Annotated in this window: 57 protein-coding genes, 1 other RNA gene and 1 other annotated feature (2 of these 59 running past the window's edge); of the genes, 41 read left to right on the top strand and 17 right to left on the bottom strand. The window is 55.1% G+C overall.

What is annotated here, in order from left to right; translation table 11 throughout:
* The 3 genes from ACUTSW_RS10705 to amtB form a co-directional block, all read left to right on the top strand.
* On the top strand, window positions 1-818 hold the 3' portion of the coding sequence (locus tag ACUTSW_RS10705) for a SmdB family multidrug efflux ABC transporter permease/ATP-binding protein (RefSeq protein ID WP_445584362.1). Its footprint begins 961 nt before the window's first position; the window shows 818 of its 1779 coding nt (coding positions 962-1779); its start codon lies beyond the left edge, outside the window; its stop codon occupies window positions 816-818.
* 298 nt (window positions 819-1116) lie between these two features.
* Window positions 1117-1455: a P-II family nitrogen regulator gene (gene glnK / locus ACUTSW_RS10700; RefSeq protein WP_004949337.1), complete on the top strand. Its 339-nt coding sequence runs from the start codon at window positions 1117-1119 to the stop codon at window positions 1453-1455.
* A 36-nt stretch (window positions 1456-1491) separates the two neighbouring features.
* Window positions 1492-2778: an ammonium transporter AmtB gene (amtB, locus tag ACUTSW_RS10695; protein WP_062793157.1), complete on the top strand. Its 1287-nt coding sequence runs from the start codon at window positions 1492-1494 to the stop codon at window positions 2776-2778.
* Window positions 2779-2865: 87 nt separating this feature from the next.
* On the opposite strand, the gene tesB is transcribed toward amtB, so the two are convergent.
* A complete protein-coding gene (gene tesB / locus ACUTSW_RS10690; RefSeq protein ID WP_063198059.1) occupies window positions 2866-3729 on the bottom strand; it encodes an acyl-CoA thioesterase II in 864 nt (287 codons plus the stop codon).
* Between the two features lie 230 nt (window positions 3730-3959).
* Here tesB and ACUTSW_RS10685 point away from each other — a divergent pair, with 230 nt between their 5' ends.
* Window positions 3960-4451 (top strand): YbaY family lipoprotein, encoded by a 492-nt coding sequence (locus ACUTSW_RS10685; RefSeq protein WP_445584361.1) that lies wholly within the window; start codon window positions 3960-3962, stop codon window positions 4449-4451.
* A 65-nt stretch (window positions 4452-4516) separates the two neighbouring features.
* Here the strand turns inward: ACUTSW_RS10685 and ACUTSW_RS10680 are convergent, their stop codons facing one another.
* The gene (locus ACUTSW_RS10680) at window positions 4517-4831 is read right to left on the bottom strand and encodes an MGMT family protein (RefSeq protein WP_445584360.1); all 315 of its coding nucleotides are present in this window, start codon (window positions 4829-4831) and stop codon (window positions 4517-4519) included.
* 158 nt (window positions 4832-4989) lie between these two features.
* Between ACUTSW_RS10680 and ffs the strand changes: the two genes are divergently transcribed.
* From ffs to ACUTSW_RS10600, 16 genes are all read left to right on the top strand, one after another.
* An RNA gene (ffs, locus tag ACUTSW_RS10675) (signal recognition particle sRNA small type) lies at window positions 4990-5086 on the top strand.
* A gap of 345 nt (window positions 5087-5431) precedes the next feature.
* A complete protein-coding gene (locus ACUTSW_RS10670; protein ID WP_445584359.1) occupies window positions 5432-6232 on the top strand; it encodes a winged helix-turn-helix domain-containing protein in 801 nt (266 codons plus the stop codon).
* Window positions 6217-6711: a FidL-like protein gene (locus ACUTSW_RS10665; protein ID WP_445584358.1), complete on the top strand. Its 495-nt coding sequence runs from the start codon at window positions 6217-6219 to the stop codon at window positions 6709-6711. The genes ACUTSW_RS10670 and ACUTSW_RS10665 overlap by 16 nt, the downstream gene beginning before the upstream one ends.
* A 413-nt stretch (window positions 6712-7124) precedes the next feature.
* Entirely contained in the window at window positions 7125-7616 is a 492-nt protein-coding gene (locus tag ACUTSW_RS10660) for a winged helix-turn-helix domain-containing protein (RefSeq protein WP_445584357.1), read from the top strand.
* Between the two features lie 49 nt (window positions 7617-7665).
* Entirely contained in the window at window positions 7666-8172 is a 507-nt protein-coding gene (locus ACUTSW_RS10655; protein ID WP_445584356.1) for a type II secretion system protein N, read from the top strand.
* Window positions 8173-8297: 125 nt separating this feature from the next.
* Complete coding sequence (gene gspD / locus ACUTSW_RS10650) at window positions 8298-10190, top strand: type II secretion system secretin GspD (RefSeq protein WP_062871297.1); 1893 nt, start codon at window positions 8298-8300, stop codon at window positions 10188-10190.
* Window positions 10187-11683, top strand: coding sequence for a type II secretion system ATPase GspE (gspE, locus tag ACUTSW_RS10645; RefSeq protein WP_445584355.1), 1497 nt, complete (start codon window positions 10187-10189; stop codon window positions 11681-11683). Before gspD ends, gspE begins: the two co-directional genes overlap by 4 nt.
* Entirely contained in the window at window positions 11673-12884 is a 1212-nt protein-coding gene (gspF, locus tag ACUTSW_RS10640) for a type II secretion system inner membrane protein GspF (protein WP_445584354.1), read from the top strand. The genes gspE and gspF overlap by 11 nt, the downstream gene beginning before the upstream one ends.
* Before the next feature lie 5 nt (window positions 12885-12889).
* A complete protein-coding gene (gene gspG, locus ACUTSW_RS10635; RefSeq protein ID WP_445584353.1) occupies window positions 12890-13366 on the top strand; it encodes a type II secretion system major pseudopilin GspG in 477 nt (158 codons plus the stop codon).
* Entirely contained in the window at window positions 13366-13857 is a 492-nt protein-coding gene (gene gspH / locus ACUTSW_RS10630) for a type II secretion system minor pseudopilin GspH (protein WP_445584352.1), read from the top strand. Before gspG ends, gspH begins: the two co-directional genes overlap by 1 nt.
* Window positions 13847-14224, top strand: a complete 378-nt coding sequence (gspI, locus tag ACUTSW_RS10625) for a type II secretion system minor pseudopilin GspI (RefSeq protein WP_232246030.1) — start codon at window positions 13847-13849, stop codon at window positions 14222-14224. The genes gspH and gspI overlap by 11 nt, the downstream gene beginning before the upstream one ends.
* Complete coding sequence (gspJ, locus tag ACUTSW_RS10620; RefSeq protein ID WP_062793139.1) at window positions 14221-14832, top strand: type II secretion system minor pseudopilin GspJ; 612 nt, start codon at window positions 14221-14223, stop codon at window positions 14830-14832. The genes gspI and gspJ overlap by 4 nt, the downstream gene beginning before the upstream one ends.
* Window positions 14829-15764 carry a type II secretion system minor pseudopilin GspK gene (gene gspK, locus ACUTSW_RS10615; RefSeq protein ID WP_445584351.1) on the top strand — a complete coding sequence of 312 codons (936 nt, stop codon included), beginning with the start codon at window positions 14829-14831 and terminating at the stop codon, window positions 15762-15764. Before gspJ ends, gspK begins: the two co-directional genes overlap by 4 nt.
* A 3-nt stretch (window positions 15765-15767) precedes the next feature.
* The gene (gene gspL / locus ACUTSW_RS10610; RefSeq protein ID WP_445584350.1) at window positions 15768-16898 is read left to right on the top strand and encodes a type II secretion system protein GspL; all 1131 of its coding nucleotides are present in this window, start codon (window positions 15768-15770) and stop codon (window positions 16896-16898) included.
* Window positions 16895-17356 carry a type II secretion system protein GspM gene (gspM, locus tag ACUTSW_RS10605; protein ID WP_445584349.1) on the top strand — a complete coding sequence of 154 codons (462 nt, stop codon included), beginning with the start codon at window positions 16895-16897 and terminating at the stop codon, window positions 17354-17356. The genes gspL and gspM overlap by 4 nt, the downstream gene beginning before the upstream one ends.
* 32 nt (window positions 17357-17388) lie before the next feature.
* Complete coding sequence (locus ACUTSW_RS10600; protein WP_445584348.1) at window positions 17389-18219, top strand: prepilin peptidase; 831 nt, start codon at window positions 17389-17391, stop codon at window positions 18217-18219.
* Here ACUTSW_RS10600 and gspS read toward each other — a convergent pair.
* The gene (gene gspS / locus ACUTSW_RS10595; protein WP_063198035.1) at window positions 18216-18590 is read right to left on the bottom strand and encodes a type II secretion system pilot lipoprotein GspS; all 375 of its coding nucleotides are present in this window, start codon (window positions 18588-18590) and stop codon (window positions 18216-18218) included. The genes ACUTSW_RS10600 and gspS overlap by 4 nt on opposite strands.
* A 279-nt stretch (window positions 18591-18869) precedes the next feature.
* On the opposite strand from gspS, the gene gbpA reads away from it, so the two are divergent.
* Window positions 18870-20291, top strand: coding sequence for an N-acetylglucosamine-binding protein GbpA (gene gbpA, locus ACUTSW_RS10590; protein WP_062869867.1), 1422 nt, complete (start codon window positions 18870-18872; stop codon window positions 20289-20291).
* A gap of 60 nt (window positions 20292-20351) precedes the next feature.
* Complete coding sequence (locus tag ACUTSW_RS10585; RefSeq protein WP_062869868.1) at window positions 20352-20888, top strand: cytochrome b; 537 nt, start codon at window positions 20352-20354, stop codon at window positions 20886-20888.
* Window positions 20889-21127: 239 nt separating this feature from the next.
* Here ACUTSW_RS10585 and ACUTSW_RS10580 read toward each other — a convergent pair whose 3' ends face one another.
* From ACUTSW_RS10580 to ACUTSW_RS10570, 3 genes are all read right to left on the bottom strand, one after another.
* Window positions 21128-21331 carry an HHA domain-containing protein gene (locus tag ACUTSW_RS10580; RefSeq protein ID WP_006322256.1) on the bottom strand — a complete coding sequence of 68 codons (204 nt, stop codon included), beginning with the start codon at window positions 21329-21331 and terminating at the stop codon, window positions 21128-21130.
* 50 nt (window positions 21332-21381) lie between these two features.
* The gene (gene tomB / locus ACUTSW_RS10575; protein WP_004949348.1) at window positions 21382-21750 is read right to left on the bottom strand and encodes an Hha toxicity modulator TomB; all 369 of its coding nucleotides are present in this window, start codon (window positions 21748-21750) and stop codon (window positions 21382-21384) included.
* A 159-nt stretch (window positions 21751-21909) separates the two neighbouring features.
* A complete protein-coding gene (locus ACUTSW_RS10570) occupies window positions 21910-22236 on the bottom strand; it encodes a hypothetical protein (RefSeq protein ID WP_445584347.1) in 327 nt (108 codons plus the stop codon).
* Window positions 22237-22529: 293 nt separating this feature from the next.
* Here ACUTSW_RS10570 and ACUTSW_RS10565 point away from each other — a divergent pair, with 293 nt between their 5' ends.
* The 4 genes from ACUTSW_RS10565 to ACUTSW_RS10550 are packed head-to-tail and all read left to right on the top strand — an operon-like array spanning window position 22530 to window position 25186.
* Window positions 22530-22718, top strand: coding sequence for a hypothetical protein (locus ACUTSW_RS10565; protein WP_445584346.1), 189 nt, complete (start codon window positions 22530-22532; stop codon window positions 22716-22718).
* Window positions 22715-23428 carry a metal ABC transporter ATP-binding protein gene (locus ACUTSW_RS10560; protein WP_445584345.1) on the top strand — a complete coding sequence of 238 codons (714 nt, stop codon included), beginning with the start codon at window positions 22715-22717 and terminating at the stop codon, window positions 23426-23428. Before ACUTSW_RS10565 ends, ACUTSW_RS10560 begins: the two co-directional genes overlap by 4 nt.
* Window positions 23425-24282 carry a metal ABC transporter permease gene (locus ACUTSW_RS10555; RefSeq protein ID WP_073439483.1) on the top strand — a complete coding sequence of 286 codons (858 nt, stop codon included), beginning with the start codon at window positions 23425-23427 and terminating at the stop codon, window positions 24280-24282. The genes ACUTSW_RS10560 and ACUTSW_RS10555 overlap by 4 nt, the downstream gene beginning before the upstream one ends.
* Before the next feature lie 25 nt (window positions 24283-24307).
* Complete coding sequence (locus ACUTSW_RS10550) at window positions 24308-25186, top strand: metal ABC transporter substrate-binding protein (RefSeq protein ID WP_445584344.1); 879 nt, start codon at window positions 24308-24310, stop codon at window positions 25184-25186.
* A gap of 114 nt (window positions 25187-25300) precedes the next feature.
* Here ACUTSW_RS10550 and ykgO read toward each other — a convergent pair whose 3' ends face one another.
* The 4 genes from ykgO to sdeX all read right to left on the bottom strand — a co-directional run bounded on the left by ykgO (window position 25301) and on the right by sdeX (window position 30240).
* Window positions 25301-25441, bottom strand: a complete 141-nt coding sequence (gene ykgO / locus ACUTSW_RS10545) for a type B 50S ribosomal protein L36 (protein ID WP_434462488.1) — start codon at window positions 25439-25441, stop codon at window positions 25301-25303.
* A gap of 12 nt (window positions 25442-25453) precedes the next feature.
* A complete protein-coding gene (locus ACUTSW_RS10540; RefSeq protein WP_004949355.1) occupies window positions 25454-25708 on the bottom strand; it encodes a type B 50S ribosomal protein L31 in 255 nt (84 codons plus the stop codon).
* A gap of 180 nt (window positions 25709-25888) precedes the next feature.
* Window positions 25889-29035 (bottom strand): multidrug efflux RND transporter permease subunit SdeY, encoded by a 3147-nt coding sequence (gene sdeY, locus ACUTSW_RS10535; RefSeq protein ID WP_445584343.1) that lies wholly within the window; start codon window positions 29033-29035, stop codon window positions 25889-25891.
* A 17-nt stretch (window positions 29036-29052) separates the two neighbouring features.
* Window positions 29053-30240, bottom strand: a complete 1188-nt coding sequence (gene sdeX / locus ACUTSW_RS10530) for a multidrug efflux RND transporter periplasmic adaptor subunit SdeX (protein WP_006323983.1) — start codon at window positions 30238-30240, stop codon at window positions 29053-29055.
* A 142-nt stretch (window positions 30241-30382) separates the two neighbouring features.
* On the opposite strand from sdeX, the gene acrR reads away from it, so the two are divergent.
* The 3 genes from acrR (at window position 30383) to mscK (ending at window position 34917) form a co-directional block, all read left to right on the top strand.
* Window positions 30383-31063, top strand: a complete 681-nt coding sequence (gene acrR, locus ACUTSW_RS10525; RefSeq protein WP_445584342.1) for a multidrug efflux transporter transcriptional repressor AcrR — start codon at window positions 30383-30385, stop codon at window positions 31061-31063.
* Window positions 31064-31076: 13 nt separating this feature from the next.
* Window positions 31077-31430, top strand: a complete 354-nt coding sequence (locus ACUTSW_RS10520) for a DsrE/DsrF/TusD sulfur relay family protein (RefSeq protein WP_006323985.1) — start codon at window positions 31077-31079, stop codon at window positions 31428-31430.
* Window positions 31431-31530: 100 nt separating this feature from the next.
* Window positions 31531-34917, top strand: coding sequence for a mechanosensitive channel MscK (gene mscK / locus ACUTSW_RS10515; RefSeq protein ID WP_445584341.1), 3387 nt, complete (start codon window positions 31531-31533; stop codon window positions 34915-34917).
* Window positions 34918-34962: 45 nt separating this feature from the next.
* Here mscK and rsmS read toward each other — a convergent pair whose 3' ends face one another.
* Both rsmS and priC read right to left on the bottom strand, forming a co-directional pair.
* Window positions 34963-35142, bottom strand: a complete 180-nt coding sequence (gene rsmS, locus ACUTSW_RS10510) for a pleiotropic regulatory protein RsmS (RefSeq protein WP_004949369.1) — start codon at window positions 35140-35142, stop codon at window positions 34963-34965.
* 109 nt (window positions 35143-35251) lie between these two features.
* Window positions 35252-35788, bottom strand: a complete 537-nt coding sequence (priC, locus tag ACUTSW_RS10505; RefSeq protein ID WP_004949371.1) for a primosomal replication protein PriC — start codon at window positions 35786-35788, stop codon at window positions 35252-35254.
* A gap of 150 nt (window positions 35789-35938) precedes the next feature.
* Between priC and ACUTSW_RS10500 the strand changes: the two genes are divergently transcribed.
* The 9 genes from ACUTSW_RS10500 to ACUTSW_RS10460 all read left to right on the top strand — a co-directional run bounded on the left by ACUTSW_RS10500 (window position 35939) and on the right by ACUTSW_RS10460 (window position 45599).
* A complete protein-coding gene (locus ACUTSW_RS10500; RefSeq protein ID WP_063198021.1) occupies window positions 35939-36319 on the top strand; it encodes a DUF454 family protein in 381 nt (126 codons plus the stop codon).
* A 323-nt stretch (window positions 36320-36642) separates the two neighbouring features.
* On the top strand, window positions 36643-37194 hold the full coding sequence (gene apt / locus ACUTSW_RS10495; protein ID WP_004949374.1) for an adenine phosphoribosyltransferase: 552 nt from the start codon (window positions 36643-36645) through the stop codon (window positions 37192-37194).
* Between the two features lie 92 nt (window positions 37195-37286).
* Window positions 37287-39236, top strand: coding sequence for a DNA polymerase III subunit gamma/tau (gene dnaX, locus ACUTSW_RS10490; RefSeq protein ID WP_445584340.1), 1950 nt, complete (start codon window positions 37287-37289; stop codon window positions 39234-39236).
* Window positions 38569-38633 (top strand) — a sequence feature (DnaX frameshifting element). Its footprint overlaps the gene before it by 65 nt.
* A 41-nt stretch (window positions 39237-39277) precedes the next feature.
* Window positions 39278-39607 carry a YbaB/EbfC family nucleoid-associated protein gene (locus ACUTSW_RS10485; RefSeq protein WP_004949379.1) on the top strand — a complete coding sequence of 110 codons (330 nt, stop codon included), beginning with the start codon at window positions 39278-39280 and terminating at the stop codon, window positions 39605-39607.
* Window positions 39607-40212 carry a recombination mediator RecR gene (gene recR, locus ACUTSW_RS10480; RefSeq protein WP_004949381.1) on the top strand — a complete coding sequence of 202 codons (606 nt, stop codon included), beginning with the start codon at window positions 39607-39609 and terminating at the stop codon, window positions 40210-40212. Before ACUTSW_RS10485 ends, recR begins: the two co-directional genes overlap by 1 nt.
* 141 nt (window positions 40213-40353) lie before the next feature.
* Window positions 40354-42219, top strand: coding sequence for a molecular chaperone HtpG (gene htpG / locus ACUTSW_RS10475; RefSeq protein ID WP_445584339.1), 1866 nt, complete (start codon window positions 40354-40356; stop codon window positions 42217-42219).
* A gap of 201 nt (window positions 42220-42420) precedes the next feature.
* A complete protein-coding gene (gene adk / locus ACUTSW_RS10470; protein ID WP_004949386.1) occupies window positions 42421-43065 on the top strand; it encodes an adenylate kinase in 645 nt (214 codons plus the stop codon).
* A 190-nt stretch (window positions 43066-43255) separates the two neighbouring features.
* Window positions 43256-44218: a ferrochelatase gene (gene hemH / locus ACUTSW_RS10465; protein ID WP_063198019.1), complete on the top strand. Its 963-nt coding sequence runs from the start codon at window positions 43256-43258 to the stop codon at window positions 44216-44218.
* A 76-nt stretch (window positions 44219-44294) separates the two neighbouring features.
* Window positions 44295-45599, top strand: coding sequence for an inosine/guanosine kinase (locus tag ACUTSW_RS10460; RefSeq protein WP_062869877.1), 1305 nt, complete (start codon window positions 44295-44297; stop codon window positions 45597-45599).
* 48 nt (window positions 45600-45647) lie between these two features.
* Here ACUTSW_RS10460 and ybaL read toward each other — a convergent pair whose 3' ends face one another.
* Both ybaL and ACUTSW_RS10450 read right to left on the bottom strand, forming a co-directional pair.
* Window positions 45648-47339, bottom strand: a complete 1692-nt coding sequence (gene ybaL / locus ACUTSW_RS10455) for a YbaL family putative K(+) efflux transporter (protein ID WP_004949391.1) — start codon at window positions 47337-47339, stop codon at window positions 45648-45650.
* 244 nt (window positions 47340-47583) lie between these two features.
* Window positions 47584-48804 (bottom strand): MFS transporter, encoded by a 1221-nt coding sequence (locus ACUTSW_RS10450; RefSeq protein WP_004949392.1) that lies wholly within the window; start codon window positions 48802-48804, stop codon window positions 47584-47586.
* Window positions 48805-48986: 182 nt separating this feature from the next.
* Here ACUTSW_RS10450 and ushA point away from each other — a divergent pair, with 182 nt between their 5' ends.
* Window positions 48987-50639, top strand: coding sequence for a bifunctional UDP-sugar hydrolase/5'-nucleotidase UshA (ushA, locus tag ACUTSW_RS10445; RefSeq protein WP_197928322.1), 1653 nt, complete (start codon window positions 48987-48989; stop codon window positions 50637-50639).
* Between the two features lie 35 nt (window positions 50640-50674).
* Here ushA and ybaK read toward each other — a convergent pair whose 3' ends face one another.
* From ybaK to copA, 3 genes are all read right to left on the bottom strand, one after another.
* The gene (ybaK, locus tag ACUTSW_RS10440) at window positions 50675-51154 is read right to left on the bottom strand and encodes a Cys-tRNA(Pro)/Cys-tRNA(Cys) deacylase YbaK (protein WP_004949396.1); all 480 of its coding nucleotides are present in this window, start codon (window positions 51152-51154) and stop codon (window positions 50675-50677) included.
* A gap of 227 nt (window positions 51155-51381) precedes the next feature.
* Window positions 51382-52185 (bottom strand): TraB/GumN family protein, encoded by an 804-nt coding sequence (locus tag ACUTSW_RS10435; RefSeq protein WP_006323994.1) that lies wholly within the window; start codon window positions 52183-52185, stop codon window positions 51382-51384.
* A 169-nt stretch (window positions 52186-52354) separates the two neighbouring features.
* Window positions 52355-55075: a copper-exporting P-type ATPase CopA gene (copA, locus tag ACUTSW_RS10430; protein ID WP_445584338.1), complete on the bottom strand. Its 2721-nt coding sequence runs from the start codon at window positions 55073-55075 to the stop codon at window positions 52355-52357.
* 107 nt (window positions 55076-55182) lie between these two features.
* Between copA and cueR the strand changes: the two genes are divergently transcribed.
* Window positions 55183-55593 carry a Cu(I)-responsive transcriptional regulator gene (gene cueR, locus ACUTSW_RS10425; RefSeq protein ID WP_062869881.1) on the top strand — a complete coding sequence of 137 codons (411 nt, stop codon included), beginning with the start codon at window positions 55183-55185 and terminating at the stop codon, window positions 55591-55593.
* A gap of 132 nt (window positions 55594-55725) precedes the next feature.
* Window positions 55726-56224: the 5' portion of a hypothetical protein gene (locus tag ACUTSW_RS10420; protein WP_445584337.1), read on the top strand. Its footprint extends 1271 nt past the window's final position; the window shows 499 of its 1770 coding nt (coding positions 1-499); its start codon is at window positions 55726-55728; the stop codon falls past the right edge of the window.

Genomic DNA, 56224 nt, shown 5'->3' with positions numbered 1-56224 from the left:
TGATGGACCGCAGTCAGCAAAGTTACGGGACGGACGATCGCCCGCTGGAAAGCGGCCGTATCGACATCGACAACCTGAGCTTTGCTTACCGTGAAGATAAAAAGGTGCTGCAACATATTTCGCTGTCGGTGCCTTCGCGGGGTTTTGTGGCGCTGGTCGGCCATACCGGCAGCGGCAAGAGCACCTTGGCTAATTTACTGATGGGTTATTACCCGATCAACGAAGGCGAAGTGCGCCTTGACGGCCGTCCGCTCTCCAATTTGTCGCACCGCACGCTGCGCCAGGGCGTGGCAATGGTGCAGCAAGATCCGGTGGTGATCGCCGAATCGGTGCTGGCCAACGTGACTCTGGGGCGCAACATCAGCGAAGAGACGGTCTGGCAGGCGCTGGAAACGGTGCAGTTGGCTGAGCTGGTACGGACCTTCCCGCAGGGCATCCATACCCGTCTGGGCGAGCAGGGCAACAATCTGTCGGTGGGCCAGAAACAGCTGTTGGCAATGGCCAGAGTGTTGGTGCAGGCGCCGCAGATCCTGATCCTGGACGAGGCGACCGCCAACATTGACTCCGGAACCGAGCAGGCGATCCAGCGCGCGCTGCGTTTGATCCGTGAACACACCACGTTGGTGGTGATCGCTCACCGTCTGTCGACCATTGTCGATGCCGACTCGATTTTGGTGTTGCACCGCGGTCAGGCAGTCGAGCAGGGCAATCATCAGCAACTGCTGGCGCAACAGGGGCGTTACTACCAGATGTATCAACTGCAACTGGTGGGCGAGGAGCTGGCCGCTGCCAGCCGCGAAGAAACGCAAACCGCATGATCCCAGGGGCCGGTTATCAAAACCGGCCCTTTCTTTTCCCGCCACGCACCACAAACAGGCATCCATCCTTTTCAAATCCCTTGCTCTGCACTTTTTCGACGCGTCACGCACCAAATTAGTGCGCGATATTTAATCAATCACCCTCGCAGGAACCGGTTGCCGGGTGGCCTCGGTACGTCGCATCGCCAGCCCGTCGGTTAATTTGCTGAATTCGCGCACAAAACCATTTGTGGCATAGCCTTTGCTTTATAAGACTCGTACCAAGGGGGAGTTTGGGCTTAATTCGTGGAGGGGCAATATGAAGCTGGTTACCGTGGTGATTAAACCATTCAAGCTGGAGGACGTGCGTGAAGCCCTATCCTCTGTAGGTATTCAGGGGCTGACCGTAACCGAAGTGAAAGGGTTTGGTCGCCAGAAGGGTCATGCTGAGCTCTATCGCGGAGCGGAATACAGCGTCAACTTCTTACCTAAAGTCAAAATCGACATTGCTATCGCCGACGATCAGTTGGACGAAGTGGTTGATGTCATTAGTAAAGCGGCCTACACCGGTAAAATCGGTGACGGCAAAATTTTCGTTGCCGAATTGCAACGTGTCATTCGCATTCGCACCGGCGAAACAGACGAAGCAGCACTGTAATCACAGGCTCAGTAAAGTAATGGGGATGGATTGATAATGAAAAAACTTTTATCCATGTTGGGCCTGAGTACGGTAACCATGGTTCCTTCTTTGGCCCTGGCCGCTCCGGCGGTCGCAGACAAGGCTGACAACGCGTTCATGATGATTTGCACCGCTTTGGTGCTGTTCATGACCTTGCCGGGCGTAGCTCTGTTTTACGGTGGTTTGCTGCGTTCCAAAAACGTGCTCTCCATGTTGACTCAGGTCACCGTTACCTTCGCAATGGTGTGCGTGCTGTGGGTGCTTTATGGCTACAGCCTGGCTTTCAGCGAGGGCAATGCGTTCTTCGGCGGATTCCAGACGGCGATGCTGAAAGGCATTGGCATCGATAGCGTCACCGGCACCTTTAGCCAGATGATCCACGTGGCATTCCAGGCTTCCTTTGCCTGTATTACCGTTGCGCTGGTGGTGGGCGGCTTTGCCGAGCGTATCCGCTTCTCTGCGGTAGTGATTTTTGCGGCCATCTGGTTCACCATTTCTTACCTGCCGATTGCGCACATGGTATGGGGCGGCGGTTTCCTGGCCGCTGACGGCGCGCTGGACTTTGCCGGCGGCACCGTAGTGCACATCAACGCGGCAAGCGCCGGGCTGATTGGCGCCTACCTGTTGGGTAAACGTGCCGGTTTCGGCAAAGAAGCCTTCAAGCCGCACAACCTGCCGATGGTGTTTACCGGCGCTTCAATCCTGTATGTCGGCTGGTTTGGCTTCAACGCCGGTTCTGCCAGCGCGGCTAACGGCATTGCGGCACTGGCGTTCCTGAACACCGTGGTTGCTACCGCCGGCGCGATCCTCTCCTGGACCTTTGCCGAGTGGATTGTGCGCGGCAAACCTTCACTGCTGGGCGCATGCTCCGGTTGTATCGCCGGGCTGGTCGCTATCACGCCGGCTGCGGGTACCGTGGGTATCGGCGGGGGGCTGATTATCGGCCTGGTGGGCGGCGTTGCCGGTCTGTGGGGCGTGGTCACGCTGAAGAAATGGCTGAATGTGGATGATACCTGTGACGTGTTCGGCGTGCATGGCGTGTGCGGCATCGTCGGCTGTCTGTTGACCGGCGTGTTCACCTCTGCCTCACTGGGCGGCACCGGGTACGCAGAAGGCGTTACCATGAGCCATCAGGTGCTGGTCCAACTGATGAGCGTGGCAATCACCCTGGTCTGGTCCGGTGTGGCTGCTTTCATCGCCTTTAAAGTGGCGGGCGCCATCGTCGGTCTGCGCGTACCGGAAGAGCAGGAGCGCGAAGGTCTGGACGTCAACAGCCATGGCGAGAGTGCCTATAACCAATAAGCCTTGAAGAAGGGCAGTGCGCTAAATAACACGAAAAATAATGATGATGCGAAAAGGGCGATGGTGACATCGCCCTTTTTTTCTTTTTTAGGCGTCGCGCTGGCGAATCACGCCTTCTTGCACCGTGGTGGCGACCAGTACGCCTTCACGGGTGTAGAACTGGCCGCGCACAAAGCCGCGTGCGCCAGAGGCGGAGGAGCTTTCCACCACGTACAGCAACCAATCGTCCAGGCGGAACGGCCGGTGGAACCACATCGAATGATCGATAGTCGCCACCTGCATGCCCGGCTCAAGGAAGCCGACGCCGTGCGGCTGTAGCGCCGTCGGCAGGAAGTTGAAATCTGACGCATAGCCCAGCAGATATTGGTGGATACGCTGATCGTCCGGCATGGTGCCGTTGGCGCGGAACCACACGTAACGGTGCGGTTCTTCCACCGTACCTTTCAGCGGGTTGTGGAATTTGACCGGGCGCATTTCAATCGGCTTTTGGCCGATAAACTTTTCGCGAACCTTGTCCGGCAGCATATGCGCCAACTTCTGGGCTATGTCTGATTCGGACATCAGTCCTTCTGGCGGCGGCACGTCCGGCATGGTGTTCTGGTGTTCAAACCCTGCTTCCGGGCTTTGGAAAGAGGCGGTCATGTAGAAGATCGGTTTGCCGTGCTGAATGGCGCTGACGCGACGGGCGCTGAAGCTATTGCCGTCGCGGAGGATTTCTACGTCATAAATAATCGGCTTGCTGCTGTCGCCTGGGCGTAAGAAATAGCTGTGGAACGAGTGCACGCTGCGTTCTGCCGGTACCGTTTGTTTGGCGGCATACAGCGCCTGGCCGACCACCTGTCCGCCGAATACCTGACGCAGACCCAGATCTTCACTTTGTCCGCGGAATAGCCCTTCTTCGATTTTCTCCAGATCCAGCAGATCGAGGAGGTTTTGCAGTGCCTGGCTCATAAAGTTACTACCCTTTTAATAATCATTTTGCGCAGTGTGCGGAATATCACGGCAAGACGTCAATATGTTGCGTTAAGGCACAGGGAAAATTGCCTGAATACTGAGCGTTATTAGAAGGCTAAGTGATTAACAGGCAGTGCAAAATGGATTTTTCAGTATTTTGTGCTAAGTTTAATGAGTGAGGTGGTGAAAGCCACCAAGGTGTTGATAATAAAAAAGGAGACCGATCCATGAAACTCTGGCAAATCGTAGGTGGAGCAGCAGCATTGACGATCACCCTGGCGGGTTGTGCTCAAAAGAGCGCAAATGTGCCTGTGCCGGCAGCGGGAAACCCAGCGATTGCGCAAACGCAGATTCAGGGCCCGGCGGTAACTGGTTCGGTTAACATTCGCCAGCGTATTGCGCTGCCACCGGATGCCGTACTGACGGTTACGCTCTCTGATGCTTCATTGTCGGATGCGCCGTCGAAAGTGATTGCCCAGCGCGCGGTGCGCACTGAAGGCAAGCAGGCGCCGTTTAATTTTGTACTTCCTTACAACCCGGCTGATATTCAGCCCAACGCGCGTATCATTCTGAGCGCGGCCATTACGGTAAACGGTCGGATGACCTTTATTACCGACACTATCCAGGAAGTAGTGACCCGCAACGGCACCCGTGCCGACCTGCAGTTGGTTCCGGTGCAGGGCATGCCGGTTCAGGCGACGCCAACAGTGATGCCGTAAACCGGCAATCCTGAAGCTGTAAGAGATCAACAGCCTTTGCGCTCCGGCCAAAGGCTGTTTTGTTGCTACCAGCGCCAGCCATAAATCAGTAGATCGACCGTGCTGTGCGCGCCGAAGATGATCCCCTCACTCAGCAGCGCCTGGCGCTGACGTTGAAAGTCCTCCCCCTGCTGCGAAATCTGGCCATGGCGGTTAATCACCCGGTGCCAGGGCAGGCTGCTGCCTTCCGGCAGACGCCTCAGTACGCCGCCGACCTGACGTGCGGCCCGCGGTGAGCCCGCCAGCCGCGCTACCTCGCCATAGGTCGTGACCTTGCCATAGGGAATGGCGGTTACCACGTGGAACACGCGCTGGCTGAATGTGGCGTCTTCTGGTTCCATTTATGTTTTCCTGCTGCGGCAAAAAGCCAAGGATGAAAGTGTGCCACAGCCTGGGTGGGTAAGAAAACAGCGGTTGGCCCCGGTTGGCTTGCTATTTGGCTGGTCATCGCCGATAATGCCCACCGCTTCGCAGTCATAGAAGCCGTCAATGGGGGCCCTGTTGGTTCTCCCGCAACACTAACTTGTGAACTCGGTCAGATCCGGAAGGAAGCAGCCGTAGCAGGTGACGTGTGTGCCGGGATGTAGCTGGCAGGGCCTCCACCAATTTCAGCTTCCGCCTTTTCCTTCCCCCACCGTTTACGCACTGTTTTTGTCTATCGTCGTTTAGCCTGTCCGCTCGATAAATAGACGTTATAATCAGTCATCCGATCAGATTTTCACCTAAAAAATAATATGATGTCTCAAGAATGTTGGTCTCGATGTTTTTTCTTTTTCAGCGATACCTGAATAGAATGATAATTATCTTGATGTTGCGTGGTGTCGATGTTGTGGTTAAAATATTGTTAATGCTTGGTGTTGTCAGGCAATAATTTTGATATTGACTATAATGGGTTCGTACGGCGTTTTGGACAATAATCAGGCATCAGATTAGGCTGTAACATGATTTATATCATTGATAACAAAGTTGCCTTTAATACCGAGAACGGCTCTTTAAAGAGCATGAGAAATGGTAAGGAAGTATTTTTATCGAGCCTGAATGTCAGAGTGTTCAAATGCTTGCTTGAACATGGCGTGAAGCCGGTCAGCAGAGAGGATATTTTTAAGCAGGTTTGGGGTGAGCAAAGTCTGAATGTATCTTCCGCAACCCTGAACCAATATATTAGCCTGACTCGCCGGGCATTGCTTTCCGTAGGATTCAGCGATCGTTTGATAATCACGGTGGCTAAAACAGGTTATAGACTTAATAAAACCATTTTAGTTAAAATCTTGGAAATTGACCCTCCCGGCCAATCGCCGGAAGATATTCCCCCTTTCACGTCTGATGCCAACGGCCCCCAAGGGCCATATACACATCATTATTATCTGATTACGTTACTTCGTACTTTATCAATTGCATTACCGCTTGCCATCCTGGTTTTCTTGTTTTTTTATTATCAGCATTACCGTGAAAATGAAAAGCGTCCGTTTATCTCTTATCTTGGCGTGGTCAAAGGTTGTCCGATTTATTACTCTGGAAAGTATCTCGATAAAAAAACGGATCGCTACCTGCAGTTTTTGACCGAAAAGGATCTTTATGGTAATCGATGTGGTAAGGATGAAGTGATTATTGCGCGGCTCAATCACTCACTTAATACCACGGAAGACAGTGGCCGTCAGTTTATCGCAAAATGTGTAATGGACAACGATCATTTTTATCATCATTGTGAAAGCGAGTATATCCGCGCATGGAAAAAAAGTTAACCGTACTATCGATGATACTCATTGTTCTGTGCATTATTTTTGGCAGTAGCATATATTATCTCACCCATGCCCATCAGGATTTAAAGGGTATTGCCTGCGAAGCTAATGCGAAGTTCACTTACGTCAATGATTTGGATAATGCCAGTGCACCAATGGATATTCGTCTTGTTTTAAAAATGCACTACGTTTTTTTTACAAGCAATAAGGGTATTATGACTCTGAATGGGGTGGCGAGCAGCGGAGGTAAGCAGTTTTTTGTGAGTCGTAATGTTAATTTTACTTATGTTGCACAAGATGATTTTTATAAATTCCAATATGGCAATGAACAGCGCTCGGTAAGAGATACTTTACCCTCTGAAGTGTACTCCTATTTTTTTAATAGTGAATCTAACTTATACCATATCAATTATCTTGATAAGGACACTCTGATGTTTAGCAGCGTTTATGCCCCGATGTTTATTTGTAATGTGAAATCATAATCTGGAGTGTGAGAACATAGTAACGATAGAAATTATTAATGAACTACTATTTAGCCACTCTAATGTTATAGTCAGGTTTGGCTTTTCCATTCCTGACTTCCATCTTCCTATCAGGATGTCTAAAATTATAATAAATGATATATATTTTTATATATATCATTTATTGCATTTTATATAATATCATAACTCGTTGTTTTTATTTGTTATTTTTGTTTTATCTTACTTTGTAAAATATTATTATTTTTATCTTGTATATTGTATTTAGATGCTGTTGCCATTCATTGTTGTTCATGTTTTATTAGCTGACATCTTTAATTTTGCTGTTGTTTTGTTTCCTCATCTAACAGGGTTTATTGGTGAGCGAGAATACAAAAAATAACTGATTATTATTTTTTCTAGTCAATAGGTGAGATATGGACATACATGACATTGCTCTGAACGACACCCTGATGGAAAATGAGTCTGTTGTATTAGATAACAACAATAAAACATTGTTGTTTAAAAGGGAAAATATCGTCATTGAAATGACAGAATTGCAGCGTAGGTTTATTCTCTGTCTGCTTAGTGGCATATATAAAAAGAATGATATCATTCGCGCCGTATGGTTTTGCAATCATGAAACCATCAGCGATAACAATTATCATCAAATTATCTTTCAATGCCGTTCGTTGTTGTCGCGGCACGGTATCCCTGGTCAGGTGATTAAAACCATTCCCCGATTTGGCGTCATGCTGAGTTTTCAGGCCTGCGAGCGGGAAACCACGGAGGGGGCTGGATCTGAAAATAAAAAACTGGCGGAAAGTAAAAAAGGGAAGAAGGGCCTTTTGGAAACCATTAACTACAAAATTGCACTGACGTTGACTCTGCTGTTTTCGGTGGCGATGTTTGTGGGTGTGTCAGCTTAGCGCCTGATGAAAACGTGCTACCAATTTATCTGATTACCCCGAGGCCTAAGTGAGTAAACGGTTTATTGTTTTTTTTATTTCATTTTTCTTCTTGGCGAATACGGTGTTTATTTTTTATCAGCTTTGGAAAATTTATCGTATCGATCAGACAGATGTATCGTCGCAGCGTAATTTCGTGCCTGAAAGGGGACGTTATGTTGGTTTCCCTGCGCAAGATGATATAGAAAAAATCAACAATGCTGATTTTTTTGGCCGCTATGGGGAAAGTCGGGGAGAGGGAAATAACGGCATGAGCTATAAGATTGGCTCGCAGGGGATAAACGACGATGTTATCAACAATGCCCCTGAAACGCGTCTGGCGGGAAAAGTTACCGGCTTGCTGTTTAGCGATAACCCCAAACACAGCCTGGCGATAATAGAACGCTCCGGCAAACAGGCCAGTTATGGTATGGGCGATCGCATTGCTAACAGTAACGTCGTCGTATTACGGATACTGCAAGACAAGATATTGCTTGACGAGAATGGATACTACGCCTTGATGATTTTAAAAGACTAGGTGTGCTTTCTTTTTAGAATTGGAACTTTTTAAGGTCATAAGGCTACATTGTGATTACGCATCTTTTTTACCATTTTGGCCATCAACTGGCCCGCCTTCCCTGGCGGGAACTGGTGGTGGTATCAATGTTGGCGGCTACCCCCGGGATAACGCATGCAGCGTCATTCTCTGCCAATTTCAAAGGTACGGATATTCAGGAATTTATCAACACGGTCAGTAAAAACCTGGGCAAAACGATCATTATTGATCCGGCGGTGAAAGGAAAAGTCACCGTACGTAGCTATGAGCAGCTTAACGATAAACAATATTATCAATTCTTCCTGAACGTGCTGGACGTGTACGGATATACCGTCATTGGTATGCCAAATAACGTACTTAAAGTCATTGTGGCGAAAGACGGGAAAAGAGCCGCTTTGTCGCAGGCCGGCGGTGAGCTGATTGGGGAAGGGGATGAGGTTGTAATGCGTATTGTTCCTTTGCGCAATATCGCGGCCAAGGATATTTCCCCATTATTACGTCAACTGAATGACAGCGTGGGCGTAGGCAGCGTGGCGCACTATGAACAGGGTAACGCGTTGTTGATCACCGGCAGAGCCGCGGTAGTGAATGGGTTGATCGATATTGTTCGGGAGATGGATCAGGACGACAGCAATCAGATAGAAACGCTTGCGCTGAAGCATGCGGCGGCGGCCGAGATTGTGCGTATGGTCAATGCACTGTTCCGCGAAGAGGGCAAGCAGCGGATGGCGGGTGCTGCGACGCTGCGGCTGGTCGCGGATGAAAGAACCAATACTGTGATGATCACCGGCGACGATCGGATCCGCGAATATGTTAAGGACATGATTTATCAGTTGGATAACAAGAGCGTCAATCAAGGCAATACCCAAGTCATTCAACTGAAATACGCCAAGGCGCAGAGCCTGGTCGAGGTGCTGACGGGGATTAGCTCAGGCCTGCAAAATGAAAAAGAGGGTGCGGCAACCAATGTAGCCTTGTTGAAAAATGTGGTGATCAAAGCCGATGAGCAAACCAATGCGTTGATCATCACCGCTGCGCCGGATGTGATGCGCGACCTGGAAGAGGTGGTGACCAAGCTGGATGTCCGCCGTGCTCAGGTGCTGGTTGAGGCGGTGATTGTCGAAGTGCAGGATGGCCAGGGGCTGAATATCGGCGTCCAGTGGGCCAATAAATACGGCGGCGGCACGCAGTTTGGCGGCAATGTACCTGGCGTTTCATCGGGTTTTGACGGTGGCATGCTCGAGGCTTTCAACAAGGCCAGTGGTTTGATGACCGGCTTTTACAGCGGAAACTGGGGAGTATTGCTATCCGCCATCGCCAGCAATAATCAAAATAATATTCTGGCTACGCCGAGCATTGTCACCCTGGATAACGCCGAAGCGGAATTCAGCGTAGGCCAGGATGTGCCTATTTTGACCGGTTCGCAAACCACCAACAGCGATAACGTTTTCAATACCGTCTCGCGTAAAACCGTGGGGATAAAACTCAAGGTCAAACCGCAGATTAACAAGGGCCAATCGGTCCTGATGCAGATTGAGCAGGAAGTCTCCAGCGTTGCCGACAATACGCAGGTCTCCGCCGATTCCCTGGGCGCCACTTTTAATATCCGTACGGTAAATAACACCGTGTTGGTCGACAGCGGCGAAACGGTAGTGGTTGGCGGTCTGCTGGATAAAACCAATTCAGAGGTGGAAAGCAGCGTTCCGCTGTTGGGGAAAATTCCGGTATTGGGCGCGCTGTTCCGTTCTACGTCGGTGAAAGAGAGCAAGCGCAATTTAATGCTGTTCATCCGCCCGACCATCATCCGGACGACCGAAGGATTCTCTCAGCAGAGCCAACGTAAAGTCGGCAAATTTGATGTTGAGCAGCGGGAAGATATCGAGCTGAAAACGGCGTTGCGCGAGGAAATCTCCTCCGGCCAAACCGCGGGTGACAATCAAGCGTTTCTCCGCGTCATTTCGCAGGTCAATGCGTTCTATGACCAAGAGGGAAAATCATGACGTCGAGCCCCTCAGGCCACCTGTTGCCTTTTGCCTGGGCGCGCCAGCACGGCGTGCTCGCCGTCGCCGAACAGAGCGACACACTGCTGTATTGCCATCAGCAAACGGCTCAGGCCGCGCTGATGGAGGCATACCGCTGTTTGCCGGGCGAGCCGATGTTGGTGCGGTTGGAGCCTGAAATATTTGAACAAAAGTTGGTGGCGTATTACCAGCAGGAGGCCGGTCATGCACAGAAGATGATCGACGATCTGGGCGGCGAGCTGGACTTTTACACGCTGGCGGAAGAGCTGCCGGAGCAACAGGACCTGCTGGATGAGCAGAACGATGCGCCAATCATCCGCCTGATCAACGCGATGCTGAGCGAGGCAATCAAAGCCCGTGCTTCAGACATCCATATCGAAACCTACGAAAGCGAATTGGTGATCCGTTTTCGCATTGACGGTGCGCTGCAACGCATTCTGGCGCCACAGCGCAAATTGGCCGCGCTGCTGGTGTCGCGCATCAAGGTGATGTCGAAACTGGACATCGCTGAAAAACGGGTGCCGCAGGATGGACGCATGACGTTGAAGGTCGGTGGACGGGCGATCGACGTGCGCGTATCGGTGATGCCGGCCAGCCACGGCGAACGGGTGGTTATGCGCCTGCTGGACAAAAATAGCGTCAGGCTGGATCTGCCCAGTTTGGGGATGACGCAGGAGCGTCAACAGGTGCTTATGCGTCTGATTCAGCAGCCGCACGGCATCATCCTGGTTACCGGGCCGACAGGCTCCGGCAAGAGCACCACGCTCTATACCTTGCTGAACCAGATTAACGACGAAAACCGCAACATCATGACCATTGAAGATCCGGTCGAGTACGAGTTGAGCGGCATTGCGCAGACTCAGGTGAATCCGAAGGTGGACATGACCTTCGCCCGCGGGCTGCGTGCGTTGCTGCGCCAAGATCCCGATGTAGTGCTGATCGGTGAAATCCGCGACGGCGAAACGGCGCAGATTGCGGTTCAGGCTTCGCTGACCGGGCACCTGGTGCTGTCCACATTGCACACCAATACGGCGATCGGCGCCATTACCCGCCTGCGAGATATGGGGGTTGAGCCATTCTTGCTGTCCAGTTCGCTTAGCGGCGTGTTGGCGCAGCGCCTGGTGCGGCGGCTGTGTCCGCAGTGCCGCGAACCCTACGCCCTGTCTGATCGGCAACGGCGGGCGTGTGATCTGCCTGTGGATCAGGGCGTCACTTGCTGGCGACCTCTAGGCTGTAACGCCTGCAGTGGGCAGGGCTACCTTGGCCGTATCGGGCTGCATGAGCTGTTGGTGCTGGATGAACCCATGCGGCTGGCGATCCACCGCGGAGACAGCGAGATCGACATCATGCGGCTGGCCGCCTCGCGCTATCAGTCTTTACGTCAGGATGGGATCGCCAAAATGAGCGCCGGCGAGACCAGCCTGGAGGAGGTGCTGAGAGTGACCCGCGAAGGGGATGGCGATGAGGTTTGATTATCATGCCTGCGACAGGCAAGGGCGTGCCCGACGCGGGGAGCTCGAGGCAGATTCCTTGCGCCATGCCCGTGACCTGTTGCGTGAAAAAGGATGGCAGGTGCTGGCGGTTAAAGCCAAAAAAACGCGCAGTTTCAACAAGCTGGTTGGATTCAGGCTGACCTCCGGCGTCACGAGCAGCGATCTGGCGTTGTTGACCCGTCAGTTGGCGACGTTGATGTCCGCCGCGTTGCCGCTAGAAGAAGCGCTGATGGCGGTGGCGCGGCAAACGGAAAAGAAAGGCTTGCAGGCGGTGCTGACGCAGGTACGCCTGCGGATCCTGGAGGGGTTTTCCCTGGCGCATGCCCTGGGGCAATACCCGCCTATTTTTGATCGCCTGTACTGCGCCATGGTGACTGCCGGCGAAATCTCCGGCCATCTTGCGCCGGTGCTGGAGCGTTTGGCCGACTATGTCGAACAGCGTCAGCAAATGAAAAACAAGATCACTCAGGCATTGGTGTACCCAATGGTGCTGACGGTGGTGGCGATCGGGGTAGTGGCCATTTTGCTTACTGCGGTGGTGCCTAAAGTCATCGAGCAATTTATTCATATGAAACAGGCCTTGCCGTTGTCCACCCGACTGCTGATCGGCGCCAGTGACGCCATCCGACAATGGGGGCCGGCAGTGCTGATGCTGTTGCTGGCGGGCGTCGGTTTGTTTCGCTATTGCCTGAAGGTGCCGGCCAGGCGTACCCGGTGGCATGCTTTTATCCTGCGGCTGCCGGTTATCGGCAAGTTGACCCTGGGCGTGAATACGGCGCGCTATGCCAAAACGTTGAGCATTTTGAACGCCAGCGCGGTGCCGTTATTGGAGGCGATGCGCATCAGCGCCAGCGTGTTGGGCAATGATCATGCCCGGCAGCGGTTGCTGGCGGCGATGGAACGGGTGCGTGAAGGCGAAGGGTTGTCGCCGTCTCTGGAGGGGACCGCGCTTTTTTCGCCGATGATGCGGCACATGATCATGTCCGGTGAGCGCAGCGGTGAATTGGAAATGATGCTCGAGCGGGCGGCGAATATGCAACAGGATGCCTTTAATCGGCAAATAACCTTGGCTCTGGGGCTGTTTGAACCTTTATTGGTGATAGTGATGGCCAGTTCGGTGCTGTTTATTATTTTGGCTATCCTGCAGCCAATATTGCAACTCAATAACATGATTGGATGAGAAAGATGTTAACGGAAAATAAAGTGAGAAAGAGCAGTCGTGTACGCAAGTTTCGCCAAAAAGGTTTTACGCTTTTGGAAATTATGGTGGTGATTGTGATTCTGGGGTTATTGGCCAGTTTGACTATTCCCAGCCTGATGGGAAATAAAGAGAAAGCGGATAAGCAAAAGGCGACCAGCGATATTGTCGCCCTGGAGAATGCGCTGGATATGTACAAGTTGGACAACGGGCGTTATCCAAGTTCGGAGCAGGGGTTGGCGGCGCTGTCGGCCAAGCCTGAAGCGGCGCCGGTTCCCCGCAATTATCCTGAAGACGGTTATATCCGCCGCCTGCCGCAGGATCCCTGGGGCAATGCATATCAACTGCGCAATCCCGGGCGGCACGGCAAGCTGGACGTGTTTTCCAGCGGCCAGGATGGTATTGCCGACAGTGAGGATGACATCGGTAACTGGCTTGAGAAAACGGCGGATAAAGCAGAGTAATGATGAGGTGCGAACGCGGTTTTACCCTGCTGGAAATTATGCTGGTGCTGCTGTTGTTAGGCATCACCAGCAGCCTGGTGATGCTGCGTTCTCCCGCAGTTGAAAATCAACTGGCACGGCAGGGCGAGCAATTGGCCTGGCAGCTGAATGAGGTTGCGGAACGGGCTGAGCGTGAAGGAACAACCTATGGCGTGGCGTTCAGCCGCAAGGGGTGGCGTATTGTCGCCGCCGGTCAACCGCAGGATAAAACTGCGGTGGCGATAGGTTCACCGTTACCGGCCGGGGTTGAACTGTCGTTGGCCCTGGAACGGCAGGCGGTTTCGCTGAAAGGCGAGTGGCCACCGCAGGAGGAACCGCAGGTTTGGCTGTATCCGGGCGGTGAAACCACCGTGTTTTCCGTCACATTGCTGCAGGGGAAATGTCAGTGGCAACTCAGCGCGACCGGTTTCTTTACGTTTGAAACGACAGAAGCCCACTGTAATGAAGCTTAAATATAAACGGCAGCGAGGCATGACCCTGCTGGAGGTGATGGTTGCGCTGATGATATTCGCCATTGGTTGCATGGCGTTAATCAAAACCACCGGAGGGCAGGTGCAAAGCCTGGGGGCCATCGAGGCGAAGAATATCGCCCTGTGGGTAGCGGATAACCAATTGACTTTATTGCAGCTTGATAGGGTCCCGCCCGCGCAGGCATGGCGTCAGGGGACGACGGAAATGGCGGATGAAACCTGGTATTGGCGTTATCGCGGCAGAGACACCACGGATGCCGGGATACGGGCGATAGAAATGGAAGTTCGGCGCGATCCGCAGGCGCCAGGCGCCTTGATCAGGCTGTTGGCCTACAGAGAATTGCCATGAACAGGGAAGCGGAGCGCGGTTTTACTCTGGTGGAAATGATGTTGGCCATCGTTATTTTTTCTTTGCTGTCGCTCACGGCGATGATGATTTTCAAAGGTGTATTGAGAAACAGTGAGATCACCCAGCGAAAATCGACGCAAATGGTTCAGTTGCAACGGGCGCTAACCCTCATTGAACGGGACTTTACCCATGCACTCACCCGCACGCCGGCCGGTTTGGCCGGTCAACCCGGCATACCGGAGTTTATGGCGCGCGGGGCTGCGGAGGGGGATGGCGGCTATCGGGTCACGATGATCAGAAATTACTGGCATAACCCCGGTGCCAGGCTGCCGCGTTCGACGCTGGAGCGGGTGGAATATCGGTTTCAGAAGGGGAGATTGGACCGCCTGAGCTCCCCAGCCCTGAACAGCCCGCCGTCTGCCGCGCGCAGTGTGGCGTTGTTGTCGGACGTGTTGCGGTTCCAACTGCGTTTTTATTATCAAGGCGAATGGTTAGCGGCATGGCATGCCAGCACCTGGCTGCCTCAGGCTGTCGAGATCACCGTCGAAACAGGTTCTTTCGGCGTGGTGCGGCGTATTGTCCCGCTGTCGCCTGAGGAAAAATCATGAATAAACAGCGGGGAATGGCGTTGTTGATGGTTTTGTTAATGATGTCGGTGATGACGATTATTGCGGTGAATATCAATAGCTACTGGCAGCGGTCGTTGACGCGAGCGCAGTTTCAGCAGGATCAATTAAGGGCCAAATGGCTGCTGTTGGGCGGAGAAATCTATGCCAAAAGGCAGTTGCAACAGGCGTTGGATAAGCAGGTCTCGGTGAGTTTGGGGCAGGCATGGGCGCGTGAAGATATGGCCATGCGTACGGAAGAGGGAGAGGTTTCAGTGCATATCGTTAGCGCCGATGTCTGTTTTAATTTGAATGCGCTCGCAGCGTCATCCCCGGTGGATGATGCCGGGGGCGAAAAGCCGAAAATAGCGAGAGAGAAGCGGATATTCATGCTGTTGCTCACCAATCTGGGCGTTGACGAGCCGCAGGCCGGCGCTATCGCCGACGCTGTTATTATGAAAATCAGCGCACAACGCGGCACGTCTGAAACGGGCTATCTGATTGAAGACGCTAGTGAATTGCGGGAGATCGGCGTCATAAACCCTGAGCTGTACCTTCGTATAGCGCCATTGGTCTGCGCCTTACCGGATAATACGCTGCAAATTAACCTCAACACCGCCACGGAGCGGCAGTTGCCACTGATTAGGGCGATGTTGCTGAATGCTTTGGGTAACGAGCAACTCCTGGCGATCATCGCCGGTCGGCCGCAGCTTGGCTGGAACTCATTGGACTTTTTAACCACGGATAACTACCCCGAACTGCGTAAGCTGAAAGACGGCGGCCTGGCTGACGGACTGGTCACTACCGGCAACCGCTTTACTGTGGAACTGCGGGTGAAACTGGATGACGGCAGGTATCGCTTGGTCAGCGCATTGCAACGGAACAGTACCGGCACGAAGATCATTCGGCGCCAGTTTGGCTGGGGAGAACACTAGAGTATGTCGGACAATATTCTGTTAATCGCCCTGGGGCACGGCGCCGTCGCCGATGTGCGCTGGGGCAAGGTGGGGGAAGCGCAAAGCGTCTTTGCCGCCAGCCTCGATCTGGATAATGCGGGTGCCGAGCTGGCGGTTATGGCGCGGAACAGCAGGGTGGTCGTGCTGGTTCCTGCGCGCCATGTGGTGCTGCGCAATACGCAGTTTCAGGGGAAATCCAGGCTGGCGACACCGATGGCGTTGGCGTTCCAGCATGAAAGCGAACTGCTGACCGACGTGGAGCAGATGCACTGGGTAATCTTGGGCAAGGAGCAGATGAATTTCGGCATTGCCGGGGTCACACTGACGCAAATGCAAACCTGGTGCGAACGGCTGCGTGCCTGCGGCCTTCATGCCGATAAAATGCTCCCGGACGTGCTGGCATTGCCCCTGCCCGGAGAGTGCAGCGTGGCCTATTGGCCCGATCGAAGGTTGATAAGAACGGGAAAATGGCAGGGCATGCAATTGCCGTGCGCATGGGAGGACACCGAACTTCCTGTCACGCCGGATCTTTGCATTCACGCCGGTGGCAGTGTGCCCTCGACATGGGAGAGCGGATCCTGCGCAGAGGATCCTCTATGGCAATTGGCGAACGAAGCCGGGCGCAGCAAGAGCAACCTGCTGCAGGGGAAATTTAAACCCGCCCTCAGATGGCCGCGGTTTATTCCGGGAAAGATCGCCTGTGCGTTGATATTGGTCAGTTGTTCGTTGCTGGTTTGCGGTTTGTACCATCAACTGAAGGCCGGGCAAGCCGAAAGGCAGATGGCCGCTTTATATCAGCATTTGTCGCCGGGTCAGCCGCTAACGGCTTCGCCCGTTGAGGAGGCCAGAAAAAAAGTCAGACAGATGCAAAATATATTGAAGGAGCCTCAGCTGTTTAAGCTGTTGCCTTATGCCACCGAGGCGCTGTCTCTGTGGGAGCAGCCGCAAATGCAGTCGTTAATTTTCGATGGCGCTAAAAATGAGCTGGTTATCACCCTGTTAAAAGAGGATACGCAACTGGCGCCACCAACCGAAGACAATGGCATCAGCATCGCCATGACGGAAGGGCCTTCGGATAATTTGGTGACCCTGACGGTTGGAGAAGAGCAATGAAAGCGCGGATAGCCGATTTAAGAGCCGATAAAAGCCTGCAGGCGGCGGTGGCGTTGAGCCTGATGCTGTTGGCTGCCTTCAGTTATTGTCTGTATCAGTTTCACCAGGTGAAAAAAAATACGCAGCGGTTGGAGGCGCTTAATGTGCAGATGGGCAACGTCGCCCGGTTGCAATCGCGATTACCGCCTGACGCCGCCCCCCCTGTGCTGCTGCAGGAACGCCTGCGGCAGAGCGCACAAGAAAATCAAATTCCCGTTACGGCCTGGGAAGAAAGCGAAGAAGGCGTGCGGATGACGTTAGTCCCCATCCCGTTCGCGCGTTTAACGATCTGGCTGGCCGAATTGCAGCGCGAACAAGGGATTCGGGTGGTGCAACTTGCCGTCGAACGCAGCGAACGGGATCAGGGCGTGGTGAAGGTCAGCCAACTGTTGGTGGCGGCGCAGCAAACCATTTTATAAGCGATCCCGGTTTTATTCATTCAGAGGGAAATATGTTATCCGTCATTGAAAATATGGCCAGTGACTGCTGGCTATTATTCAGCGCAGTGCTGAGCCTTTGTTTGGGCAGTTTTATTAATGTGATAATTTACCGACTGCCCAAGATGCTTGAGCGTGAAGAGGACGAAAGGGTTAATGGTCGTCATCCTGATGTATTTAATTTTTTTCTGCCAGGGTCAACGTGTCCGCATTGTTTAGAGAAAATAAAACCCTATGATAATATTCCACTACTGAGTTGGTTGATATTGCGCGGGCGTTGCCGCCACTGCCGAGGGGATATTTCCTCGCGTTATCCGCTGGTGGAATTAGTTACCATGCTGGCCGGTATATCGATAGCCTGTTTTATCGGCGTCGGTATCGACTGGTTTTTCATGTTGGCATTATTTTCATTATTGTTGGCACTGTCGGCTATCGATGTGGAGCGGCAGCTATTGCCCGATTGTTTGACGCTGTCATTGCTGTGGGCCGGGTTGTTGTGGCATAGCATCGCGCAGCCGCAATTTTTACCCGCTGCGGTAATCGGGGCGGTAGCGGGCTATCTCACCCTTTGGCTGCTTTACTGGGGTTTCCGGTTATCGACCGGGCGTGAAGGCTTGGGGTATGGCGACTTTAAATTGCTGGCGGCGTTGGGGGCGTGGGGGGGATATGAAGCCCTGCCGCCTATCCTGCTTATCGGTTCTTCCAGCAGCCTGATCTGGCTGCTGCTACTGCGCGTGATGCGCTCCCGCAGCTGCTCGCAGCCCTTGCCGTTCGGGCCAGGACTGGCGATAGCCGGAGGGTCGTGGATGTTTTATCACTGGATTATCCAGCCGGTTGTCGGCTAGCGCGTATGCTCAAGAAAACGCGCCAGCGACTGGTTAAAGCTGCTGCATTTCTGCGCCAGGGGCGTAGCGTCGGCATTCAGTCGATCAAATACCCCTTTGGCCGCATCGAGTAATTGGGTTTTATTCACGTCTTGGCTTGGCCAACCTTTTTTATTTGCTTCGTTCAATGCCGCTGCGGCCAACTTATCATTGGTCGGGATGTCGGCGCGGCTGCATTTTTCCCGAAGAAACTGGCTGGCTCCGACCAGTGAGGACAGTTGTTCCAGCTGATGCTCAGCCGTTGGCGGTGTGGTTTTATGTTCTGCAGAATGCTGACAGCCGGACAGCAGTCCGAGGGATATCGTTAACGCAGCAATATTTTTAGTAAACACGCTATTCTCATATTCGGTATTGGGAGTGGCTGGCTATTTTATCTTCGGCTTATTATGGTTTCAATGCTCCCGTTTTTTTTTAAGTATTCTTCATATTTACTAAGGGTTTGCTGCCATTAATGTGCATTAAGTTAAGGCAACCTAAGTATCTCAGGCTTATTTATTCGTTTTATTCTCTTGGGGCGGGAAGTTACCGCGTTTATTAGAACAGTAAATAATTCGACTGAAAGTTATTTGACTTTTATCAGTTGAAAGCCGAACAGTTTAACTGGAGTAGTAATGAAATTATCAAAAATTGCCTTGATGATGGCAACACTTGCCGCCTCTTCCGCTGCATGGTCACACGGTTATATTGAAGTCCCCGAGAGCCGCGCATTTAAATGCAAACTGGGTTCAAACACCGACTGCGGTCGGGCGCAGTATGAACCGCAGAGCGTGGAGCAAATCTCTGGTTTTCCGGCTAATGACCAGCCTCTTGATGGCCAATTGGCCAGCGGCGGCGTCGGGGGCTTTGAGCCACTTGACCGTCAGGGCATCAACATTTGGGCGCTGAATACCATGAAGCCGGGTCCGCAGGCCTTCACTTGGTACCATACCGCCAAGCATAAAACCAACAACTGGCGTTATTACATCACCAAGCAGAACTGGGATGTGAATAAGCCGCTGTCGCGTGAATCTTTCGAAAGTGAGCCTTTCTGTGAAGTCGATGGCCACGGCGATGCGCCAAAAGAGCGTGAAGTTCACCAGTGCGTAGTTCCGGAAAGAACCGGTTACCAGGTGATTTATGGCGTGTGGGAAATTAACGACACGGTAAACAGCTTCTATCAGGCTGTCGACGTTAACTTTGAAGATGGCGGCATTGTTTCCGAGTGGAACCAGCAACTGCAAGGGCAGATCAACGGTAAAAACCTGTTGATCGGGGATAAGGCGATCGCCCGTTTCTTCAGTGATGCCGGCGAAGTGATCGCCATGCAGGTCGAACTCGATATCAACAGCGAAGCGCTGACCGATAAAAATCGCTGGAGCCAGGCGCTCGCGGAAAAAATTAACGCCACCCACGCCGACGTGCGCGCCGGTGTTAAAGATAAAGACGGCAACGTCAACCCAATCGCCGGTAACAACTACGTCTTCGCCAAGAAAGGCAGCACGCTGAAGAGCGTGGTGATTTCCTATGAGGAAGAAACACCGGCCGTTACCGAGGAAATCCGCATTAGCGGGCTGTCGAGCACCAAGATCAAAGACGGTAAATCCCAGTTGACCTTTAACGCTGAGGTGAAAGGCAAGCTGACCGTCGAAGCGCGCGTGTTCGATCATCATCAGACCGAGAAAGGCTACCTGAAAGCCATCGTAGATGACGCCAGCCAGCCGTTGAGCATGGATCTGAACAACGTCAGCGAAGGTCACCATATGTTGAAGGTGATTGCGACTAACGATAACGGGCATAGCATTCAGCCTGACGTTGAGAACTTCAATCTTGAAGCCGAGTCTACCGGCGGCACCGGAGAATATAACTTCGTCTTCCCGAACGACCTGAGCAAATACACCGCCGGCACCACCGTGTTGCAGCCGAAAGATGGCAAGGTTTACGAATGTAAGCCATTCCCGTACAGCGGCTACTGCATGCAGTGGAACAGCGCATCGAACAATTATGAGCCGGGTGTGGGTTCCAACTGGCAGGACGCGTGGGTTGTGAAGAAGTAAGCGATCCGATAACGAACAGAATATTCAGCGGCCAGCAATGGCCGCTTTTAAGAGGGTTTTATGCAACATCAAACTGAAACGATTGGCATCCGCACTCGTTACGATCTCTTCAGCCGCCTATTGCATTGGATCATTGCCGTCGCGATGTTTTACGTCATGATTGTCGGATATTCACTGCATTTTATGCCGAATGAGCGGATATTTACCTTTTTCTCGGAGACCAATATGTCGTTGGCCCTGGTGCTGACGCCGCTGATGATGGCACGCTTTCTCTGGCGTTTTTTCAGACCCTCGGTCCCCTATGGCGAAATGCTGAAAGGGCATGGGAAGGGGTTGGTGCATTTGCTGCACGAGGCATTCTACCTGCTTATTTTCGTGGTATTGATCAGCGGTTTTTTAATGTTGGAAAAGGGATTTCAGGTCTTTGGCGTTATAGATTTCCCCCGGCCGGTGGACAGCCTGGAGGTGAACAGATTCTTTTTTGTCATACATCGCTGTTCGTGTGTGGCGCTGGCGGGAATGATTGTGCTCCACGTGGCTGCGGTGATAAAGCATCACTACTTTGAAAAGAATGCGATTCTGCGCCGCATGTTGTAGCCTGCGTACTGTTTGGCGCGCCGGTTTTTCCGCTGGTGCGCCGCCGTTATCCGATGGATTTTCTGGCGGTGTAATAAGGGACAGGGAATTGACAGTGGCTATTATTGAGGAGGGCTTCCGACTATATTGCGGGATTTCGGCAGTGAATGAAAATCACTGCAAGTCAATAAGATAAATGCGTGCTTTCCGTAAACATTGAAGCCGATAAAGGTATCGGCTCAACGCATTTATCACCTGGATTATCGTACGAATTTCCAAACGGCAACGGGGATTTTATCGTACAGCTTATTCATGGTGAGCTCGGCCAAACGGTGGTCCGCTGCAGAGTAGAACAGCTCTAGTTCGTCATCCGAAAGCTCATACTTATTTTTTTCAATAACGCGTTCCAGGGTGTCAATCGTGGTGCATTTACGTAAACGCATCAGATAGTCAATTTTAGTCATGATAGCCTTTAGTTTTATAAACCGTAGAGTAATTTGGGGATAATTATCCCCTAAGTTTTCATTGTCGTACAGATGCCCTCTCCTGAGAACATTCTGAATAATCGCGCTTTGGTTTTTTGCCAGCGGCGCAAATCGGAATCATTAATACCATAACTGCTAAACAGCGTGTAGGTATCGTCGAGATACTCTTCGACTAACTCCGATAAATCACTTTCGTCCATGTATTTAATTTTATAACTCATCACAAACGAAGCAATATGTTCAATCAACTCGTTAAGCTGGAGGTTGACGGAAGACGTTGGATCGTTCACCCAGCCGTGGTGGCTGTCGCCCAGCGTTGCGATACCTTCATCATACAAATTTTCGCACAAGAATTTGAGCTGAGCAATATCGTGCCTTTTAGGCGAATACTCATCCATATCATCCCCTCCGTAAGTCTTAATTTCGGTGTTGATAACACTCTGTGAGTAAGCTGATTTACATCATGGACGGAGGCAGCTTAACGGTGACAAAATAAACTTTCCGTATAATGAATATAAATCATTTTTTCGCATTTGGCCTGCTGTTATTACGTAAACTTACAATTCATCTGCGGTAGAGGGGCGGGAGTTATCAATGATGTCAAAGGTTAATCCCGTTTCGACAACGCTAAAAGTCACGCTGTCGCTGATGTATTCCTCGGCGCTGATATCCAGGCAGGCGTTGAAAATTGTCCATTTATAGCGATAACTCATTGAATACTGGTTGCTGCTCACATTTTGAATATCAAGTATTTCTAATGAGCCCTCGGCATAACGTGCGCTTTCCGAATAAAAACTCAGGCCGCTGGTCAATGCCGGCACCAACTCTGAAATTTTATCGTTAATCATTTTTTTTAGTTTTTTAACGGAAAATGCTTCCGTCATTGTGTCGCAACGAAGAGTTACATGCATTTAATGTCTGGCCGTACCGCTATCCAATCTATTTATCTTACTCCTTTTTCGTCATCTCGTCGGTAAACTTTTCGTTTATCGGGGGCTTTTTTACAGTTTCTCAACGTTGTTTACTGCTTAATAACCCTGATGTTATTCGGTATATCTCAAAGGGAGTAGCCCCGTTATTCGTTAATCTGCTAATTATCGGTGCAAGCATAACTTTCTTTGTTAAGTTCCGTTACATAAATCGCCGGAGGAGCGCTTGAGGTGTTGATGGTTTTGTGATGTTATACTATAACAATCAATCTTTCTTCTCTTTGGCTATGAAACTGACATCCGCACCCCATCAACATGACGCTGAGCCGTCACTGCATTCCCTGTTCACCGCATCGGCGGGATTACGCTGCGGCATTGCGGCAGCATTGTTGGCCCTGTTGTGGCTGGGCATTCTCTGGGCGGTATTGCTGCCATGATTACGCTACAACAGGCCGTGGTTGGTTACGGTGGCACTCCGTTGTTTCCACCGCTTAGCGGACATTTCGCTGCCGGCTCTTTGACGGCGGTGGTTGGCGTTAACGGTGCCGGCAAGTCCACGTTGCTGAAAACCTTGGCTGGGCTTTTACCCTTGCAGAGCGGCAGCCTGCTTTTCAGCGGCAACAAGTTACCGCGCATGGCATATCTGCCGCAGCAGGCTGAGCTGGATCGTCAGTTCCCGATCCTGGTGAGCGATCTGGTGGCAATGGGAAGCTGGCCGCAGTGCGGTATGTTCCGTGGGCTGAACAAGCGCGCCGGGCTGCAGATTGTCGAGGCGCTGGATACCGTGGGCATGGCGTCGATGGCGAGAAGCCCGGTAGGCGAACTTTCAGGTGGTCAGTTGCAACGCGTGCTGTTTGCTCGCTTGCTGGTCCAGCAGGCACCGTTGATTTTATTGGATGAACCTTTTACCGGCATCGACAGCGCCACCACCCAATTATTGCTGCAAGTGATCGCACAACTGCACCAACGGGGGCGAACGGTGATTGCCGTGTTGCACGATATGTCGATGGTGGCCAATCATTTTCCTCAGGCGTTGCTGTTAACGCCACAGTGTTGCCATTGGGGCGATGCCGAGCGGGTGCTGGAACATATTCCGGCGCTGAACGTCGCCAGTCGGCCCCAGTGCCTGAGGGCGGTAGCGCCATGATGCTGCTTGATCCTCTCATCGATCCCTTTGCCTCATTCGGCTTTATGCGTCGTGCGCTGGTGGCCTGTTTTGCGCTGTCGCTCAGCGCAGCGCCGTTGGGGGTGTTTCTGTTACTGCGGCGCATGAGTCTGGTTGGCGATGCGCTGTCCCACGCGGTACTGCCCGGTGCGGCGATAGGCTATTTGATTTCAGGCATGTCGCTGGTGGCGATGGGTGTCGGCGGGTTTATCGCCGGGCTAGCGGTGGCGATGCTCTCCGGGCTGGTCAGCCGCCGAACGCCGCTGAAAGAAGACGCCAGTTTCGCCGGTTTTTATCTGGGTTCGTTAGCGCTGGGGGTGACGCTGGTCTCACTGCGCGGTTCCAGCGTCGATCTGCTGCATGTGCTGTTCGGCTCGATTCTGGCGGTAGATACGAACGCCATTTTGATGGTGGGTGCGATAGCCAGTTTTTCGCTGTTGGCACTGGCGGTGCTGTATCGCGCCCTGGTGATTGAATCTTTCGACGCCACCTTTTTGCGAGTCAGTGCGCCGCGCTGGCTGGCGCTGATACACGGGCTGTTTCTGGCTCTGGTGGTGATAAATCTGGTGGCGGGGTTCCAAATCCTCGGCACGCTGATGTCGGTGGGGTTGATGATGCTGCCTGCCGCCAGCGCGCGTTTCTGGGCGCGTAATCTGCCGCATACGTTGGCGGTGGCGATGGGGATTGGCATGCTCTCAAGCCTGATTGGCCTCGAATGGTCTTATTACGCGTCATTGCCCGCCGGCCCGGCGATTGTGCTCAGCGCCAGCGTGATCTTTTTTGGGTCGATTTTGTTTGGGACGCGTGGGGGAATTTATTCTCTCGCGCGCCGTTGAGAAGTGCCAAGTTCAAGGAGAAAGTATGAAACGTTTACCTATTTCGCTGGCAGTCGCTGCTCTGCTGTCCAGCCCATTGGCGATGGCGAAAACCGTTGATGCCGTCGCCAGCTTTTCGATCCTCGGCGATATCGTGAAGCAGGTGGGGGGAGAACACGTCAGGGTCACCACGTTAGTGGGGCCGGACGGCGATCCGCACAGCTTCGAACCTTCGCCGAAAGACAGCAAGGTGTTGTCGCAGGCTGACGTGGTGTTCGTCAGCGGGCTTGGGCTGGAGGGCTGGATTGATCGCCTGGTCGGTGCCTCGGGGTATAAAGGGCAGGTGGTTACCGCATCGCAGGGGGTCGACACCCGCCAGATGAGCGAAGACGGCAAGGAGGTCACCGATCCCCATGCCTGGAACAGCATGAAGAACGGAGTGCAATACGCAACCAACGTGATGAATGCGCTGATTGCCGCCGATCCGCAGGACGCCAACTATTTCCGCCAGCGCGGTTCAGAATATATCCAGCAGTTGCAGAAATTGGATCTCTGGGCCAAAACCCAGTTTGCCGCGGTACCGCAGCAAAAACGCAAGGTGCTGACCAGTCATGATGCTTTCGGTTATTTTGGCCAAGAATATGGCGTCACTTTCCTTGCTCCGGTCGGTTTCTCTACCGAGGCCGAAGCCAGCGCCAGCGACGTGGCCGGTTTGATTAAGCAGATCAAACAGGAGAAGGTTAATGCCTACTTTATTGAAAACCAAACCGATCCGCGGCTGGTGAAACAGATTGCCGCCGCCACCGGCGCGAAAGCCGGCGGTGAACTGTATCCAGAGGCGCTGTCCAAACCGCAAGGGCCGGCGGCGACCTATGTACAGGCGTTCCGGCACAATGTCGATACGCTGTTAGGCAGCATGAAATAAACCGTAGCGGCCCTGCCGGTAAGGCGGGGCCACTGGCTCGTTTCAGTTTCCTTTCTCCATAAAAAAGCCCCGTTGAGCAGCAACGGGGCTTTGCGACAGATGACACTTCAGACGTTAACGTTTTTTCTTGCGTCCCTGCACCGCTTTGAAGCGCGGGTTGCTTTTACAAATCACATAGATACGGCCATTACGGCGTACGACTTTGCAATCCGGATGGCGCTGCTTCGCCGACCGCAACGAACTTAAAACCTGCATGTTGATTCCCTTTTATTTGCTGCCAAGGAAGCGGCCAAAACGCTGCTGGAAGCGCGCGGTGCTGCCTTCTTTGGAGAACTCTTTCTGCTTGCCGGTGTAATACGGATGCGAAGCGGAAGAGACGTCGATAGTGACGTACGGCCAGTTTTCGCCATCGAGTTCAATGGTGCGATCGGTATTAATGGTCGAACCCACTTTAAAATAGGTGTTGGCACTCAGATCGTGGAACACCACGGTGCGGTAGTTTGGATGGATGCCTGCTTTCATGATGCTCTCTCATGTGATGTTATACTATAACAATAATTATGCGCCGCACGGCAGAGCGGATCAAGTACAAAATGCAGCGACAGGCGAATTAATGAGAGTGGTTTGCATTAAGCGGATGAAGCCAAAGAAAAAGGCCGCATAAGCGGCCTTTGTGTTCAGTGGTAAGCACTCACTGGGTTATCAGTGATGCTCAACCGGATGGCTGTGTTCCACATCTTCAGACTTCTTGCTGAAGCGGCGGCGAACCACCACGAAGAAGACAGGAACGAAGAAGATGGCCAGCACGGTAGCGGTAATCATCCCGCCCATAACGCCGGTACCTACCGCGTTTTGCGCGCCGGAGCCTGCACCGCTGCTGATAACCAGCGGCAGTACCCCGAGGATGAAGGCCAGTGAAGTCATCAGAATCGGGCGCAAACGCATGCGCACCGCTTCCAGCGTGGCTTCTATCAGGCCTTTACCTTCTTTATCCATCAGGTCTTTGGCGAATTCCACTATCAAGATGGCGTTCTTCGCCGACAGGCCGATGGTGGTCAGCAGCCCCACCTGGAAGTAAACGTCGTTGTTCAAGCCGCGCATGGTGGCCGCCAGCAACGCGCCGATAACCCCCAGAGGCAGAACCAACATGACCGAGAACGGAATCGACCAGCTTTCATACAGCGCGGCCAGGCACAAGAACACCACCAGAATCGAGATGGCATACAGGGCAGGGGCCTGGTTGCCGGACAGACGTTCCTGGTAGGACATACCGGTCCAGTCGTAACCGATGCCGCTCGGCAGCTTGGAGGACAGCTCTTCCATCATGTTCATTGCTTCACCGGTACTTTTACCCGGTGCCGCCTGACCCAGAATTTCCATCGAAGGCAGGCCGTTATAACGTTCCAGACGCGGTGAACCGTACTCCCATTTCGCTGAAGAGAATGCGGAGAACGGAACCATCTGGCCACTGGTGCCACGGACAAACCACTTGTTGATGTCCTCAGGCAACATACGGAACGGTGCTTCAGCCTGCACGTAAACCTTCTTCACACGACCGCGGTCGATGAAGTCGTTCACGTACGAGCCACCCAACGCGGTAGTCAGCGTGCTGTTGATGGTGGTGATGCTGACACCCAACGCCTTGGCTTTTTCCTGATCGATAATCAGTTTGAACTGCGGCGTATCTTCCAGGCCGTTAGGACGCATGCCGACCAGCAGGTCCGGATGCTGGGCCGCCATGCCCAACAGCTGGTTACGCGCTTCGGTCAGTTTTTCATGCCCCAGGCCACCCTGGTCAATCAGCTGGAAGTCAAAACCGGTAGCGGTACCCAGTTCGATAATCGCAGGCAGGTTGAACGGGAATACCAGGCCGTCTTTGATTTGCGAGAACGCGCCCATGGCGCGGCCTGCAATCGCAGGCACTTTATTCTGCTCTCCGCTACGCTCGGACCAGTCTTTCAGGCTGACGAACGACAGACCGTTGTTCTGGCCGTTACCGTTAAAGCCGAAGCCCGCAACGGTAAACACCGACACCACGTTGTCCTTTTCTTTGGTCATGAAGTAGTCGGTGACTTCTTGCAGCACTTTCGAGGTTCGAGCCTCGGTGGCGCCCGCAGGCAACTGCACCATGGTCAGCAGGATGCCCTGGTCTTCTTCCGGCAGGAACGAGGACGGCAGGCGCAGGAACAGCAAGCCCATGCCGACGACGATTAGCAGGTAGATCACCAGATAGCGACCGGTGCTGCGCAGGATACTGGCTACGCTGTCGGTGTAGTGGTGGGTACTCTTTTCGAACATGCGGTTAAACCAGCCGAAGAAGCCGGTTTTAGCCCCGTGGTCGCCTTTGTGCACCGGTTTCAGCAGGGTGGCGCACAGCGCCGGCGTCAGAATCAACGCCACCAGCACCGACAGTGCCATCGCGGAAACGATGGTGATGGAGAACTGACGATAGATTGCACCGGTTGAACCGCCGAAGAATGCCATAGGTACGAATACCGCTGACAGCACCATGGCGATACCGACCAACGCACCCTGGATCTGCTCCATCGATTTCTTGGTCGCTTCTTTCGGCGGTAGCCCCTCTTCGGACATTACGCGCTCGACGTTCTCCACCACCACGATGGCGTCATCCACCAGCAAGCCTATCGCCAGCACCATGCCGAACATCGTCAGGGTGTTTATCGAGAAGCCAAAGGCCGCCAGTATTGCAAAGGTGCCCAGCAAGACGACCGGTACCGCGATGGTTGGGATCAGCGTCGCGCGGAAGTTCTGCAGGAACAGATACATGACCAGGAATACCAGAACGATCGCTTCGAACAGCGTTTTCACCACTTCGTTGATCGAAATCTTGACGAACGGGGTGGTGTCGTACGGATAAACCACTTTCATCCCCTGAGGGAAGAACGGCTGCATCTTGGTTAACGCGTCTTTTACCGCTTTGGCGGTGTTCAGGGCGTTGGCGCCGGTAGCCAATTTGATACCCAGACCCGCCGCCGGTTTGCCGTTGTAACGTGCGGTTACGGCATAGCTTTCGCCGCCACGCTCAATACGCGCTACGTCTTTCAGGCGAACCTGCGAACCGTCCGTATTCACCTTAAGCAGAATTTTGCCGAACTCTTCAGGAGAGGTCAGACGGGTCTGCGCGATGATTGAGGCGTTAAGCTGCTGGCCCGGTACCGGTGGCATCCCACCCAATTGCCCTGCGGCGATCTGGTTGTTCTGCTCGGTGATGGCTGACGTCACATCCGTCGTGGTCAGTTGGAAATTGTTCAGCTTGCCCGGATCCAGCCAGATGCGCATGGCGTACTGTGCACCAAACAGTTGCACCTCACCCACACCTTGTGAACGGCTGATAGGATCCTTGATATTTGAGGCTACATAGTCCGCGATGTCGTCCTGAGTCATGCTCGGATCGTCGGAAATGAAGCCGGCTACCATCAGGAAGCTGCTGCTGGATTTTTCTACTTTCAGGCCTTGCTGCTGCACTTCTTGCGGTAACAGCGGCGTGGCCAGCGACAGTTTGTTCTGGACCTGAACCTGCGCGATGTCAGGGTCGGTGCCGGAGTTGAATGTCAGCGTAATGGTGACGCTACCAGAGGAATCACTGGTGGAGGACATGTACATCAGATTATCGATACCGTTCATGTTCTGTTCGATAATCTGGGTCACGGTGTCCTGCACCGTTTTTGCATCCGCGCCTGGATAGTTGGCGGAAATACTCACCGCCGGTGGTGCAATAGTGGGATACTGCGCGATCGGCAGTTTCATTATTGCAAGCACCCCCGCCAACATGACGATGATGGCGATTACCCAGGCGAAAATCGGGCGATCTATAAAGAACTTAGCCATGTCTTACCGGCTCCTTTTTATGACTTCTGCGCTTCAGACTGCGGCTGTTTTTGCGCCTGAGTGTCAACTTCCTGCACTTTTACCTGAGCGCCCGGGCGAACTTTCATCAGGCCGGTGACAATCACGCGATCGCCGGCTTTCAAACCGTCGGTAACCAGCCATTTGTCGCCGATAGCCTGATCCGCTTTCAGCGTACGCAACTCGACTTTATCGTCAGCACCCACCACCATGGCGGTAGCTTCGCCGCGCGGGTTACGCGTCACGCCCTGTTGCGGTACCAGCAATGCATCGCTGCGAACGCCTTCGTCCAGACGGGCGCGAACGAACATGCCCGGCAACAGCGTATCGTTCGGGTTAGGGAACAATGCGCGAATGGTGATGGAACCGGTGGTTTCATCAACGGTAACGTCAGAGAATTCCAGCGTGCCTTCCTGGGCGTATTCCGTGCCGTTTTCCAGCAGCAATTTCACCTTGGCTTTGCCGTTTTCCTGTTTCAGCGCGCCGCTGGCCAGTTCTTGCTTCAGACGCAGGAAATCGTTGCTTGACTGAGTCACGTCCACGTACATCGGATCCAGCTGTTGCACGGTAGACAGCGCGGTGGCTTGACCGTTGGAAACCAGCGCGCCTTCGGTCACGGCGGATTTGCCGATGCGGCCGGAGATCGGCGAGGTCACTTTGGTGTAAGCCAGGTTGATGCGTGCGGTTTCCACTGCGGCTTTCGAGGCCACCACGGCGGCTTCTGCCTGCTGCAGCGTGGAAACTGCGGTATCGTAATCCTGCTTACTGATGTAGTTGGTGCCCAGCAAGGGTTTGTAGCGGTTCACCGTTACGCGCGCGATCGAAGCGCTGGCTTGAGATTTGGCCAGGTCGCCTTTGGCGCTGTCATAGGTTGCCTGATAGGTGGCGGGATCGATCTGATACAGGGAAAAACCTGCCTTGATGTCACTGCCTTCAACAAAATTGCGCTTCAGGATGATGCCGCTGACCTGAGGGCGAACTTCGGCGATACGATACGCAGCAGTGCGGCCAGGAAGATCGGTAGTAATGTTGAGAGGCTCGGCCTTCAATGTCACTACGCCCACTTCGGGAGCCGGTGGTTGGGCGCCTTGTTGTTGGGTTTCCTTATCGTTACATCCTGTAAGTACTAAGCTGCCTGAAAGCATCAGAACTGCCGCCAGAGGCGTTAACCCTCTGTTTTTGTTCATAGAAAAACCTCAAGTGTCCGATTTCAAAATGATCAATGGATCACAAGCTTTAAAACCCATTGCTGCGTTAATTATATGTGCGTGCTATGGTACATACATACGCGAATGTATGTAAATCACACTCCCCCGAAAAAACAACGCCATGGCACGAAAAACCAAACAGCAGGCGCTAGAAACTCGACAGCACATTCTTGATGCTGCGGTGCAGGAATTTTCTGAACGTGGCGTTTCTGCAACGTCACTGACAGATATTGCCACCGCTGCCGGTGTTACGCGTGGTGCTATTTATTGGCACTTCAAGAATAAGGTAGACCTGTTTAACGAAGTTTGGGAATTGTCAGAGTCGAAAATAGGCGATCTCGAAATAGAGTATCAGGCAAAGTACCCTGATAATCCACTGCGTATTTTACGTGAAATACTAATTTATATACTGACGGCGACGGTCGATGACGGCCGCCGGCGAGCGCTGATGGAAATCGTATTCCACAAATGCGAATTTGTCGGTGAAATGATGCCGCTGCAGGACGCGCGTAAAGTGCTTAGTTTGGAAGGCTACGAGCGTATCGAGTCGGTGCTGCGCAATAGCATGCGCCACGGCCAACTTCCCGCCGATCTCAATACCCGCCGGGCGGCGATTATCCTGCGCGCTTATATCACCGGCCTGATGGAAAACTGGCTTTTTATGCCGGAAAGTTTTGATCTGAAAGCCGAAGCGGCAGCCCTGGTCGATTCATTCCTCGAAATGACCCAATTCTGCCCGACCTTAAGGGTCAAACCGGAAGAGCAGGCGGCTGAGCCGTACTGTGCCGACTGTCATCCTTAAAAGGAGATGCACCATGTCATCCGTTGTGTTGATCGCCAGTGGCGCGGCCTATGGCCAGGAATCACTGTTTAACGCCTTGCGTCTGGGCATTGCGCTGAAAGAGCAGCAGGCCGATCTCAATCTGAAACTGTTTTTGATGTCAGACGCGGTGGTGGCCGGCCTCGCCGGGCAACAGCCGCACGAAGGTTATCATTTGCAGCAGATGCTGGAGATCCTCACCGCACAGCAAGTGCCGGTAAAATTGTGTAAAACCTGCGCCGACGCGCGTGGCGTCAGCCGGTTGCCGCTGGCAGACGGGGTGGAAATCGGTACGCTGGTGGAACTGGCGCAATGGACGCTGGCCGCCGAGAAAGTACTGACGTTCTGATCCCGCTACATCTGTACATCACCAGCAACGTTTTTCTTATTCGTTGGCTATCTGCGATCGTGATAATCTTTCGGCTTCATTATTGATTCGAAGTCAAATCATGCATCGCAGGTTAGCTAAACGTCCTTTTCTGACGTTACCCTCGTTCTTCGGGGGGGATATCTCCCGCGCCCTCGCTCTGTTTTTATTGATCGCCATTTGTGCGGTCTGCCAGCCTGTTGCCCATGCGGCGTTGAACGGCGATGCGCCGTCGCGCAGTGAAATTCAAAACCAGCTTGATGCGCTGAATAAGCAAAAGACGCTGACGCCGGTCAATAAGCTCACCCAGCAGGATCTAACGCGCACGCTCGAACTGCTGGACGCCATCGAACGCGTCAAACAGGATGGCGCTGAGCTTAAACAGCAGTTGCAGTTGGCGCCGGGCAAGCTACGCCAGGTGACCGAGGATCTGGATGCGCTGAAAGTCCCTGTGGATAGCGCGGCCGCCAGAGCCGATCTGCTGCCGCTTTCCCTGCGTCAGCTGGAAACCCGCCTTTACCAGACGCTGGACGAACTGCAAACCGCGCAGGAAAACCTCTCCGCCTATAACAGCCAACTGGTTTCGCTGCAGACCCAGCCGGAACGGGTGCAAAGCAGCATGTATACCGCGTCGCAGCGTCTGCAGGAGATCCGTAACCAGCTCAACGACCAGACGCCGGGCCAAAACTCGCTGCGCGACAGCCAGCAGGTGATGTTGGCAACGGAGCAGGTGTTGCTCAATGCGCAGATTGATCTGCAGCGCAGGAGCCTGGAAGCCAACACCACTTTGCAGGACCTGCTACAGAAACAGCGCGATTACACCACCGGGCACATCGACGCGTTGGACCGATCGGTGCAGTTGCTGCAAGAAGTGGTTAACAGCAAACGCCTGACGCTGTCTGAAAAAACCGCCAAAGAGGCGCAGAATCCGGAAGACGCCACGGACATCCAACAGGATAAGCTGGTCAGTAAAGAGCTGGACGTCAATCGCCAACTCAGCCAGCGGCTGATTGCCGCTACGGAAGAGAGCAACATACTGTTTCAACAGAATATTCGGGTAAAGAACTGGCTCGATCGCGGCCTGCAGTCGGAGCGTAACCTGAAGGAGCAGATCCAGGTGCTGAAAGGCAGCCTGGTGCTGTCGCGCATTCTCTACCAGCAGCAGCAAAACTTGCCGCAGGGCACGTTGGTGGCGGATATGGGCACGCGAATCGCCGATTTGCGCCTGGAGCAGTTTGATATCAACCAGCAGCGCGACGACCTGTTCAAGGGCGACGACTACATCAATAAGCTGCTTGTCGACAGCAAAGAGAAAGCCAGTGCGGACGTGCTTGATGCGCTGAACGAAATCGTTGATATGCGCCGTGAGCTGTTGGATCAGTTGAATAAGCAGCTCAGCAACCAGCTTGCGCAGTCGATCAGCTTGCAGATTAACCAGCAGCAACTGACCAGCGTTTACAGCTCGTTGCAAGATACGCTGACCCAGCAGATATTCTGGGTTAACAGCAACAAACCGATAGATCTGGCGTGGTTGAAAGCCTTGCCGGGCGCGGTCAAAGATCAGATTGCCGCACTCGATTTCAAACTGGACACTGGCAAAATGCTGCAGGGCGGGTTGAATGCGTTGGTGTTCCTCATCCCGATGCTGATTCTGATAGCCTTGCTGCGCTGGCGCTACAAGCTGATCGATACGCACCTGCAAAAGCTGGCTAATGATGTCGGGCAGCTAAAACGCGACAGCCAACTGCACACGCCGAAGGCCATTATGCTGACCTTGCTGAAAGTGCTGCCCGGCTCGGCGCTGCTGCTGGGTGCCGGTTTCTGGTGCTACCGCGCGGAAATCGGCCTCAGCGATTTTCTGTGGGCACTGTCGCAACAGCTGGCGCTGTTCTGGCTGATTTTCGGTTTTACCTACCGTACGCTGGCGCCGGGCGGCGTTACCGAGCGCCACTTCAACTTTTCCACCGGACTGTGCGCGCACTACCGCCGGCAGACCCTGCGCCTGGGGTTGGCGCTGCTGCCGCTGATCTTCTGGTCGGTGCTGGGCGAGAAAGCGCCGCTGCGGCTGGTGGAGGACGTTATTGGCCAGGTGGTGGTGATGTTGACGCTGGCGCTGCTTGCCGTGCTGGTGTTTCCGCTGTGCCGCGACGGCTGGCGCGAGAAAGGTTCGCACGCGGTGCAACTGGTGGTCATCACCGCCATTGCCGCCACGCCGCTAATCCTGCTCGGCCTGATGTTCGCCGGTTATTTCTACACCACGTTGCGTCTGGCCGGCCGCTGGATCGACAGCCTGTATCTGTTCTTCCTGTGGAACATCGTTTATCTGACCGCCATTCGCGGCCTGAGCGTTGCGGCACGTCGCTTGGCTTACCGCCGCGCGCTGGCGCGTCGCCAGAGCCTGGCGAAAGAGGGGGCTGAAGGCGGGGAACCTGTCGAGGAGGCGCCTTTGGCGCTGGATCAGATCAACCAGCAGTCGCTGCGTCTGACCACCATGGCGCTGTTCATCATCTTTGCCTGCGCCTTCTACGGCATTTGGTCAGATCTGGTGACGGTGATTTCGTATCTGGACAGCATCACGCTGTGGCATTACACCACCACCGTTGCCGGCGGCAGCGTGCCGCAGGCGGTGACGCTGGGCAACATGATGGTGGCCATCGCGGCGGTGATCGTCGCCTATGTCATGACGCGCAACCTGCCCGGTCTGCTGGAGGTGGTGGTGCTGTCGCGGCTGCAACTGCGGCAAGGGGCGTCTTACGCCATCACCACCATACTGACCTACCTGATCACCACCGTGGGCGCCGTTACCGCGCTCGGATCGCTGGGCGTGTCCTGGGACAAGCTGCAATGGCTGGCCGCCGGGTTGACCGTCGGTCTGGGCTTCGGCCTGCAGGAGATTTTCGCCAACTTTGTTTCTGGCCTGATCATTTTGTTCGAGCGGCCGATCCGCATCGGCGACACCATTACTATCGGCACCTTCTCCGGCTCGGTCAGCAAAATCCGCATTCGCGCCACCACCATTACCGATTTCGATCGTAAAGAGGTGATCATCCCGAACAAGGCGTTCGTTACCGAGAGGCTGATCAACTGGTCGCTGTCAGACACCATTACCCGGGTGTTGATCAAGGTTGGGGTGGCGTACGGTTCCGATCTGGACAAGGTGAAAGCGGTGCTGTTGCAGGCTGCGCATGATAATCCGCGGGTGATGACCGATCCGGAACCGCAGGTTTTCTTCCTTAACTTTGGCGCCAGTACGCTGGATCACGAATTGCGTCTTTATGTTCGTGAATTGCGTGACCGCAGCTATACCGTCGATGAGCTGAACCGCTCGATCGATCGCCTGTGCCGGGAGAACGACATTAATATCGCCTTCAACCAGCTGGAGGTATATTTGCACAACCAGCAGGGTAACGAGGTACAGGAAGTGAAACGGACGCTGTCGCAGGATGAGGGCAGCCCGTCGGCTGGATAATGGGATGAAAGCGAGGGTTCAGTTCAATTCAAGGCTGAACCCTTTTTACTGCCCGGCGGGCAGGTAAGGCGTGGTGACGCCGTTGCGTTGCAGTTTTTCCTGATAGTCCCGTTTGACAATATCCAGCGCCGCCAGCGCGATGGCTGGATCGATCTCGTTACATTCCAGCAGGTAAATCAGGTCTACCGCCAGCTGCAATTCTGGTGAGGCATTATCTAGAGACATAAAACCAACATTTTTGTTTAGTAGGTGAATGAATAAGGTGTCGCTTCGGCTGAGTATAGTGAACAAGGCGTGCGGCAGGGAATAATCATTAAAGTATTGTGATAAATCTTCAAAAACCGTTTTCTTTACGCTCGATGCTGCGCTCAATGCGCGCCAGCGCCTGTCGACAACGCACCAACCTGCCTTCCAATGCCGCCAATTCGTGCTGCAATTTTTGCTGCGCTGCGAATGTGGTCTGTCTGCCCAGCAGGCTTTCCCGATCCTGAATCATCGACATTAACCGGCGTTCATAATCCTGATGCTCGGCCAGCTTGTGATACAAATCGACCGCCACCACTTCTTTCGGCTGATTTTTACGGCGCAACGCCTGCGTCGCCAGTTCGCGCTGCAGAGCGGTGATCTGGGCCACCAGCTTCTCTGCCAGAAAGGCGACCTGACTGATGCGGCTGTCGTTGGCTGCCGTCTGCAACTGGGCGAAGTTCCTTTGCACTTCTGCCAGATAATCACGCAGCCGGGTGCCGCGATTGGAAAACAGCGCGGCGTCAAAGCGCGCCTGAGGGATAGGGGCGTCGCCACGCGGCGTCACCTCGGCGGCCAAGGCCGCGATCTGCTGTTCTAACACCTGTAATAGACGGTGAGTGCTCACGTTGGCTCCATTCAAATTTCACAGGGCTCAGCTTGCCCGCGATCCCGCCGTGAAACAAGCGCGGCGCGCATATTCCGGCCATTGCGGCTGGTGGCGCAGGGGAGGAGGGTGATAAAGTAACGCCAGACAGACTAGCGGACAAGGGCTCGCATGACGCGTTGGTTATTGATTATCCTCGGTTGGTTGGCGGTGGTACTGGCGACGCTGGGCGTGGTGCTGCCGCTGCTGCCGACCACGCCATTTCTGCTGCTGGCCGCCTGGTGTTTTGCCCGCTCATCGCCGCGCTTTCACCATTGGCTGCTGTATCGTTCCTGGTTCGGCCCTTATCTGCGCCATTGGCAACAGCATCGTGCGTTGCCGCCAGGGGCCAAAGGGAAGGCGGTAGCGGTGATTGTGCTGACGTTTGCGGTTTCGCTGTGGCTGGTTAAACTCTGGTGGGTGCGCGGGGTGTTGTTGCTGATGCTGGCTATTCTGCTGACCTTTATGCTGCGTCTACCGGTTGTTGATCTGTCGCAACAAAAACAGCGCTGATCCTGTCTTATTATGCCCTGGGGCTTTCAAGTCGGCCGCTCCTGCACATTCATGCGCTCGCGGCATTTGTGCATCCCTCTCTAACGCAGCCAGGCGATCCGCTCGCTCATCCCCAGAGGCTTACTCAGGCAAGTCACTGGCGATGGGCGAGTGCGGATAACAACGCTGTAACTTGAAAGATGACGGGGATGGTTGCATTTGTCCGCCAGTTTGCATAGATTTGGGCGTTTTCGTGCGCGAGTTGCTTCCCATTCCTTCTTTATACCGGGCTGGGTAATGCAGTTTGTGCGCAAGTCTTCAGGTAGTTTTATCAGGCAACAATTATGACCGCTACTGCGCAGCAGCTTCAGTTTATTAAAGACAGTATCAAAACCATTCCGGATTACCCGAAGCCGGGCATACTGTTCCGTGACGTCACCAGCCTGCTGGAAAACCCGCTGGCTTACGCGGCCAGCATTGAATTGCTGGTTGAGCGCTATCGCGATGCGGGCGTGACCAAAGTGGTGGGCACCGAAGCGCGCGGTTTCCTGTTTGGTGCTCCGGTGGCGTTGGCGTTGGGCGTGGGTTTTGTGCCGGTACGCAAGCCGGGCAAGCTGCCGCGCGCGACCCTCAGCGAGAGCTATGAGCTGGAATACGGCACCGATCAATTGGAAATCCACACCGACGCCATCGTGGCCGGCGATAAAGTGCTGGTGGTTGACGATCTGCTGGCGACCGGCGGTACCATTGAGGCCACCGCGAAACTGATCCGCCGCCTGGGCGGGGAAGTTAAAGACGCCGCTTTCATCATCAATCTGCCGGAGCTCGGCGGCGAAGCGCGTTTAAATAAGCAGGGCATCGAATGCTACAGCCTGGTCTGCTTCGCAGGCCACTGATCCTGCATTGTCCCAATGCCACAACGGCCTCGCGGATCGCCGCGGGGCTGTGTTAGCATGACCCTCTAGATTCCTCGACTTCTCCGGTATTAATGAGCTATCAGGTTCTTGCCCGTAAGTGGCGCCCTCAAACGTTTGCAGATGTTGTCGGACAAGAGCACGTCCTGACGGCGCTGGCCAACGGCCTCTCGCTGGGGCGGATTCATCACGCCTATCTGTTTTCAGGCACGCGCGGCGTGGGTAAAACCACCATTGCGCGCCTGCTGGCCAAAGGCCTGAACTGTGAAACCGGCATCACCGCGACCCCGTGCGGCCAATGCGATAACTGCCGCGAGATTGAGCAGGGGCGTTTTGTCGATCTGATCGAGATCGACGCCGCGTCCAGAACCAAGGTGGAAGACACCCGCGATCTGCTGGATAACGTCCAATACGCGCCCGCCCGCGGCCGTTTCAAAGTTTACCTGATTGACGAAGTGCACATGCTCTCGCGTCACAGCTTCAATGCGCTGTTGAAAACGCTGGAAGAGCCGCCTTCGCACGTGAAGTTCCTGCTGGCGACCACCGATCCGCAAAAGCTGCCGGTGACCATTCTGTCACGCTGCCTGCAATTCCATCTCAAAGCGCTGGATGTCGATCAGATCCGCAACCAACTGGAAACGGTGTTGCAGGCGGAAAACATCACCAGCGATCAACGTGCGTTGCAACTGTTGGCGCGCGCCGCCGACGGCAGTATGCGCGACGCGCTCAGCCTGACCGACCAGGCGATTGCCATGGGGCAAGGTCAGGTGACGACCGCCACCGTCAGTCAGATGCTGGGCACGCTGGACGACGAACAGCCGTTGGCCATCCTTGAGGCGCTGGTTAGCGCAGACGGCGAAAAGGTCATGGCGCAGGTCGCGCAGGCGGCTTCCCGCGGCGTAGATTGGGAGAATTTGCTGATCGAGACGCTGGCGCTGTTGCACCGCATTGCGATGGTGCAATTGCTGCCGTCGGTACTGGATAATCATTACGCCGCTATTGAACAAAGGCTGCGTGAACTGGCGCGTACCTTGCCGCCGACTGACGTACAGCTTTATTACCAAACGCTGCTGGTAGGGCGCAAAGAGCTGGCTTTTGCGCCGGATCGCCGCATGGGGGTTGAGATGACCCTGCTGCGTGCGTTGGCGTTTCACCCGAAAGCGGTGATCCCGGAGCCGGTGGCGCCGGTGCAAATTGCCCCTGCGCAGATGGCGCAGCCGCGGGCCCCCTCTGCCCAGCCGCCACAGTTTCAGGATGCGCCACCGCCGTTAGGGCAGGCCGCACCGCAAAACAATCAACCGGCGAATCTACCGGATGCCACCGCGCAGTTATTAAAAGCGCGCACCCAACTGCTGCGGCAGGGAGCATCCACACCAAAAAAGAATGAGCCGGCGGCGCCTGGAAAAGCGCGGCCGGCAAACTCAGCACTGGAGCGCTTGGCTTCAGTGACTGAGCGCAGCCAGCAGCGCCTGGCGGAAAAACAGGTGCAGGAAAAACCGGCCAAACCGGAAGCCTACCGTTGGCGGGCGTTGACCGAGCCGGAACCGGAGCCGGAACCGCTGGCGACGCCGAAAGCGTTGCGCACCGCACTTGAGCATGAGAAAACGCCCGAGCTGTCGGCCAAACTGGTGGTTGAGTCGCTCGAGCGTGACCCCTGGGCGGCAGAGATCGATAAGCTGAAAATCCCGAAACTGGTGCAGCAACTGGCGTTGAACGCCGTGAAACAACAGCTGGAACCCGGCAAAATTTGTCTCCGCCTGCGGTCTTCGCAGCGCCATCTGAACTCGCCTTCGGCGCAGAAGGTGCTGACTGACGCGCTCAGCGAGTTGTACGGCAGCCCGGTTGAGTTGACCGTGGTGGAAGATGATAATCCAGCGGAGCGGACTCCGCTGGAGTGGCGACAAGCCATTTATGAAGAAAAACTGGCGCAGGCGCGTCAGTCCATCGTTGCGGATACCAATATCCAGACGCTGCGCCGGTTCTTCGACGCGGATCTGGATGAAGAGAGTATTCGCCCCCTTTAAACGCTGCGCAAAGTGCGCGGCCCTAGCGACGAGAGACGACTATGTTTGGTAAAGGCGGTCTGGGCAACCTGATGAAGCAAGCCCAGCAAATGCAAGAAAAAATGCAACAGATGCAGGAAGAAGTCGCCAAATTGGAAGTGACTGGCGAATCTGGTGCTGGCCTGGTGAAAGTCACCATTAACGGCGCGCACAACTGCCGTCGCGTGGAGATCGATCAAAGCCTGATGGAAGACGATAAAGAGATGCTGGAAGACCTGATCGCCGCTGCGTTTAACGACGCCGCGCGCCGCATCGACGAAACCCAGAAAGAGAAGATGGCGTCTGTTTCCAGCGGCATGCAATTGCCACCTGGCTTTAAGATGCCGTTCTGATGCAAACCAGCCCGCTCCTTGAAACATTAATGGAGGCGTTGCGCTGCCTGCCGGGCGTTGGCCCGAAGTCAGCCCAGCGCATGGCGTTCCAACTGCTGCAGCGCGATCGCAGCGGCGGAATGCGCTTGGCGCAGGCGCTGACCCGAGCCATGTCGGAAATTGGCCACTGTGCCGATTGCCGCACTTTCACCGAGCAGGATATCTGCACCATTTGCGCCAATCCACGCCGTCTGCAAAACGGCCAGATCTGCGTGGTGGAAAGCCCGGCCGATATTCATGCCATCGAGCAGACCGGTCAGTTCGCCGGGCGCTACTTTGTGCTGATGGGCCACCTGTCGCCGATGGATGGCATCGGGCCCGGCGATATCGGTCTGGATCGGTTGGAGCAACGGCTGGAAAAGGAAAGCATTACCGAAGTGATCCTGGCCACTAACCCGACGGTGGAAGGCGACGCAACCGCCAACTACATCGCCGAGATGTGCGGCCAGTATGGCGTGGTCGCCAGCCGCATTGCCCACGGCGTGCCGGTGGGCGGCGAGTTGGAGATGGTCGACGGCACCACGCTGTCGCATTCGCTGGCCGGCCGTAACGTCATCAAGTTTTAATGTTTTCCCAGACGGGGCCCATGCGGCCCCGTTATTCCCCCGCAAAAATTTCCCGCCAGCCGCTTGAAAAACAACGCGCTTGTCCCCATTTACTCCTCATTGTCCGATTTTGGTAGCCACTGTCTTTGAGGTAATCTGAGTATGAAAGGTCAAGAAACCCGCGGTTTCCAGTCTGAAGTAAAACAACTGCTTCATTTGATGATTCATTCGCTGTACTCCAATAAAGAAATTTTCCTGCGCGAGCTGATCTCCAACGCCTCAGACGCCGCCGACAAGCTGCGCTTCCGCGCGCTGTCTGCGCCTGAGTTGTATGAAGGCGACGGCGAGCTGCGTGTGCGCCTATCCTTCGATAAAGATCAGCGTACGCTGACCATCGCCGATAACGGTATCGGCATGAGCCGCGATGAAGTGATCGAGAACCTCGGCACCATCGCCAAATCAGGCACTAAATCCTTCCTGGAATCTATCGGTTCCGACCAGGCCAAAGACAGCCAGTTGATCGGCCAGTTCGGCGTCGGTTTCTATTCGGCGTTCATCGTGGCGGATAAAGTCACCGTGCGCACCCGTGCCGCTGGCGCAGCGGCGGATCAGGGCGTGTTCTGGGAGTCTGTCGGCGAAGGCGATTACACTATTGCCGATGACACCAAAGAAGATCGCGGCACCGAGATCACCTTGCATTTGCGCGAAGGCGAAGATGAATACCTCGACGCCTGGCGTCTGCGCTCGGTGATTGGCAAATACTCCGATCACATTGCGCTGCCGGTTGAAATTGAAAGCAAAAACGAAGAAGACGGCACCGTTACCTGGGAAAAAATCAACAAGGCGCAGGCCCTGTGGACCCGCAGCAAGGCGGACGTCACCGACGACGAATACAAAGAGTTCTACAAACATATCGCTCACGACTTTACCGATCCGCTGAGCTGGAGCCACAACCGGGTAGAAGGCAAGCAGGAATACACCAGCCTGCTGTATATCCCGGCGCAGGCTCCGTGGGACATGTGGAACCGCGATCATAAACACGGCCTGAAGCTGTACGTGCAGCGCGTGTTTATCATGGACGACGCCGAGCAGTTCATGCCGAACTACCTGCGCTTCGTGCGTGGCCTGATAGATTCCAACGATCTGCCGCTGAACGTTTCGCGTGAAATCCTGCAAGACAGCCGCGTGACGCAAAACCTGCGCGGCGCGCTGACCAAGCGCGTACTGCAGATGCTGGAAAAACTGGCCAAAGACGATGCTGAAGGCTACCAGAAGTTCTGGCAGCAGTTCGGCCTGGTGCTGAAAGAAGGCCCGGCAGAAGACGGCGGCAACAAAGAAGCCATCGCTAAACTGCTGCGCTTCGCTTCTACCCAGGGCGACAGCTCGGCGCAAACCGTCTCGCTGGAAGAGTATGTCGGGCGTATGGCGGAAGGGCAGGATAAAATTTATTACATCACTGCCGACAGCTATGCCGCCGCCAAGAGCAGCCCGCACCTGGAGCTGTTCCGCAAGAAAGGCATCGAAGTGCTGCTGCTTTCCGATCGCATCGACGAATGGATGATGAGCTACCTGACCGAATTCGACGGCAAGCCATTCCAGTCGGTCAGCAAGGCGGACGAAGCGCTGGACAAGCTGGCGGATGAAACCGAAGAGCAGAAGGCCGCCGAGAAGCAGCTGGAGCCGTTTGTCGACCGTGTGAAGACGCTGCTGGGCGATCGCGTGAAGGACGTGCGCCTGACGCACCGCCTGACCGATACGCCGGCCATTGTCACCACCGGTGCCGATGAAATGAGCACCCAGATGGCAAAACTGTTTGCCGCTGCGGGCCAGGAAGCGCCGGAAGTGAAATACATTTTCGAGTTAAATCCGGAGCATGCGTTGGTCAAACGCGCATCCGATGTGGGTGATAACGAACAATTCGCCGAATGGATCGATCTGCTGATGGATCAGGCGCTGCTGGCTGAACGCGGCACGCTGGAAGATCCAAACCAGTTTATCCGCCGCATGAATAAGTTGTTGTCGGTCTAATTCCCGGCTTATGCGCCCTTAACCGCAGGGTTAAGGGCGCATTCTTTGTTTTTCTCCCTGATTTTCCTGTTTTACCTGCCTTGTTGTCCCTGTCGTTCCGCAATCGATTTCCTTGCGTACCTTGAGCCAGCCCCCCCGGAAATGGTATGGTTGAGCGTTTTCGCAATTTTATAAAAACTACATAGCAAGGGGATTTACGCAATGCGTATCATTCTGCTGGGCGCTCCGGGCGCTGGTAAAGGTACTCAGGCTCAATTCATCATGGAGAAATACGGTATTCCGCAAATCTCCACCGGTGATATGTTGCGCGCAGCCGTGAAGGCCGGCAGTGAGCTGGGCAAGCAGGCGAAAGAAATCATGGACGCCGGCAAGCTGGTGACCGATGAGCTGGTAATTGCACTGGTTAAAGAACGCATCACTCAGGAAGATTGCCGTAACGGCTTCCTGCTGGACGGTTTCCCGCGCACTATTCCACAGGCCGACGCAATGAAAGAAGCCGGCATCAACGTGGATTACGTGTTGGAATTCGCCGTGCCGGACGAACTGATCGTCGATCGCATCGTGGGCCGTCGCGTACATGCGCCGTCTGGCCGCGTGTATCACGTTAAATTCAATCCGCCGCAGGTGGAAGGCAAAGACGACGTGACCGGCGAAGAGCTGACCACCCGTAAAGACGATCAGGAAGAAACCGTGCGCAAGCGCCTGGTGGAATACCATCAGATGACCGCACCGCTGATTTCCTATTACAGCAAAGAAGCGCAAGCAGGCCACACCCAATACCGTAAAATCGACGGCACCCGTAAAGTGACCGAAGTGAGCGCTGAACTGGCGACCATCCTCGGCTGATCGATTTTTATTGCTGTGCATAGCGCCAGGCCTTGGGTCTGGCGTTTTTTTATCTGGCGACTAAGGTATCGCCTGTTGCTGATATCGGTTCCGGTGAAGCGCTTTTCCGCTACAATAGACGCCATTAATTGACGTTAACGCCCTGACCCAGAAAGGGGTATTAGCCTGCAAGGCATCAAAGGGAGCTGAGATGAAGCAAGAGAAACACGGGGTATTGCTGGTGAACCTGGGCACGCCGGATGCTCCGACCTCGTCGGCGGTAAAACGCTATCTGAAGGAATTCCTCAGCGACGACCGCGTAGTCGATACTTCACCGCTGATCTGGTGGCCCATCCTTAATGGCGCGATCTTGCCGCTCCGATCGCCGCGCGTCGCCAAGCTGTATCAGTCGGTATGGATGGACGAAGGCTCGCCGCTGTTGGTCTACAGCCGCCGTCAGCAACGCGCGCTGGCCGCACGCATGCCGAACACCCCGGTAGAGCTGGGCATGAGCTACGGTTCGCCGAGCCTGTCGGAAGCGATAGACAAGCTGTTGGCGCAGGGTGTAACCAATCTGGTGGTGTTGCCGCTGTATCCGCAATACTCCTGCTCGACCAGTGCAGCGGTGTGGGATGGCGTGGCTCGCGTGCTGAAAGGCTACCGCCGCCTGCCGTCGATAGGCTTTATCCGCGACTACGCCGAGCACCCGGCCTACATTGCCGCGCTGCGCCAGAGCGTTGAGCGCTCGTTCGCCGAGCACGGCCTGCCGGATCGTCTGGTGTTGTCTTTCCACGGCATTCCCAAGCGTTATGCCCGCCTCGGCGACGATTACCCGCAACGCTGCGAAGATACGCTGCGTGCCTTAACCGCCACGCTGCCGCTGGCACCGGACAGGGTGATGATGACCTACCAGTCTCGTTTTGGCCGCGAGCCGTGGCTGACACCTTACACCGATGAAACCCTGAAAAGCCTGCCGGCGCAGGGCATCAAGCATATTCAGCTGATTTGCCCCGGTTTCTCGGCGGACTGCCTGGAAACGCTGGAAGAAATCAAAGAGCAGAACCGCGAGATCTTCCTCAAGGCCGGCGGTGAGAAGTTCGAGTATATAGCCGCGCTGAACGACGAACCGGCGCATATCGATATGATGCAGCAACTGGTGGCTCAGCGCTTCTGATCGTCATGCAACCCCCTCAATCAGGCAGAAATGTGCTAACATTTTCTGCCTGATAATAGCCACTGCCGCCAATCACATGAAATTTCCTGGTAAACGTAAGTCCAAACACTATTTTCCGGTGAACGCTCGCGATCCGCTCTTGCAGCAAGTTCAGCCTGAAAATGAAGTCAGCACCTCTTATATCGTCGGCATCGACCAGACGCTGGTGGATATCGAAGCAAAAGTGGATGACGCGTTTATCCAACGCTACGGCTTGAGCCTGGGGCATTCCCTGGTGATTGAGGATGACGTCGCCGAGGCACTGTATCAGGAGCTAAGCGAAAACAATCTGATCGACCATCAGTTCGCCGGCGGCACCATCGGCAATACTCTGCACAACTATTCGGTGCTGGCGGATGACCGTTCGGTCCTGCTTGGCGTCATGTGCAGCAACATTAAAATCGGCAGCTACGCCTACCGCTATTTGTGCAATACCTCCAGCCGCACCGATCTTAACCACCTGCAGGCGGTTGACGGCGCTATTGGCCGCTGCTTTACGTTGATCACCGAAAGCGGCGAGCGCACTTTTGCCATCAGCCCTGGGCAGATGAATCAGTTGCGGCCGGAGAGCGTACCGGAAGAGGTGATAGCAGGTGCTTCGGCGCTGGTGTTGACGTCGTATCTGGTGCGCTGCAAGGAAGGGGAACCGATGCCTGCCGCCACCATGCAAGCCATAGAATTTGCCAAAAAACACGACGTGCCGGTGGTGCTGACGCTGGGCACCAAGTATGTGATTGCCGATAACCCGCAGTGGTGGCGCGACTTCCTGAAGCAGCACGTGTCGATTCTGGCGATGAACGAAGATGAAGCGCTGGAGCTGACCGGGCTGAGCGATCCTTTGACCGCCTCTGATATGGCCCTCGAGTGGGTGGACTTAGTATTGTGCACCGCCGGGCCAAACGGCTTGTATATGGCAGGTTATACCGAAGAATCGAATAAGCGGGAAACTCAGCATCCGCTGTTGCCGGGGCATATCGCCGAATTCAACCGTTATGAGTTCAGCCGCGCCATGCGTCGTGAAAGTTGTGAAAACCCGTTCCGCATCTATTCGCATATCGCGCCGTACATGGGCGGGCCGGAGAAAATCATGAATACCAACGGCGCCGGCGACGGCGCGCTGTCGGCGTTGTTGCATGATATCGCCGCCAACGGTTTTCACCGCAATAACGTGCCGAATTCCAGCAAACATGTGCGCAGCTACCTGACGTATTCCTCGTTGGCGCAGGTGTGCAAATATGCTAACCGCGTCAGCTATCAGGTGCTGAACCAGCATTCACCGCGTCTGACGCGTGGCCTGCCGGAACGGGAAGACAGCCTGGAAGAGTCTTACTGGGAACGGTAAAAAGCAAAAGGTCCGGCAAGCCGGACCTTTTCGAACACCGGTTTCACGTCAAATCGGGCAGGCACCCATTTTCTCTTCTTCGCTTAGCGTATCCAGCTTAAGGATATTCAACATGCTGTTGGCGATTTCACGCTCGCCCATCACGACCTGATCCGCGCCGCGATCGGAGATATATGACACTTCGTCATCGTAATGCGCGCGGGCAATAATCTCTATATTTGGCCGCTTGTTGCGCGCAGAGGCGACGATCTCCCCGGCCTCGTAGCCGTTTGGAATAGTCAGCAACAGCCAGCGTGCGCAGTCGAGCCTTGCCAGATCCATTACCTCCGGATTGGCGGCGTTGCCCAGCACCGTTTTGATACCCTGTTCACGCAGCGCTTCGACCCGAGGGCGAGAGTTCTCGATCACCACCAGCGGGATGCCGGCCTCGGCCAGTTTGGCACCCAACAGGCTACCGACGCGGCCATAGCCGACCAGCAGAGCGTGATTGCACATATCGAACGGGATCTGCTTCTCTTCTTCCACCGCTTCTTCCAGAATCTGGTCTTCCATGGTTTCAGTCTTGGCGAGATAACGTTCGAGCAGGGTGAACAGCAGCGGGTTGAGCATGATCGACAGGATGGCGCCAGCCAGCACCAGATTACGGCCGTGCTCCGACATCATGCCGAGCGAGATGCCAAGGCCGGCCAAAATGAAGGCGAACTCGCCGATTTGCGCCAGGCTGGCGGAAATGGTCAGCGCGGTGCGCCTGGAGTGGCCGAACATTTTCACCAGCAGGAACGCCGCCGCCGATTTACCGAACACGATAATCGCCAGCGTCGCCAGCACCGCCAGCGGCTCGTTGATCAGGATCATCGGGTCAAACAGCATGCCGACCGAGACAAAGAACAGCACCGCAAAAGCATCGCGCAGCGGCAGCGTGTCGTGGGCTGCACGGTGGCTCAGCTCCGACTCGTTCAGCACCATGCCGGCGAAGAACGCCCCCAGAGCGAAGGAAACGTCGAACAGCTTCACGGCGCCATAGGCAATGCCCAGCGCCAGCGCCAGCACCGCCAGGGTAAACAGCTCACGAGAGCCGGTGCTGGCGGTTTTCGCCAGGATCCACGGCACCAGGCGGCGGCCGACCACAATCATCAGCGCGATAAAGGCGATGACCTTGCCGATGGTGATGGCCAGCTCCATCAGCAACTGGCTGCTGCTGGCGTTGTCATTGCCCATCATGTTGCCGAAGGCCGGCAGCAGCACCAATGTCAGCACCATCGCCAGGTCTTCCACGATCAGCCAGCCGATGGCGATTTGCCCGCGCTGACTGTCGATCAACTGACGTTCTTCCAGAGCACGCAGTAACACCACGGTACTGGCGGTGGACAGACACAGCCCGAACACCAGGCCGGAAATCAAATCCCAACCGAGCAACTTGGACAGCCCCATACCCAGCAAGGTGGCGACGGCAATCTGTGCCACGGCGCCGGGAATGGCGATATGTTTTACTGCGAGGAGGTCTTTAAGAGAGAAATGGAGGCCAACACCGAACATCAACAAAATCACGCCAATTTCCGCCAGTTCCGGTGCCAGCGAGGTGTCGGCAACAAAACCGGGGGTAAAGGGGCCGGCGAGCACGCCTGCTGCAAGGTAACCTACCAGTGGGGAGATGCGCAGGCGGTTCGCCAGCATACCGAGGAGGAAGGCGAGTACTAACCCTCCGACAATAGTGGTGATTAACGGTGTTGAATTATGCATCCAGACTCCTTCTAGCTATGCATGACGGCAGAGGGAAAGCGCAACGAAGTTACGAAAAGATACATTTAGTTTATTGCATTTGTGCGTGCCTTGCTTGGCTAAATTTGGCTTTTTTTAGAAAAAGCAGAGGATTCCGCGTTGGGCAGGCCAGTGAGGGGATTTATCAATGAATAAGTCAAATAACATTGATTTATGTGGGAGATAACCCGGCTGAATAATATTTATCAACCGGGCTGTAGCAGGGTTATTGCGAGTTATGATCCATATTAGGCAGCAATGCGGTGATAATACCGATCAAGGGTAAGAAAGCACAGATTTGGTAGACCAATTCGATACTGGTCAAATCTGCGACATAACCAAGAACTGCCGCACCTAACCCACCCATACCAAAAGCAAAACCGAAGAATAAACCGGAAACCATACCCACTTTTCCGGGGATCAGCTCCTGAGCGTAGACCAAAATGGCCGAAAACGCCGAGGCGAGAATTACCCCTATGATCACCGTCAAAATACCGGTCCAGTATAAAGATGCATAGGGTAAAACAAGCGTGAAAGGTGCTGCGCCAAGTATGGAGCCCCAAATGACATATTTTCGACCTATCTTGTCGCCCAGTGGCCCGCCGATAATGGTGCCGGCGGCTACGGCGAACAGAAAAGCAAACAGGTGTATCTGGGCATTTTGTACCGAAACGCCGAACTTATGTATCAGATAAAAGGTGTAATAGCTGCTGATGCTGGCCAAGTAGAAATATTTTGAGAAAATAAGCACCAGCAGGATGCCGAGAGCGTAGGTAACGGTACGTTTTGGCAGCGGTTGCCGCGCAGCGGCGGTTTTTGGCAGACCTTTTGTTGCCCGATGCTGTTGCTGATACCACTTGCTGACCTGCAACAGCACCACAATCGCCAGCAGCGCCGCCAGTGAGAACCAGGCGACGTTGCCCTTACCGTAAGGCGCGATAATCAGCGCCGCCAACAGAGGGCCCAGAGAACTGCCAAAGTTGCCGCCGACCTGGAACAGCGACTGCGCCAGACCATGCCGGCCACCGGAAGCCATGCGCGCCACGCGGGACGACTCCGGGTGGAACACCGAAGAGCCGGTACCGACCAACGCCGCAGCCAGCAACACCAGCGGGAAAGTATTGGCTACCGACAGCAGCAGCAGACCACACAGGGTAAAGCCCATGCCGATCGGCAGCGAATAAGGCTGCGGGTGTTTATCGGTGAAGTGGCCGATCAACGGTTGCAACAGCGAGGCGGTCAATTGATAAGTCAGGGTGATCATGCCGATCTGCACAAAGCTGAGATTGAAATCGGCCTGCAGGATCGGGTAAATCGCCAGGATCAGCGACTGAATCATGTCGTTCAACAAATGGGATACGCTGATGGCGCCGAGGATCGAGAAAGCGGTGCCTTTAACCGCACCGCCCTTGGCCGGCGGCATGGCGGTTTCGCTACGGTCGGTCATTTTATTATTAGCCTGGTAAGTTTTAGAGTTCAGAGCAGATTATCTTAGGCAAGTTGTTCAATTTTTACCACATCCGACATAATTTGACGTATATCGCAAAAATTTGAAATCACTCGCCTTTGTTTCGCGCTACAATTTCGGCCACCTCAAAAAACAGTGCATTTTCATCATGGAGAGCCGCCATGCGTTTTTCGTTAAAAACCACCGCATGCGCCTTGGCCGTGTCCCTGACTTTCCTGTCGGGAGCCGCCAGCGCCTGGGAAAAGGATAAAACTTACGACATCACCATCCTGCATACCAACGATCACCATGGCCATTTCTGGCAGAACGATCACGGTGAGTATGGTCTGGGCGCGCAGAAAACCCTGGTAGACAGCATTCGCCAGGAAGTGGCGGCCAAGGGCGGTAGTTTGCTGCTGCTGTCCGGCGGCGATATCAATACCGGCGTGCCGGAGTCCGACCTGCAGGATGCCGAACCGGATTTTCGCGGCATGAACCTGGTGGGTTACGATGCGATGGCGATCGGCAACCATGAGTTCGACAATCCGCTCAGCGTGCTGCGTCAGCAGGAAAAATGGGCGACCTTCCCGCTGCTGTCGGCCAATATCTATCAGAAAAGCACTCAACAGCGTCTGTTCAAACCCTACGCCTTATTTGACAAGCAGGGCATCAAGATCGCGGTTATCGGCCTGACCACCGACGACACCGCCAAGATCGGCAACCCGGAATACTTTACCGATATCGAGTTCCGCGTACCGGCGCAGGAAGCGAAACAAGTGGTTGAGCAACTGCGCAAGGATGAAAAGCCGGACGTGATCATCGCCGCCACTCACATGGGCCATTACGATGACGGCAACCACGGCTCCAACGCGCCGGGCGACGTCGAGATGGCGCGCAGCCTGCCGGCAGGTTACCTGGATATGATCGTCGGCGGCCACTCGCAGGATCCGGTCTGTATGGCCGGCGAAAATCACAAGCAGGTAGACTACGTGCCGGGCACTCCGTGTTCGCCGGATCGTCAAAACGGCACCTGGATCGTCCAGGCGCACGAGTGGGGCAAATACGTCGGCCGTGCCGACTTCCAGTTCCGCAATGGCGAACTGAAGCTGGTGCATTATCAACTGATCCCGGTCAACCTGAAGAAGAAGGTGGAAAAAGCCGACGGCACCAGTGAGCGAGTGTATTACACCCAGCAAATTCAGGAAGATCCTTCCATGATGAAACTGCTGACGCCATTCCAGGACAAGGGCAAGGCGCAGCTTGAGGTTAAAATCGGCAGCGTGAACGGCAAGCTGGAGGGCGATCGCAGCAAGGTGCGCTTCGTTCAGACCAATTTGTCGCGTGTGCTGCTGGCGGCGCAAATGGAACGTGCCGAAGCCGATTTTGCGGTGATGAGCGGCGGTGGGGTGCGTGATTCGATCGAGTCCGGCGACATTACCTATAAAAATGTGCTCAAGGTGCAGCCGTTTGGCAACACGCTGGTCTATGCCGAGATGAAAGGCAGCGAGGTAGAAAAATACCTGGCGGTGGTCGCCAACATGAAGGTGGATTCCGGCGCTTACGCGCAGTTTGCCAACGTCAGCCTGACGGCGGACGGCAAGGGCGTCAGCAACGTGAAGATCAAGGGCGAGCCATTGCAGGCGGACAAAACCTACCGTATGGCGACGCTGAACTTCAATGCGTTGGGCGGTGACGGTTATCCGAAACTCGATACCCTGCCAAGCTACGTCAACACCGGTTTTATCGATGCCGAAGTGCTGAAACAGTATATCGAGAAGCACTCTCCGCTGGATGCGGCGGCCTATGAGCCGAAGGGCGAGATTGTTTATCAGTAAATGTTAATCGGGGAGCCGCAAGGCTCCCCATCCGCTTAATCGCGCTTGGCGATATCGGCGAAGCTGCCGGCCAGCAGGCGGCATAAATCGCCGGCGGCCAGTTCGATATCCAGCCCGCGTTTGCCGCCGGAGACGTAAATGGTGGCGAACTGCTGCGCCGGGCTGTCGATCACCGTCGGCAGCCGCTTTTTCTGCCCCAGCGGGCTAATGCCGCCGACCAGATAACCGGTTACGCGCTGTGCCAGTTGCGGGTCGGCCATTTCCGCTTTCTTTGCGCCCAGGGCGCGAGCGACCTTTTTCAGATCCAACTGGGTCGCGACCGGCGTTACCGCCACCGCCAGATGTTTGGCGTCGCCGTTCAGCGCCACCAACAACGTTTTATAGACGCGATCGGCATCGAGCCCAAGTTTCTGCACCGCTTCATCACCGAAGTGGGTTTCCGCACTGTCGTGATGATAGGGATGAAGGGTAAACGCGATTTTTTGTTTCTCAAGCAGGATCACTGCGGGCGTCATACTGTTTTCCTATTTCCCTTCGCACGGGAAGTTGCAACGCAAAGCAACAAAATTACAAAAATCTAACGGCGGCAGCAACCTGAGCTGCTGTTACATAAAGCGGGTTGCCAAGGTGTTCACTGGGTTGCTACCCTGTCTATTGTAACCGTTAACACGGTTGCTATGCGTATAACTAAAATACAAGAAATTCCTCTTTGACTGGCCAGTAGCGATATTGGCCACTTTTTTTACTGCGCTTGAAGCATCGCCGGCAGATTATCTTCGCCGTACAGATGCAGTGCGCCCACCGCCACCACGTAGTTGCCGGCCGGCAACGCCTCCAGTTTCTGCTGCCAGTCCCGGTTGCGCCGATGCATCAGCACGTCGTACAGATCGGCGCTGAAGGTGGCGGGCAGGGTTTCCAGCGCGCCGTTGGGTTTTGCGTCCAGCCACCAGCTCACCATGGTTTGCAGCAGGCGCGCGTTGGTGTGCCAGTGCTCCAGCGTATCGCGCAGCAGCGCCATACCGCCTTCCGGCAACTGTTCCAGCATCGCCATCTGCTGTTCCGCGCCTTCCAGCTCAATCACCTTTTTGTGTTGTTGCCTGGCGGCCTGCAACAGTTGGTAGTCTACGCCGTACTCGGCGCGCAGCCCCAGTCGCTGAGCCTGACGAGCCTGCATCGTCAACGCCACCTGCCAGCCGGGGAGGGTTGAGAACACCTCTGCGTCAGCGCCCAGTTCCTGGCACAGGACCAATAACTGCTGAAACTCGGTATCGGAAAGGCGCTCTACCAGGTCGGGTTGTGGGGCGCTGTGGCCAAATGGCGAGGCGGAGCCGGTGATATCGGCTTCGACAATCAGGGCATCAGCCTGTTTCAGGCGGGTCGCCAGCGTGGCAGGCAGCGGCGACATATCCACCGTACCCATATGAATGCTGCCCACCAGATGGAATTGACGATCGCCGGGCAGCCGGATATCCAGCGCCGGGTAGGCGTAGGTCATCGGAGAAATAATGCCGAGAAAGGCGGCCAGGCGGCGTAATAGCTTACCCATACAGCGTGGTTCCTTATTTTCCCCGCGAGTGTCCAGACGACGGCCTGGCCTCTGGCGGGTAGCGCGTTTATGCCATGCTAAACGCTATCCGGCGCACAAGAAAGCCTGAAGAGTGAAGGAATTATCCCAAAGGAAGCGGGGCGCAAGGATTTGCGCCCCGCAGCGGCATTCAGCGTTTCGGTTTAAAACGCAACAGCCGGTTGGCGTTACTGACTACGGTAATGGAAGACAGCGCCATCGCCGCGCCCGCCACTACCGGGCTGAGCAGAGTGCCGGTCAACGGATACAGCACCCCGGCGGCGATGGGAATGCCGAGCGTGTTGTAAATGAATGCCCCGAGCAGGTTCTGTTTCATGTTGCGCAGCGTGGCTTTCGACAGTTCCAGCGCGTCGGCGACGCCGTTCAGGCTGTGACGCATCAGGGTGATGGCGGCGGTTTCGATAGCGATATCGCTACCGCTGCCCATCGCGATGCCCACGTCGGCTTGCGCCAGTGCCGGGGCGTCGTTGATGCCATCGCCGACCATCGCCACGCGGTGGCCCTGCGCCTGCAACTGTTTGATCGCCTCGGCTTTGCCGTCCGGCAGCACGCCGGCGATGACCCGGTCGATACCGGCTTCTTTGGCAATGGCGTTGGCGGTCACCGGGTTGTCGCCGGTCAGCATCACCAGTTGATAGCCCTGACGATGCAAGCGTTGCAACGCCTCAACGCTGTCGCTGCGCAGCGGATCGCGGATGGCGATCAGCGCAGCCGGCTGGCCGTCGGCTGCCAGCAGCACCGGCGTAATGCCGCGCTCCGCTTGTTGCTGCATCTGCGCTTCCAGCGCGGTGGTCGCCACCTGGTGCTGTTGCAACAGCGCGGCGTTGCCCAGCAGCAGCTTCACGCCGTCCACTTCGCCGCTGACGCCGGCACCGCGCAGGGTTCGGAACTGCTCAACCGGCGGTAGCGCTTGCCCGGCGGCGTGCTCAACGATGGCCCGCGCCAAGGGGTGGCTGGCACCTTGTTCCAGCGCGGCGGCCCAACGCAGCGCCTGCTGCTCGCCGATCTGATTGAAGGTGAAGATCTCCACCACGCGCGGCTGGCCTTCGGTCAGGGTACCGGTTTTATCAAACACCAGCGTATCCAGAGTGCTGGCCTGCTGCAACGCATCGGCGTCGCGCACCAGCACGCCGAACTCGGCCGCACGGCCAACGCCGGAGATGATCGACATCGGCGTCGCCAGGCCCAGCGCGCAAGGGCAGGCAATGATCAATACCGTAGTGGCGATCACCAGCGTATAAACCAACTGCGGCTGCGGGCCGAAGAAATACCAGATCGCCGCGCTGAACAGGGCGATGGCCACCACCACCGGCACGAACACCGCAGAAATGCGGTCCGCCAGTTTGCCAATCTCCGGCTTGCTGCTCTGCGCCTGGCGCACCAGTTTGATGATTCGCGCCAGCGTGGTTTTGCTGCCGATTGCGCCGGCGCGAAACAGCACGCTGCCGTCATCCACCACCGTACCGGCATGCACCGTATCGCCAACGCCTTTCTGCTGCGGCACGGCTTCGCCGGTCAGCATGGCTTCGTCCAGCCACACTTCGCCCTGCACAATTTCGCCGTCCACCGGGATACGATCGCCGGTGGTCAGGCGCAGCGTCATGCCAAGCTGCACCTGCGCCAGCGCAATGGTTTTCTCGCCGTCGTCGGTCACCAGCCGCGCCGTCGGCGGCGTCAGGTCCAGCAGCCGCTCCAGCGCCTGCGACGAACGCTGGCGCGCCCGCTGCTCCAGCGCATGGCCGAGGTTGATCAGGCCGATGATCATGGCGCTGGCCTCGTAATACAGGTGCCGCGCCTCCATCGGGAAGAAATCCGGCCACAGGTTGACGCTGATCGAATACAGCCAGGCGGCGCCGGTGCCGAGTGCGACCAGCGTATCCATGGTGGCGCTGCCGTTGCGTAGTGCGCGCCAGGCATTACGGTAAAAATGCCCGCCGGCGAACACCATCACCGCCAGCGTGATCAGACCCACCCACAGCCACGGGCGTTGGGTTTCCGGTGTCAGCGACATACTGCCGCCAAACAGACCCCAGGCCATCAGCGGAATGCCCAGCGCCAGGCCGAGCGCTGCCTGCCAGCGGAAGCGCTTCATGTTGGCCTGCGCGGTCTGCTGTTGGCGCTCGCGGCGTTCGGTTTCGTCCTGGATCATTTCCGCGCCGTAGCCGGCTTTTTCCACCGCCGCCACCAGCGCCTGCGGATCGGCACCGCCGGTAATCAACGCGCTGCGTTCCGCCAGATTGACCCGCGCCTGTTCGACGCCGGGCACGCTTTGCAGCGCGCTTTGGACTTTACTGACACAGCTGGCGCAACTCATGCCGCTGAGCAGCAGTTGAACGCTGTCGTCATCGTCGCTGTGGCGAGTTACCGGAAGGGAAGAGGGGGCCGCTGCCTGGGGTTCCGGCAAATCAGGGGCTGATTCAGTCAACGGCTCAGTTTTTGGGAGAAGGGCGGCTCCATTGACGCTGGCGTGATAACCGGCTTCCTCTACCGCTGCGATCAACGCCTCGGGAGCGGCATCGCCATAGACCTTGGCCGACTCAATACCGACGTCAGCGGCGATCACGCCCGGTACCGCTTCCAGCGCTTTACGGGTGCTGGCGGCGCAGTGCATGCAGCTCAGGCCGCTCAACTGCAGTTCGGTATCCGGCCGTTGCGCTACGACAGCCTGGTAACCGGCGGCGATCACGCTGTCGATCAATGCCTGGCTCGGCGCATCGCCGGTGACTTTGGCGTAATGGACGTTGACCTCTGCCTGTTCGACATCGTTGCGGCTTTCCAGGGCTTTTTTCACCCGTTGCGCGCAGTTCATGCAGGTTAGCCCCTGCAACGCCAGCACGGTGGTTTGTGACATGATTCGGTTCCTCGCTCAAGTGCGGTGTTTAAAGGTTGACCGCTTAGCCTATTTTCACTAAGAATGAAGGTTAAACCTTCCAGCAAGGGGAAGGTCAAGGAGTGAAAATGAATATCAGCGACGTGGCGAAAAAAACCGGTTTAACCAGCAAGGCGATCCGCTTTTATGAAGAGAAAGGGCTGGTTACCGCGCCGATCCGTACCGATAACGGTTACCGCAGCTATAACCCGAAGCATATCGAAGAGCTGACGCTGCTGCGCCAGGCGCGGCTGGTGGGTTTTAACCTGGACGAGTGCCGTGAGCTGGTGGCGCTGTTCAACGATCCGGCCCGCCACAGCGCCGATGTGAAAGCGCGCACGCTGCAAAAAGTGGCGGATATTGAAAAGCACATCAGTGAGTTGGGCGAGATGCGCCAGCGTTTGCTGGCGCTGGCGAACGAATGCCCGGGCGATGACGGGGCGGAATGCCCGATCATTAATAACCTGGCCGGTTGCTGCCATCATGCCAAAGCATCGTAATAGAGGCCGGACCCCGATTGATAAGGGCTATACCCATTGATGCCTGGCACAACCGGGACCTTTTCTTGCTGAACGAATCGTCTTTTAAAGTGGCTCTCTCCATTGAGAGCACACAACCAAGAGGCGTTTATTATGAATACTTGTCCAGATATCGCAACATTACGCACCATCATCCCGGCTTTTGCAGGCGATCTGATTGAGGTTACGGCCTATTACTCCGGATGGAGTGGAAATGACCGGCTGCAATCTGGCGGCGGCACTTTTAAGGCTTCAGGCGATACCGGCCTTATCGATGACGGCGGCATTTATATAAAACCTGACACGCAATGGACATGGGTACGCGTCCTCGACATGAATTCATTCGTCTCGCCGAATATGTTTGGCGCACGTGGCGATGGCGTATCAGACGATACGGCCGCGCTGACGGCGGCCTTTGTAACACCTTACAGCACGGTCTGCCAGCAGGGCGCGACCTATATGACGTCTGACACCGTGCGGATCAAAGACGGTACAGATGCCAGGAAGGTGATTAACCTGAATGGCGCGACTATCAAAGCCAAGGCTGGCCATCTGAAACCCTTCTTCGCCAATAAAACCCCAACAGCAGAAATATATGATTACTTACGTGGCG

The organism is Serratia sp. TSA_198.1, assembly GCF_052686505.1.
The sequence above is the reverse complement of the archived record's forward strand: the minus strand, read 5'-3'. Positions and strand labels throughout refer to the sequence as shown.

What these genes read in the sequence shown, in the direction of transcription:
- rsmS (WP_004949369.1), bottom strand. Translation starts at nt 35,142, where the DNA reads ATGTCTCTAGATAATGCCTCACCAGAATTGCAGCTGGCGGTAGACCTG.
- ybaL (WP_004949391.1), bottom strand. Translation starts at nt 47,339, where the DNA reads ATGCATAATTCAACACCGTTAATCACCACTATTGTCGGAGGGTTAGTA.
- ACUTSW_RS10460 (WP_062869877.1), top strand. Translation starts at nt 44,295, where the DNA reads ATGAAATTTCCTGGTAAACGTAAGTCCAAACACTATTTTCCGGTGAAC.
- tesB (WP_063198059.1), bottom strand. Translation starts at nt 3,729, where the DNA reads ATGAGCCAGGCACTGCAAAACCTCCTCGATCTGCTGGATCTGGAGAAA.
- ACUTSW_RS10540 (WP_004949355.1), bottom strand. Translation starts at nt 25,708, where the DNA reads ATGAAAGCAGGCATCCATCCAAACTACCGCACCGTGGTGTTCCACGAT.
- gspF (WP_445584354.1), top strand. Translation starts at nt 11,673, where the DNA reads ATGAGGTTTGATTATCATGCCTGCGACAGGCAAGGGCGTGCCCGACGC.
- glnK (WP_004949337.1), top strand. Translation starts at nt 1,117, where the DNA reads ATGAAGCTGGTTACCGTGGTGATTAAACCATTCAAGCTGGAGGACGTG.
- ACUTSW_RS10565 (WP_445584346.1), top strand. Translation starts at nt 22,530, where the DNA reads ATGTTATACTATAACAATCAATCTTTCTTCTCTTTGGCTATGAAACTG.
- ACUTSW_RS10500 (WP_063198021.1), top strand. Translation starts at nt 35,939, where the DNA reads ATGACGCGTTGGTTATTGATTATCCTCGGTTGGTTGGCGGTGGTACTG.
- copA (WP_445584338.1), bottom strand. Translation starts at nt 55,075, where the DNA reads ATGTCACAAACCACCGTGCTGGCGTTGCAGGGGCTAACCTGCATGAAC.
- ybaK (WP_004949396.1), bottom strand. Translation starts at nt 51,154, where the DNA reads ATGACGCCCGCAGTGATCCTGCTTGAGAAACAAAAAATCGCGTTTACC.
- ACUTSW_RS10680 (WP_445584360.1), bottom strand. Translation starts at nt 4,831, where the DNA reads ATGGAACCAGAAGACGCCACATTCAGCCAGCGCGTGTTCCACGTGGTA.
- gspM (WP_445584349.1), top strand. Translation starts at nt 16,895, where the DNA reads ATGAAAGCGCGGATAGCCGATTTAAGAGCCGATAAAAGCCTGCAGGCG.
- ACUTSW_RS10660 (WP_445584357.1), top strand. Translation starts at nt 7,125, where the DNA reads ATGGACATACATGACATTGCTCTGAACGACACCCTGATGGAAAATGAG.
- acrR (WP_445584342.1), top strand. Translation starts at nt 30,383, where the DNA reads ATGGCACGAAAAACCAAACAGCAGGCGCTAGAAACTCGACAGCACATT.
- apt (WP_004949374.1), top strand. Translation starts at nt 36,643, where the DNA reads ATGACCGCTACTGCGCAGCAGCTTCAGTTTATTAAAGACAGTATCAAA.
- ACUTSW_RS10485 (WP_004949379.1), top strand. Translation starts at nt 39,278, where the DNA reads ATGTTTGGTAAAGGCGGTCTGGGCAACCTGATGAAGCAAGCCCAGCAA.
- ACUTSW_RS10600 (WP_445584348.1), top strand. Translation starts at nt 17,389, where the DNA reads ATGTTATCCGTCATTGAAAATATGGCCAGTGACTGCTGGCTATTATTC.
- ACUTSW_RS10685 (WP_445584361.1), top strand. Translation starts at nt 3,960, where the DNA reads ATGAAACTCTGGCAAATCGTAGGTGGAGCAGCAGCATTGACGATCACC.
- htpG (WP_445584339.1), top strand. Translation starts at nt 40,354, where the DNA reads ATGAAAGGTCAAGAAACCCGCGGTTTCCAGTCTGAAGTAAAACAACTG.
- sdeY (WP_445584343.1), bottom strand. Translation starts at nt 29,035, where the DNA reads ATGGCTAAGTTCTTTATAGATCGCCCGATTTTCGCCTGGGTAATCGCC.
- ACUTSW_RS10580 (WP_006322256.1), bottom strand. Translation starts at nt 21,331, where the DNA reads ATGACTAAAATTGACTATCTGATGCGTTTACGTAAATGCACCACGATT.
- gspL (WP_445584350.1), top strand. Translation starts at nt 15,768, where the DNA reads ATGTCGGACAATATTCTGTTAATCGCCCTGGGGCACGGCGCCGTCGCC.
- tomB (WP_004949348.1), bottom strand. Translation starts at nt 21,750, where the DNA reads ATGGATGAGTATTCGCCTAAAAGGCACGATATTGCTCAGCTCAAATTC.
- dnaX (WP_445584340.1), top strand. Translation starts at nt 37,287, where the DNA reads ATGAGCTATCAGGTTCTTGCCCGTAAGTGGCGCCCTCAAACGTTTGCA.
- ACUTSW_RS10520 (WP_006323985.1), top strand. Translation starts at nt 31,077, where the DNA reads ATGTCATCCGTTGTGTTGATCGCCAGTGGCGCGGCCTATGGCCAGGAA.
- ACUTSW_RS10670 (WP_445584359.1), top strand. Translation starts at nt 5,432, where the DNA reads ATGATTTATATCATTGATAACAAAGTTGCCTTTAATACCGAGAACGGC.
- gspJ (WP_062793139.1), top strand. Translation starts at nt 14,221, where the DNA reads ATGAACAGGGAAGCGGAGCGCGGTTTTACTCTGGTGGAAATGATGTTG.
- ACUTSW_RS10665 (WP_445584358.1), top strand. Translation starts at nt 6,217, where the DNA reads ATGGAAAAAAAGTTAACCGTACTATCGATGATACTCATTGTTCTGTGC.
- ushA (WP_197928322.1), top strand. Translation starts at nt 48,987, where the DNA reads ATGCGTTTTTCGTTAAAAACCACCGCATGCGCCTTGGCCGTGTCCCTG.
- ACUTSW_RS10585 (WP_062869868.1), top strand. Translation starts at nt 20,352, where the DNA reads ATGCAACATCAAACTGAAACGATTGGCATCCGCACTCGTTACGATCTC.
- adk (WP_004949386.1), top strand. Translation starts at nt 42,421, where the DNA reads ATGCGTATCATTCTGCTGGGCGCTCCGGGCGCTGGTAAAGGTACTCAG.
- gspE (WP_445584355.1), top strand. Translation starts at nt 10,187, where the DNA reads ATGACGTCGAGCCCCTCAGGCCACCTGTTGCCTTTTGCCTGGGCGCGC.
- gspH (WP_445584352.1), top strand. Translation starts at nt 13,366, where the DNA reads ATGATGAGGTGCGAACGCGGTTTTACCCTGCTGGAAATTATGCTGGTG.
- recR (WP_004949381.1), top strand. Translation starts at nt 39,607, where the DNA reads ATGCAAACCAGCCCGCTCCTTGAAACATTAATGGAGGCGTTGCGCTGC.
- ACUTSW_RS10550 (WP_445584344.1), top strand. Translation starts at nt 24,308, where the DNA reads ATGAAACGTTTACCTATTTCGCTGGCAGTCGCTGCTCTGCTGTCCAGC.
- gspG (WP_445584353.1), top strand. Translation starts at nt 12,890, where the DNA reads ATGTTAACGGAAAATAAAGTGAGAAAGAGCAGTCGTGTACGCAAGTTT.
- ACUTSW_RS10450 (WP_004949392.1), bottom strand. Translation starts at nt 48,804, where the DNA reads ATGACCGACCGTAGCGAAACCGCCATGCCGCCGGCCAAGGGCGGTGCG.
- cueR (WP_062869881.1), top strand. Translation starts at nt 55,183, where the DNA reads ATGAATATCAGCGACGTGGCGAAAAAAACCGGTTTAACCAGCAAGGCG.
- gspK (WP_445584351.1), top strand. Translation starts at nt 14,829, where the DNA reads ATGAATAAACAGCGGGGAATGGCGTTGTTGATGGTTTTGTTAATGATG.
- hemH (WP_063198019.1), top strand. Translation starts at nt 43,256, where the DNA reads ATGAAGCAAGAGAAACACGGGGTATTGCTGGTGAACCTGGGCACGCCG.
- ACUTSW_RS10570 (WP_445584347.1), bottom strand. Translation starts at nt 22,236, where the DNA reads ATGACGGAAGCATTTTCCGTTAAAAAACTAAAAAAAATGATTAACGAT.
- ACUTSW_RS10560 (WP_445584345.1), top strand. Translation starts at nt 22,715, where the DNA reads ATGATTACGCTACAACAGGCCGTGGTTGGTTACGGTGGCACTCCGTTG.
- ACUTSW_RS10435 (WP_006323994.1), bottom strand. Translation starts at nt 52,185, where the DNA reads ATGGGTAAGCTATTACGCCGCCTGGCCGCCTTTCTCGGCATTATTTCT.
- gspI (WP_232246030.1), top strand. Translation starts at nt 13,847, where the DNA reads ATGAAGCTTAAATATAAACGGCAGCGAGGCATGACCCTGCTGGAGGTG.
- gspD (WP_062871297.1), top strand. Translation starts at nt 8,298, where the DNA reads ATGTTGGCGGCTACCCCCGGGATAACGCATGCAGCGTCATTCTCTGCC.
- ACUTSW_RS10555 (WP_073439483.1), top strand. Translation starts at nt 23,425, where the DNA reads ATGATGCTGCTTGATCCTCTCATCGATCCCTTTGCCTCATTCGGCTTT.
- gbpA (WP_062869867.1), top strand. Translation starts at nt 18,870, where the DNA reads ATGAAATTATCAAAAATTGCCTTGATGATGGCAACACTTGCCGCCTCT.
- sdeX (WP_006323983.1), bottom strand. Translation starts at nt 30,240, where the DNA reads ATGAACAAAAACAGAGGGTTAACGCCTCTGGCGGCAGTTCTGATGCTT.
- mscK (WP_445584341.1), top strand. Translation starts at nt 31,531, where the DNA reads ATGCATCGCAGGTTAGCTAAACGTCCTTTTCTGACGTTACCCTCGTTC.
- ykgO (WP_434462488.1), bottom strand. Translation starts at nt 25,441, where the DNA reads ATGCAGGTTTTAAGTTCGTTGCGGTCGGCGAAGCAGCGCCATCCGGAT.
- amtB (WP_062793157.1), top strand. Translation starts at nt 1,492, where the DNA reads ATGAAAAAACTTTTATCCATGTTGGGCCTGAGTACGGTAACCATGGTT.